Below are 57671 nucleotides of genomic sequence, written 5' to 3'. Positions count from 1 at the left end.
ACGACGACGTTGGAGACGGTGAGCTGGTCGAAGTCGGAGACGTCCATGAAGACGTAGGAGTCGCCGTCCGCGTACAGGTACTGGAAGTCCTGGCGGTCGACGTTCTCGGTCTCGATCTTGGCTCCGGCGTTGAAGGTGCGGTCGACGGTCTTGCCCGTGACGACGTTCTTCAGTTTGGTGCGAACGAAAGCGCCGCCCTTGCCCGGCTTGACGTGCTGGAAGTCGGTGACGGCCCAAAGCTGGCCGTCCATGTTGAGGACGACGCCATTTCGGATATCGGCGGTTGATGCCATGGAAAGCGTTTCCGTTCATTCAGTTCAGTTAGGAAGGTGCGCGGCCGAATCGGCCTCAAACGAGTGTAGTTGCCCGGAGGCTGAGAGCCAAAGGCGGGCCAACGGGCACTCCGCAGGTTCGGCCACCCCCTGTCGCGAGTCACGAACGACCGGGGATGGGCACGACCTTCCCGAACGAGCCCTCAGCCGAAGCTTTCCATCAGGCGGGACCGGATCAGGAAACGCACGCCGCGCGGAGCCTCGAGGGAGAAGCCGCTGCCCCGGCCGGGGACGAGGTCGACCGTCAGGAACGTGTGGCTCCAGTATTCGAACTGTTCCGCCGACATCCAGAAGTCGACGGCCTGGGCCGTTTCACCGGCCGGCGCGATGTCGAGCCGGCCCAGCAGCACGTCGCGGTCCGAGGTGATGAACTCCCCGGCCGGGAAACACATCGGCGAACTGCCGTCGCAGCATCCGCCCGACTGGTGGAACATCAGCGGTCCGAACTCGGCCCAGAGCTCGCGCAGGGTGTCGACGGCGGCCGGCGTGAACTCGACGCGCGGCGTGGTCTCCCCCGGAACCGTGACGGAGGCGATGACCGTGGTTGTTGAGGGCGCTGCTGGCGACATTGCCTGGCCTTTCATCGTTCGATTCACGCTCGATGGTCATCGGGCGGGATGTGCACCAACGGTAGTCGAGCTGCGGGACGGCCGAAAGGGGCCACCGGTCGATACCGGCGGCCCCCTTCGGCACGATGCCGTTTAGAAGAAGCCGAGGGGCTTCTCCGAGTAGGACACGAGCAGGTTCTTGGTCTGCTGGTAGTGCCCGAGGGCGAGCTTGTTGTTCTCGCGGCCGATGCCAGAGCTCTTGTACCCGCCGAACGCGGCGCCGGCAGGGTAGTGGTGGTAGTTGTTCACCCACACCCGGCCGGCGTGGATGTCGCGCCCGGCCCGGTATGCCACGTTGCCGTTCCGGGACCAGACGCCCGCGCCGAGCCCGTAGAGGTTGTCGTTGGCGATCGAAATGGCGTCCTCGTAGTCGGAGAAGCTCGTGACCGCGAGGACCGGCCCGAAGATCTCCTCCTGGAAGATGCGCATCTTGTTGTTGCCCTCGAAGATGGTCGGCTGCACGTAATAGCCGCCGCTCAGGTCACCGCCGAGGTCGACACGCTCACCGCCGAGGGCGAGACGGGCGCCCTCCTGCTTGCCGATGTCGATGTAGGACAGGATCTTCTCGAGCTGGTCGTTGCTCGCCTGGGCCCCGACCTGGGTGTCGGTGTCGAGCGGGTTGCCCTGGATCGCCTTGCGGGTGCGCTCAATGGCGCTGCCGAGGAAGCTCTCGTAGATCGGCTTCTGCAGGAGCGCCCTGCTCGGTGCCGTGCAGACCTCGCCCTGGTTGAAGGCGAAGAGCACAAAACCTTCCTGGGCCTTGTCGTAGAAGCTGTCCTGCTCCTGGGCGACGTCGCTGAAGAAGATGTTCGCGCTCTTGCCGCCGAGTTCGACCGTGGCAGGGATGATGTTGGCGCTCGCGTACTGCAGGATGAGGCGGCCCGTCGTGGTCTCGCCCGTGAACGCGATCTTGCGGATCCGCGGGGAGGACGCAAGCGGCTTGCCCGCCTCGAGGCCGAACCCGTTGACGATGTTGAGCACGCCGGGCGGCAGGATGTCGCCGATCAGTTCGATCAGCACCATGATCGACACCGGGGTCTGCTCCGCCGGCTTCATCACGATCGCGTTCCCTGCCGCGAGGGCGGGGGCGAGCTTCCAGACGGCCATCAGGATGGGGAAGTTCCACGGGATGATCTGGCCGACGACGCCGAGCGGCTCGTGGAACTGGTACGAGACGGTGTCGTTGTCGAGTTCGGCGTGGTCGCCGTCCTGCGAGCGGATCGCAGCAGCGAAGTAGCGGAAGTGGTCGCTCGCGAGCGGCAGGTCGGCGTTCAGCGGTTCGCGGATCGGCTTGCCGTTGTCCCAGGTCTCTGCGACGGCGAGCAGTTCCTTGTTCGCGTCGATGACGTCGGCGATCTTGTTGAGCACGGCGGCGCGTTCCGTCGCCGTCGTCTTGCCCCAGGCCGGCGCGGCCCGGTGGGCGGCGTCGAGCGCGAGTTCGATGTCCTCCGCCGTTCCGCGGGCGACCTCGGCGAACGGCTTCCCGTTCACCGGAGAGATGTCTTCGAAGTACTGGCCCTTGACGGGCTTGACCCAGCCCCCGTTGATCCAGTTCTCATAGCGGGGCTTGAAGGTGACTTTGGCGCCCGGGGTCCCGGGGTTGGCATAGACGGTCATTTCTCTCCTCGTCGACGACGTTGTCGGTGGGGTCCGCCTGCTGCGGACCTGGCCCGAGCGTACGCGGAGGGACCGTTGCGTCAGGGTTGCGGGAGGTTGCGCCCGCCACCCGGGGCGCCGGTTTCGGCGAGGTCCGCCTCGATCTTCGCGAGGCGAGCGACGACGGATGCCCGTTTCGGCGACCGGGGCGGCAGCAGTTCCAGGCACGCGCGCCAGACCTCCTCGTCCCAGGCCGCCTCGTCGCTGCGGGCGTACTCGAGGAGCAGGTCGGGGCTCGCGTCGCTCAGCAGCGCCTGCCGCAGCCGGGAACTGATCTCCGAGCGGATCTCGACGATGCCGGGGGCGACGGAGGCGGGCAGCAGCGGCCCGCGGTAGGTGCCGAGCGCCACCCGGTGGGCGCCACGTTCGAGTAGGGCGAGCACGCGTTGCGCATCCAGCTCGACCGGCGAACCGAGACGGTACGGCCGGGAGGCGATCGAGATGGGCGGGGCCGTCCCGTCGAGGACCTTCCGCAAGCGAACCATCTCCGCGCGCAGGTTGTCGACGGAGTTCGACTGGTCGCTCAGCAGCTGGGACAGCCGGTCGGCGGTGAGGCCGTCCCGGTACCAGGCGAGCAGGGTCAGGATCTCGGCGTGCCGCGGACTCAGTTCGAAGGACCCGAGGCCGTTCTCGAGGAACCCGGTGTCGCGCCCGAGCACGGACACCCGCGCATTCGTCGGGCGTCTCTGGGTCGTGGGCGGCGGCGCCTGCGTGAATCCGGCGACACGCACGATCGCGCGATCGCGCGGGCCTCCGTGCCCTGGTCCGTTGTCGTTTCGATCGCGGAGCCGCTGGATGCGCAGTTCGGCCTCCATCGCCCAGGCCGCGGCCTCGACGAGCGGAAGGGTCTGCGGACCTACGGCGTCGTCCCCTCCCGTGACGTCGATGACGCCCAGGATGACGCCGGAATCGGGGTCGTGGATGGGCACGGCCGTGCAGCTCCACGAGTGCGCCAGCCGGTTGAAGTGCTCCGCCCGCTGGATCTGGATTCCGTGATCGAGCGCGAGCGCCGTCCCAGGGGCACTCGTCCCGACCCGGCGTTCCGACCAGTCGGCTCCCTCGACGAACAGCATGCCTTCCGCCTGGCGCCGCACGGTGCGGTCGCCGTCGATCCAGAGCAGCCTGCCCGACTCGTCTCCGATGGCGACGATGAGACCGGACTCGAGCGAATGCCGGATCAGGAGGTTCTGGACGACAGGAAGCACCGCGGAGAGCGGATGCCGGTCGCGCAGCTCCCTGAGCGCGTCGGACGACAGTTCCGGCTCGGGTGCCGGGCGGGCGGGATCGATCTGCAGTGACAGGGACCGTTCCCAGGATTCCTGGACGAGCCTGCGGACTCCGCCGCGGGCATCCGCGTGACTGGTCGAATCGGCGTGGGCTTCCGCGCCGAAGCGCGGAAAGAGGCGGGCCGGCCCCGCACCTGCTCCGGCACCGAATGCCGAGCCGAATGCGGACTCGTGCGCCCTGGCCAGTTTCAGCACGACATCCCGAACGGGTTCGCCTGTCGACCCCACGGTCCACTGGTTCACTGTCTGTCCTCCGATCGACTCTGGTCGGCGACCGGGTCGCTGCCCGCTCAGGGCATCATTCTAGGACCCATTCCTCGACGACGACGCTAGGAGCCGATTTCCTGGTACGCGGCGAAGAGCAGCGACGTGTCGGGGCCCTCGAGCACCGTCGGCTTGCCGATGTCGTCGAGAACGATGAAACGCAGCATTCCGCTGCGGGTCTTCTTGTCGCGTTGCATCGTCGCAAGCAGGGTGTTCCAGCGGCCGACCGGGTAGCTGGTCGGCAGGGTGAGCGATTCGAGGATGCTGCGGTGCCGGTCGGCCGCCTCGTCGGACAGCCGTCCGCTCAGCCGGGCGAGCTCCGCGGCGAACATCATGCCCACAGAGACCGCGGCGCCGTGCCGCCAGCCGTACCGTTCGGCGTGCTCGACGGCGTGGCCGAGGGTGTGCCCGTAGTTGAGGATCTCGCGCAGGCCGGATTCCTTGAAGTCAGCGCCGACGACGCGGGCCTTCATCTCGATCGCGAGTTCGAGCACGCGGCGGAACTGCGGCGTCTTCGGGTCGGTCACGGCCGCGACATCCGCTTCGACGATGTCGAGGATCTCGGGCACCTGGATGAAGCCTGCCTTCACGATCTCGGCGAAACCGGCGAGGATCTCGTTGCGGGGCAGGTCGTCGAGGGTGTCGAGGTCGCAGATCACGGCGGCGGGTGCGTAGAAGGTGCCGACCAGGTTCTTGCCTTCGGCAGTGTTGATGCCGTTCTTGCCGCCGACGGCGGCGTCGACCATGCCGAGCACGCTCGTCGGGAGCTGGACGAGGCGAACGCCGCGCAGCCAGGTCGCCGCGACGAAACCGGCGAGGTCGGTCGCGGCTCCGCCGCCGAAGCCGATCACGGCGTCCGTCCGGCTGAAGTCGGCCTGGCCCATCACCTGCCAGCAGAACGCGGCGACCTCGACCCGCTTGGCGGCCTCGGCATCCGGGACCTCGGCGATGAGCACCTCGTAGTGCGCGAGCAGGCCCTCGCGGAGGGCGACGGCGCGAGCGCCGAGCGTGGAGGTGTGCACGATGAGCACCTTGCCGACCTTCGGGCCGAGCTGTTCCGCGACCTCGGAGAGCAGTCCCCTGCCGATGATGACCGGGTAGCTGTCGGTTCCGGACACCGTGATGACGGTCGTCCCGGTCGTCCCGGTGGTCTCGGTGGTCTCGGTGGTGTTGTGAACGTCAGTCATGCGTGTTCTGCCCTCTCTGGGTCCAGGCCACGACATCGTCGGCGATGGAGTCCATCTGGCGATTCGAGGTGTCGATGTGGAGACCGGCAAGCTCTTCGTAGAGCGGGCGGCGAAGTTCGTAGATGCGGATCCAGTCGGAGAGCCCGCCAGCAAGCAGCGGTCGTTTGCCGCCCTTGATCCGGCCGGCGACGGCCTTCTCCGTCACGCTCAGGTAGACGACCCGGCACCGGGCGAGGTCGGCGCGGGTACCCGGATCGAGCACCGCTCCCCCACCGAGGGAGACGACGGCCCTGGTGGCGAGGGCCTGGCCGACGGCGATCCGTTCCAGCGCGCGGAAGTGTCCTTCGCCGTACCGGCTGAAGAGGTTCGCGATGGACCCGTGTCCGGAGACCACGAGCGCGTCGGTGTCCACGAACGGAACGCCGAGCACCCGCGCCACCCGCTTGCCGACCCTGGTCTTTCCGGCGGCCATCGGCCCGATCAGCACGAGCGGGAAGTCCGGGAGGTCACCGTCCCCTGCCGGTTCCGGCACGGCGGGCAGGTCCGCTGTCACAGTGCCGCCGGGATCACAGCGAGGCGTCGCTCGACGCGCCCGTCTTGAGGTTGCCGGGGATGTGTGCGAGGTAGGACTCCAGGTTCCGCCTGGTCTCGTCGATCGAGTCTCCGCCGAACTTCTCCAGCACCGAGTTGGCGAGAACGAGCGCGACCATGGCCTCGGCGACGACGCCTGCGGCAGGAACGGCGCAGACATCCGACCGCTGGTGGTGGGCGGGGGCCGCCTCGCTCGTCGTGACGTCGACGGTGCGCAGTGCCCGGGGGATCGTCGCGATCGGCTTCATGCCTGCCCGCACCCGCAGCACGGTTCCCGTGCTCATGCCGCCCTCCGTACCGCCTGCGCGGTCGCTGACCCGCTGGATGCGGCCGTCGGACTGCACGAGCTCATCGTGCGCGTGCGAACCGCGGCGGGTCGTGGTGAGGAAGCCGTCCCCGACCTCGACGCCCTTGATCGCCTGGATGCCCATCAGGGCCGCCGCGAGCTGGGAGTCCAGTCGCCGGTCCCAGTGCACGAACGAACCGAGACCGGGCGGCAGGTCGTATGCCAGCACCTCGACGACACCGCCGAGGGTGTCTCCGTCCTTGTGAGCCTGGTCGACCTCGGCCACCATCAGCGCGCTGGTCGCCGCGTCGAAGCAGCGCAGCGGGTCGGCGTCGAGCATCCCGACGTCGTCCGGGTGGGGCAGCGGAGCGTCTTCGGGCACGCGCACGGGCCCGATCGACAGGGTATGGCTGACCAGGCGGATGCCGAGCTCGGCGAGGAACGACCGTGCGACGGCACCGAGGGCCACCCGTGCGGCGGTCTCGCGAGCACTGGCCCGTTCGAGGACGGGCCTGGCTTCGTCGAAGCCGTACTTCTGCATGCCGACGAGGTCGGCGTGACCCGGCCTGGGCCGGGTGAGCGGGGCGCCGCGGCCGCGGGTGCTCTGGGCTTCGCCCGGCGCCGTCTCGACGGGGTCAGCGCTCATGACCTCTGACCACTTCGGCCACTCGGTGTTGCCGATCCGCAGCGCGACGGGCCCGCCGAGGGTGAACCCGTGCCGGACACCGCCGGAAATGGTGAGATCGTCCTGCTCGAACGTCATCCGGGCGCCCCGGCCGTAGCCGAGTTTGCGGCGCGCGAGATCGAGGCGGATCGAATCGAGTGTGACCGGGATCCCTGCGGGCAAACCCTCGACAATGGCGATGAGTTCGGGGCCGTGGGACTCTCCTGCGGTGAGCCAACGAAGCATGCCCACTATCCTTCCACAGGCTTTCCGTGGTTCTCGCGCTCAGGAAGCGGGGGTGTCGTGCGCTCAACCATATTCGGGGTGGTCCTTCATCCAGGCCTGCCATTGGGCGACACCGGCTTCGTGTTCGGCTGCGGTCGTCGAGAAGATGGTCTCGCCGGTGTCGAGGTTCCAGGTCACGAAATACAGCCAGGTCCCGTCTGCGGGGTGCAGGGCTGCGTTGATCGCGAGGTCCCCCGGGTTCGAGATCGGGCCGACCGGGAGTCCGGGGTGGACATAGGTGTTGTATGCGTTGCCCGCGTCGGCGCGTTCGGCATCCGTCGTCGTGACGACGTTCGTGTGGCCGGTGCCGTATGCCACCGTCGCGTCGGACTGCAGCAGCCCGCTCTCCCACTGAGCCGGGTCGAGCCGGTTGAGGAACACCCGGGCGACCTTGGGGTAGTCGGCGGCGAGGCCGGCCTCCCGCTGGATGAGTGCGGCGAGCACGATGGTCTTCCACCGGTCGGCGGGCGCGACCCCTGCGGAGTCGAGGGCCTGGAACTGGCGGTCAACGAGGGTCTTGAGCGCGTCCTTCGCGGTGATGCCCGGAGCGAAGGTGTACGTCGCGGGGAACAGGAAGCCCTCGAGGGTCGTGGCCTCTGCCGGAAGGCCGAAGGCCGCGACATCGGTGGACGCCGCCTGGAGGTCGGCGAGCGGGAGGTTCGTCCCCTCGCTGACCAGTTGGAGGATGTCCGCCTCCGCCGTTCCTTCCGGGATCACGACGGTCTGTTCGAGCTTGCTTGCAGGGTCCTGAAGTGCGGTGAGCGCGGCGCTCGCGCTCATCTTCGTCATGAGCTGGTACGCGCCTGGCTGGAAGACCGGAGCGGGCGTGACCTTCAACAGGAGCTTGTAGAAGGCGTCGTAGCTCTTGACGACATCCTGGGCCACCAGCGTGTTCGCCACGTCGGATCCGGTCTCACCGTCATGGATCATGACCACGACCTTCGTCTCGCCAGACCCGGAGTAGTCGGCGGGGCCGGCGAGGGTCGCCTGGAGCTGAGAGATCGGGCCCTGCAGGGCGAAGAAGGCCCCCGCCACGAGCGCCACCAGCACGACGAGGGCGATCAGACAGCCCCACGCGCCCTTGCGACGCCGCTTGGGCGGTCGCGGTGGCTCGGAGCCGAGTTGGGAGCGACGGCTCGATCGTGACGTCGACGGAGCCTGGGCGGTCGTGCGGAGCGACCGGCGGGTGGGGAAGTCACCGCCGTCGGCGGGGGCCCCTGCGTGGCCCGGCTCGCCGGACGCCGTCGTCCCGGCGTGCGGAGCCAGCAAAGATGCCCAGGGATTGACCGGGGTTTCCTCGCCGGGAGCAGGAGTCGGAGGAGTACCGTGCGCGTGGGGCGCCGCTGAGTTCCGGCCTGCCGGGTCGTCCCGGGGGTCGAGCGGTGGGTGGGACACGATCAGGACCCTTCGATCGGGGCGGCTGGCGACGGTGGCGTGGCGGGAACGGCCGGCACAACGGCAGAACCTGGCGGATGCCCGAGACCGCGTTCGGTGTCGAGAGCATGCTGGAGGATGATGGTGGCCGCTACCTGGTCAATGACCGGGCGCTGTGTCTTCGCCTTCCGGCCTGCCGTGCGGAGGACTCCCTGGGCGGCGACGGTCGAGAGCCGTTCGTCGACGAGGCGCACGGGAACGGGAACGGCCAGGGCGAGCACCTCCGCAAAGCCCACGGCGTCCTGTGTCGACGCGGTGTGGTTTCCGGACAGGGCGAGCGGGAGGCCGACGATGACCTCCATTGCGCCGAGATCGTGGACGACGGCGATGATGCGGGCGACATCGGTGACGCCGTTCCCGTCCCGGGGAACGGTTTCGACCGGGGTCGCGAGCATGCCGTGCGGGTCACTCATCGCGAGACCGATCCTGGCCTTGCCGACATCGACTCCGACCCGCACGCCATGCCGCATTCTTCAGCCCGCGATCGTGGTGCGGACGGCGACGAGGGCGCTCGCGATCTTGTCGACGTCGGTTCCACCGCCCTGGGCGAGGTCGTCCTTGCCGCCGCCCCCGCCGCCGAGGATGCCGGCGACGAGCTTCGCGAGGGCCCCGGCGCGCTGGCCCGTCTCCCGCGCTGCAGCGTTGGTGGCCACGATGATGACTGGCTTGTCGTCCACGACGGCCGCAAGCGCGACCACCGCAGGGTCGGAGCCGAGCTGCGCCCGGGTTGCCGTGACCAGCATCCGCACCTCATCGGGAGAGTGCAGGGTGCCGAGGTTCTCGGCGACAAGGCGTACTGCCCCTGCGCGCTGGGCGGTCGCGACGAGTGCGGGGACGCGCTCGGTCAGCGCTTTAGCCTCGAAAGCCGCGATCTTCTTCTCCGCGGCCTTGAGGCTCGTGAGCAGCTCGCCGATGCGTTCGGGCAGTTGTTCCTTGGGAGTCTTGAGGTTCGCGGTCAGCTGGGAGACGATCGCCCGCTCAGCAGCGAGGTCCCGGAAGGCCTCGAGGCCGACGAGGGACTCGACGCGGCGGTTCGTGGACCCGACCGAGGCCTCGCTGACGAGGTTGATCATTCCGATCTCGGCGCTCGAACCCACGTGGGTTCCCGCGCAGAGTTCCCGTGACCAGGGTCCGCCGATGTCGACGACGCGAACCCGGTCGCCGTACTTCTCGCTGAAGAGCGCCATGGCCCCGAGTGCCTTCGCCTCGGCGAGGGGAAGCTCACGGGTGACGACGGGCAGGTTGTCGCGGATCGCGTTGTTGGAGATCTCCTCGATCTCGCTGCGGGTCGCGGCAGAGAGCGCCTGGTTCCAGGAGAAGTCGAGACGGAAGAATCCGGCCTTGTTGTACGAGCCGGACTGGTGCGCGTTCGGGCCGAGGACCTGGCGCAGTGCCGCGTGCAGCACGTGGGTTCCGGAGTGCGCCTGCCGGGCGCCGCGTCGCCAGTCGGGATCGACGACGCTCGTCGCAGGGTCTCCCACGCCGACCTCACCGCTTGTGACGTGCACCTTGTGGCTGATCAGGCCCTTGACGGGCTTCTGAACGTCGAGGACCTCGAGCTCGTAGCCGCGGCCGACGATGAGGCCGGCGTCGGCCTCCTGACCGCCGGACTCGGCGTAGAGCGCGGTCTCGGCGAGGATCACTTCTGCGATTTCGCCCGCGACCGCCTTCGTGACGGATGCGCCGTCCACGATGATCCCGAGCACGCTGGACTCGGTCTGCAGTTCCTCGTATCCGGTGAACACCGTCTCGCCTGACGCGCGGAAGGCGCTGTAGACGGAGAGGTCGGCGAGGTGGGTCTTCTTGGCCTTCGCGTCCGCCTTCGCCATCGAGCGCTGCTTGGCCATCAGGGCGTCGAATGCCGACCGGTTGACGCTCAGCCCGGCTTCTTCCGCCATCTCGAGGGTGATCTCGATCGGGAACCCGTAGGTGTCGTGCAGCAGGAACGCGGTGTCCCCCGGCAGTTCGGTCTTCTTCGCCTTGATCGTCTTCGCGACCGCGACGTCGAGGACCGTGCTGCCGCTCGCGAGGGTGCGGAGGAAGGTCTCCTCCTCGGCGTATGCGCCCTGGCTGATCCTGGCGTAGTCGCCGTGGACCTCGGGATACGCGCTCATCATGGCGTCCCGCGCGGCGGGGAACAGTTCGGGGAAGGTCGCGACGTCCACGCCGAGCAGGCGCATGGCGCGTACCGTGCGGCGCATCAGCCGCCGGAGGATGTAGCCGCGACCCTCGTTGGACGGCGTGACGCCGTCGCTCATCAGCATGAGCGAGGACCGCACGTGGTCTGCGACGATGCGCATGCGTACGTCGTCGTCGTGCACGGCGCCGTAGCGGCGTCCGGAGAGGGCGGCAGCGAGGTCGAGGACCGGACGGACCTGGTCGATCTCGTACATGTTCTCGACGCCCTGCTTGAGGAAGGCGACACGTTCGAGACCCATGCCGGTGTCGATGTTCTTCTTCGGGAGGTCGCCGAGGATGACGAAGTCGTTCTTGCCGGTCCCCTCGCCCCTGAGGTACTGCATGAAGACGAGGTTCCAGATTTCGACGTACCGGTCGTCGTCCGTCGCCGGGCCGCCGTCGGCACCGTACGCGGGGCCGCGGTCGAAGAAGATCTCGGAGCAGGGGCCCGCTGGGCCCGGTTGGCCGGTAGACCAGTAGTTGCTGTCCATTCCGAGGCGCTGGATGCGGTCCTCCGGCAGGCCGAGGGCGCGCCAGTAGCGGAACGCCTCGTCGTCGTCCTGGTAGACGGTGACCCAGAGGTCCTTCTCCTCGAATCCGTAGCCGCCGTCGGCCTCAGACGTCGTCAGGAGCTCCCAGGCGTAGCCGATGGCCTGTTCCTTGAAGTAGTCACCGAAGGAGAAGTTGCCGTTCATCTGGAAGAACGTGCCGTGGCGGGGTGTCTTGCCCACCTCTTCGATGTCGTTGGTCCTGATGCACTTCTGCACACTCGTCGCACGGGGATACGGCGCGGGGACGAGGCCGGTCAGATAGGGCACAAAGGGCACCATCCCGGCGACGGTGAACAGGAGGGTGGGGTCGTCGCTGACGAGTGACGCCGACGGTACGACGGTGTGTCCGCGGTCGGCAAAGAAGTCGAGCCAGCGCCCGCGAATTTCAGCAGTCTGCATGGGTTCCGTAGTTCGTTGAAAATGAATAGGCGAAAAAGTAGCGAGGGCTGAGCGGGCTCAGGGGCGGGTCGTTCCGCCGAGCGCATCCGTTCCGGCGTCGGCGACGTCGCCGAGCGCGTCGCGCAGCTCGGCTTCGCGCTTGCGGTAGCCATCGGAGATGGCCTCGCCGAACTCGCGGGCCTTGGTGTCGAGGTCACTGAAGAACAGCTTGCCCTGACGGGTGTTGTTGGCTTCATGCGCGATCAAGAATCCGATGCCGACCCCGATGACCAACCAGATGAAATTCTTCATGACAAATGCTCCCTGAACGGTGTGGAGACCCTGATAAGAAATGCGCGATGGCCGCGCGTGTGGTGCGGCCGGCGTATCCCGGACTCGACCAGCCTCTTTCCAGCGTAGCCGACTACCCGCGCCGACGGCCTGCGCGCGTCGGGGATGCGGCGCGGAAACCCGCCCTGACGGCGGCGGAGAAGCCTGCGAGTTTGATGAGCGGTCCGCCGACGGTCGCGGCGAACAGTGCGACGAGTGCCGAGACATTGCCCGTCACGTCCGCGACGTTTCCGGTGATCGTGTCGACCCTGGCCAGCTGTTTGTTGGTTTCTTGCAGGGTCGTCGTGGTTTCGGAGAGGAGCGGCGTGACGTTCTGGCTCAGCTCATGGATGGCCAGGGTCGTCTCATCGAACACCCGGCCGAGCTTCAGCAGCGGGACCGCGAGGAGCCCGACGAGAACGGCAAACACGACGGCGGCGGCGAGGCCCGCGATATCTCCACCTGACACTGGTGACTCCATCCATTCCGAGAGGGGCATGCATTGGCACCCGGCGTGCTGCACCGGTTAACGCACGAAGCGGACCACCCCGTAGGGGGTGATCCGCTCTCCAGCGTAGTTCAGATGCCGTCTGACGACGGGCAGGGGAACCTAGCGGGCTGCGTAGTACTCGACGACGAGCTGGACTTCACACGTCACGGGGATTTCGATGCGCTTCGGGCGACGCACGAGGCGGGCCTGCAGCTTGTCGATCTCAACCTCGAGGTACGGCGGGAGCTTCGGGAGCACGTCGACGTGTCCGCCGGCAGCGGCGACCTGGAACGGTTCCATGCCCTCGCTGCGAGCCTTGACGTGGATGAGCTGGCCCGGCTTCACGCGGAAGGAGGGGCGGTCGACGAGCTGGCCGTCGACGAGGATGTGACGGTGTACGACCATCTGGCGGGCCTGAGCTGTCGTGCGGGCGATTGCCGCGCGAACGAGGAGTGCGTCGAGGCGGGTCTCGAGGATCTCGACCAGGTTTTCACCGGTCAGGCCCTGGGCGCGACGAGCTTCTTCGAAGGCGATCTTGAGCTGGGCTTCGCGGATGCCGTACTGGGCCCTTAAGCGCTGCTTTTCGCGGAGACGCACGGCATAGTCGGAATCGGTCTTGCGCTTGGTGCGACCGTGCTCGCCCGGAGCGTACGGACGCTTCTCGAGGTAGCGGGCGGCCTTCGGGGTCAGGGCGATGCCCAGGGCCCGCGACAGGCGGGTCTTACTGCGGGTACGTGACTTGGTAGACACGGTGTCCTTTCAATGGAACGAGCAACAGAAAAGGTGGAATCCAGGGCGCCCGCACGTGAGCAGGCGTCATGGGAGATCAGAGGGGTGTGCCACGGGGTGCCCGGCTACAGGGCTCCCTCTCCAACCTGGAATCGGACACAGCCGCATACCGATGCCAGTTGTAGGCCTCAAAAGAATACCACACCGGACCCCGGCGGCCGTGCCGGTGCGGGACGGGGCGCGGGAGTGCATTCGGCCCTGTCGCGCGCGCCCGCCGTCAGTCGCCGCGGATGATCCGGCGCAGCTTGCCGAGGCGTGCCGAGACTTCGCGTTCGTTGCCGTGTTCGGTGGGTTGGTAGTAGCGGACCGCCTTGAGTTCGTCCGGCGGATACTGCTGCTGCACGACTCCGACGGTGTCGTCGTGCGGGTAGCGATAGCCCTTGCCGTGCCCGAGTCGTTTGGCGCCGGCATAGTGGGCATCGCGCAGGTGCTTCGGCACCCGGCCGGTTTTGCCGGCGCGGACGTCAGCGATCGCCGCGTCGAGCGCCATGTACGCGGCGTTGGACTTGGGTGCGGTCGCGAGGTGCACGACGGCCTGGGCGAGCGGGATCCGCCCTTCCGGCATCCCGATCAGCTGCACGGCGTCGGCTGCGGCGACCGCGATCACGAGGGACTGGGGGTCCGCCATGCCGATGTCCTCCGAGGCGAGGACGATGATGCGGCGCGCGATGAACCGCGGGTCTTCCCCCGCCTCGATCATCCTCGCGAGGTAGTGCAGGGATGCGTCGACATCCGATCCGCGTACCGACTTGATGAAGGCACTGATCACGTCGTAGTGTTCGTCGCCGTTGCGGTCGTAGCGCAGCAGCGCCCTGTCGACGGCGAGGGCGACTGTGTCGCTCGTGATGACCGGGCGAAGGTCCGGCTCCGGCGCTTCGGGATCGACACCGTCATCGTCATCGTTCACGGTGCCCGATGCTGACGTCCCTGACAATGCAGAGAAGGATGCCGCCTCGAGCGCCGTGAGCGCACGGCGGGCGTCGCCGGAGGCAAGCCTGATGATCGTGGCACGGGCGTCCGGTTCCAGCACGAAGCGATCGGCGAGACCCCGGGCATCCGTCACGGCCCTGTCGATGACGACCCCGAGGTCCTCGTCGCTGAGCGTTTCGAGGGTGAGCAGGAGGGACCGGGACAGCAAGGGCGCGATCACGGAGAAAGAGGGATTCTCGGTCGTCGCGGCGACGAGGATGATGACCCCGTTTTCGACCCCGGGCAGCAGTGCGTCCTGCTGGGCCTTGCTGAACCGGTGGATCTCGTCGAGGAAGAGCACGGTCGACAGTCCGTAGAGGTCGCGGCTCGTGCGCGCCTCCTCCATCACCTGCCGGACGTCGCGCACGCCGGCGGACACGGCGGAGAGTTCGACGAAACGACGGCCGGAGCTGTGCGCGATCGCCTGGGCGAGGGTCGTCTTCCCGGTGCCCGGCGGACCCCAGAGAATCACCGAAACCGCGCCGCGCTCCCCCGACTTGTCACTGGCCAGGCTGACCAGGGGCGAACCTGGGGTGAGAAGGTGCCGCTGGCCGGCGACTTCAGCGAGGGTCGTCGGGCGCATCCGTACCGCGAGGGGTGTTGCGCCGCTGCGCAGTCCGGGTTGTCCATCGACCATGCCTCAAGCGTAGTTCGCACCGCTGACACCGGCGTCCGAGCTGCGGTCCTCTCGTTGTAGAGTTCAAGCTGGTTGCGGAACGAGTCCGCGCGGATTCCCGGAGGACAGCCGTGGCAGCGAACAAGAAGCAGGATCGCGACGAGCGCGAGGCCCGCATCCGGGTTCGCGCATACCAGGCACGCCGGGCTGTTCACGAACACCAGCAGTCCCGCCGCCGCAGGGACAACATCGTGGCAGGCATCGCCGTCCTCGTCGTCGCCGTGCTCGCCGTCGTCGCCCAGGTCTACTTCTTCAACGGCGGTCCCGGCACCCCGGCGCCGAGCTCCTCCGCAACGGCAGCACCCACGGCCACACCGTCGGCGACCCCGACCGCTGCGGCCGGCGCGAACACCGGAACCGTCCCTCCGAGCACGCTCGCCGAGGGCCGCACCTGGACGGGCACCCTCGGCCTCAACGGCATCAACCTCGGGATCGAACTCGACGGCGCGGCGGCCCCGCAGGCGGTCTCGTCCACGATCAGCCTCGTCCAGTCCGACTTCTACTCCGACCTGACCTGCCACCGCCTGACGACCTCGGGCATCTACGTGCTCCAGTGCGGCGACCCGGCAGGCGACGGCTCAGGCGGCCCCGGATACAGCTATGGGCCCGTCGAGAACGCGCCGGCCGACAACGTCTACCCGGCGGGATCGATCGCGATGGCACGCCAGAGCGCCAATGGGTACAGTCAGGGCAGCCAGTTCTTCATCCTCTACGAAGACTCGACCATCCCGGCGGATGCCGCAGGCGGCTACACGGTGATCGGCCATGTCACGAGCGGGCTCGACCAGGTGAAGGCGCAGATCACGGACGCCGGAGTCGCAGACGGTTCGACGGACGGCGCCCCCAAGGTCACCACGTTAATCAGCGCCTTCAGCGTCCAGTAGTTCCAGCCGTCCGGGCCTTGCAATAGGCTTGACCGGGTATTGGCCCAGTGTGGGCACACACACATCGACATCTAAGGTGAGACTCTTGACTACGACAGATCAGCAACCATGGGGTCGCGTAGACGAATCCGGCACGGTTTTCGTGCGCGAAGCGTCGGGCGAACGCGCGGTTGGCCAGTATCCTGACGCGACGCCGGAGGAGGCCCTGGCCTACTTCGAGCGCAAGTACGTCGAACTCAACGGACAGGTCACCCTTCTGGAACAGCGCGCCAAGGGCGGCGCACCGGCTGCGGACATCGCAAAATCGGTCTCGCACCTCGCGAAGACCGTTGCGACCGCCAACGCCGTCGGCAACCTCGCGGCCCTCGTGGAGCGTCTCGGCGCCCTCGGCGGCGCCGTCAGCGAACTCACGGAGCAGCAGGGTGCCGAATCGAAGGCCGCCGCAGTGGCCGCCGTCGCCGAACGCGCCGCGATCGTCGAGGAGGCCGAGGCGCTCGCAGCAGAAGACCCGGCCAAGACGCAGTGGAAGCAGACGAGCGCAGCGCTCGACGCACTGTTCGCCAAGTGGCAGGCGCACCAGCACGATGCCCCTCGCATCCCCAAGGGTGAGGCCAACGAGCTCTGGAAGCGTTTCCGCGCTGCACGCACGACCATTGAGCAGAACCGTAAGGCATTCTTCGCCGAGCTCGACACGGCGCACAAGGACGTCCGTAACCGCAAGCAGCAGCTCATCGAGCAGGCGGAGGCCCTCGCGCCGAAGGGCGCAGACGGGATCCCCGCCTATCGCACGCTGCTCGACGAGTGGAAGCTCGCCGGCCGCAGCGGCAAGAAGCAGGACGACGCCATGTGGGCGAAGTTCAAGGCCGCCGGCGACGTGCTGTACTCCGTCAAGTCTGAGATCGACGCCCAGGACGACGAGGAATTCGCCGGGAACCTCGTCGAGAAGCTCGCGCTCCTCACCGAAGCCGAAGCGCTCCTCACCGAAACCGACCGCACCATGGCCCGCACCGCGCTCAGCTCCGTGCAGCGCCGCTGGGACGCGATCGGCAAGGTTCCCCGCGACTCGGTCAAGGTCGTCGAAGATCGCATGCGCAAGGTCGAAGCGGCCGTCCGCAAGCTCGATGACGATCACTGGGTTCGGAACAACCCGGAGACCAAGGCGCGTACGGAGGGCCTCGCCGGCCAGCTGCACGACGCGATCGCCAAGCTCGAGGCCGAACTCGCGACCGCAGAGGCAGGAACCGATGCCCGCGCGATCACGGACGCCCGCGAGGCGCTCGAGGCCCGCAAGGCGTGGCTGAAGGCCATCGGTCAGTAAGCCGCAACCCGCGGAGTCCGTCCACAAGCGACGGGGCTCCGGCAGCTGTCCACAGATGCCGGAGCCCCGTCGCTTTCGTGCACTCCCGGGGCGCACCCTGTCCAGGTGCGCATCCGACTCCCCGACGTCCTTTCCCCGGGCGATCTCCCCCTCGCAGAGCTCTCGAGCCTGTGCCTGGACGGAGAGCTGTTCCGCGTCGGCGATTTCTGGAGCCCGGTGGACCTCGCGGAAGACCGGGACCAACGGGCGCGGTCCCTCGCCCTCCTGGTGCCGGCCAGGGCGATCGCGGAACGGCTGACCGCCGCGTGGATCTACGGCCTCGCTCCCGAGCCGGGGCGCCACCAGTTCTGCGTGCCCATCACGGCGCGGGCGTACTTCCCACCGTCACCGCGTTTCGGCGTCCGCGAGGTTGTCTGTGACCTCGAGAACACGATCCGGGTCGGCGCCCGCACCGTGCGCAGGGACGGTATCCTGCCGGGCGGCCTTCTCGTCACCCGGCCGCTGCGCACCGCACTCGACCTCGCGCGCTGGCCTCCCCCGGAGTCTCCCGCCCCGTCAGCCCTGATCGCGGCACTGCTCCGCCTGGCCGGCCACCCGGACACCTCGGCGGCGAGGCGCGCCTGCGCCATCGACCGCCTCCCGTACACCCACAGGGCGCTCGTTCAGCTCGACGCCGCGGAAACGGCCATGCAGGCGCTCGGGGACCCTACCCGTCGTTGACGCGATAGACGTCGTAGACGGCGTCGATGCGACGCACGGCGTTGAGTACCCGGTCCAGGTGGGTCGTGTCGCCCATCTCGAAGACGAAACGGCTGATCGCCAGCCGATCGCTCGAGGTGTGCACGGTCGCGGAGAGGATGTTGACGTGATGCTCGGAGAGCACCCTGGTCACGTCCGACAGGAGTCCTGAGCGGTCGAGGGCCTCGATCTGGATCTGGACCAGGAACAGGCTCTTCGACGTGGGGGCCCAGTCGACCTCGATCATCCGCTCCGGCTCCTTGAGCAGCGACTGCACATTGCGACAGGATGCCTGGTGCACGGAGACTCCGGCGCCGCGAGTGATGAAGCCGACGACCTTGTCTCCCGGAACCGGGGTGCAGCAACGGGCGAGTTTGACCAGGATGTCCGGCGCGCCGCGGACGAGGATCCCGGAGTCGCTGTTGCGCAGCGTCTGGGTGCGTCCGTTCGGCGCGAACGGCAGATCGGTCGCATCGCTCTCCTCGACGCTCTGCAGGGTCGCGACGACCTTCTCGAGCACCGACTGCGTGCTGATGTGCCCCTCGCCGACGGCGGCGTAGAGCGCGGAGACGTCCTCGTACTTCATCACCGCTGCGACCTCGGCGAAGGAGTCCTGGTTCATCAGCTTCTGCAGGGGAAGGTTCTGCTTGCGCATCGCGCGGGCGATGGCGTCCCTGCCCTGTTCGATGGCCTCGTCGCGGCGTTCCTTGGTGAACCACTGCCGGATCTTGTTTCGGGCCCTCGGGCTCTTGACGAAGTTGAGCCAGTCCTTGCTCGGCCCCGAGTCCGGGTTCTTCGAGGTGAAGACCTCGACGACGTCACCGGTGACCAATGGGCTCTCGAGGGGTACCAGCCGCCCGTTGACCTTGGCACCCATGGTGCGGTGGCCGACCTCCGTGTGCACGGCGTAAGCGAAGTCGACGGGGGTCGCTCCCGTCGGCAGGCCGATCACCCGGCCCTTCGGGGTGAAGACGTAAACCTCTTTGGCGCCGATTTCGTAGCGCAGCGAGTCCAGGAACTCGCCGGGGTCCGCGGTCTCGGCCTGCCAGTCGGAGATGTGCGCGAGCCAGGCCATGTCGGTGTCGCTCTGCGGGCCGGGCCCCGAGCTCTTGCCCGTGGTCTGTTCCTTGTACTTCCAGTGCGACGCGACGCCGAACTCGGCACGCTGGTGCATCTCCTGGGTGCGGATCTGGATCTCGACGGCGCGACCGCTCGGGCCGAGCACCGTCGTGTGCAGGGACTGGTAGAGGTTGAATTTGGGTGTGGCGATGTAGTCCTTGAACCGGCCGGGCAGCGGCGTCCAACGGGCGTGGATCGCACCGAGCACGGCGTAGCAGTCCCGAACCGAGTTCACGAGGACACGGATGCCGACGAGGTCGTAGATCTCGTCGAATTCGCGTCCCCGCACGACCATCTTCTGGTAGATCGAGTAGTACTGCTTGGGCCGTCCGGCGACCTTGCCGCGGATGCGCGCGGCCTTGAGGTCTTCGACGATCGCGTCGATGACGTGCTGCACGAACTCCTCGCGCTGTGGGGTGCGCTGCTTGACGAGGCTTTCGATCTCGGCGTAGAGCTTCGGATACAGGACCGCGAAGGACAGGTCTTCGAGCTCCCACTTGATGGTCTGGATCCCGAGGCGGTGCGCGAGCGGGGCGTAGATCTCGAGCGTCTCCGTCGCCTTGCGCACCGCGGACTCTGCGGGAACGAATCCCCAGGTGCGCGCGTTGTGGAGCCGGTCTGCGAGCTTGATGATCAGTACCCGGATGTCCTTGGACATCGCGACGATCATCTTGCGAACGGTCTCGGCCTGGGTGCTGTCGCCGTACTTGACCTTGTCGAGCTTCGTCACGCCGTCGACGAGCATCGCGATCTCGTCGCCGAAGTCGGCGCGCAACTGGTCGAGGGTGTACTCGGTGTCTTCGACGGTGTCGTGCAGCAGGGCGGCGGCAACGGTCTTCGGACCGATGCCGAGGTCTGCGAGAATCTGGGCGACGGCGACCGGATGGGTGATGTACGGTTCTCCGCTGCGGCGCACCTGCCCCTCGTGGGCGCGTTCCGCCGCGGTATACGCGCGCTCGATGATCGACAGGTCGACCTTCGGGTGGTGCATCCGCACGGTCCGCAGCAGGGTGTCCACGGCGCCGACCGGCTGGGCGCGGGAGAAGATCCGCGGAACGAGGCGTCGGAGGGAAGCGGCGGGCAGCGGCGCGTTCGGTGGCGGTGTCGTCGTTTCCGTCATCTCACACCTCGTTCGCGAGCGCCCGGCCATTCCCGGGCATCCAGCAATTATCGCGCCTTTTTCGACCGCTCCGTGCCGCTCCCCTCGAATTCGCCGGGGAGCGGCGCTATTGGCGGTGATCCGGTGCGGCTAGACGGTGACGCGCACGTCCGTCTTCGGCGCGGAGGACGCCTTGGCGCGCAGGGCGAGCGCCTTCTTGTCACGCTTGCGCACTCCGGGTTCCATCGTGCGGAGCTGGGCGTACAGCGGAGATGCGATGAAGATGGTCGAGTACGCGCCGGCGATGATACCGATCAGGAGCGCGAGCGAGATGTCGCGCAGCGTTCCCGCCCCGAGCACGAACGCGCCGATGAAGAGGATCGAGCCGACCGGGAGGATCGCGACGACGGAGGTGTTGATGGAACGCACGAGCGTCTGGTTCACCGCGAGGTTGACAGAGTCTGCGAAGGTCCTGCGCGATTCCGGTCCGTCTTCGCGGGTGTTCTCTCGGATCTTGTCGAACACCACGACGGTGTCGTAGAGCGAGTAACCGAGAATCGTCAGGAACCCGATCACCGCGGCCGGGGTGATCTCGAACCCGGTGATCCCGTAGAACCCGGCCGTGATGATGAGGTCGTGCAGCAGCGCGACCATCGCGGCGAGGGACATCTTCCAGGTCCTGAAGTACAGGGCCATGCCGATCGCGGCGAGGACGAGGAAGATCCCGAGGCCCCTGAGTGCCTGACCGGTGATGTCAGCACCCCACGACGGGCCGATGAACGATGCCGTGACCTGCTCGGCGGGCACGCCGTACGCGTCGGCGAGTGCTGTGCGCATCTGCCGGGTCGCGTCGCTCGACAGCTGGTCCGTCTGAATGCGGATGCCGGTGGTGCTGACGTTCGACACCTTCGGGACCGCGGAGGGCTCGATGCTCGTCACGGCCTTGACCGCGAGCGACTGGTCCTGGGTCGCGACGTCGCTCACGACGAATTCGGAGCCGCCGGTGAATTCGATACCGAAGACGAAGCCGCCGCGAAGCTGGGGCACCACGAGCGCGATCAGGATGGCGATACCGGCCAGGGAATACCAGACCTTGCGACGCCCGATGATGTTGAAGGAGCGCTTGCCGGTGTGCAGGTCGTTGCCGAACTGGGAAAAGCTCGCCATTAGGAATCCTTCCCGTCGGTCGACCGATCCGAGGAGGATCCGACGAGTTCTGATGCTTTCCGCTCGGCGATGGTCTGGCGCTTCGCGGCCTCACGGCTCGCGGACGACAACTTGGCGGAGGCGACCTCGTCTGAGGGCCGGAACTTCGCCCTCCCCCGGTAGGTGGCTCCGAGAGCCCTCGGGTCCAGGCCGCTGAACCGGTGGCCCTCGTTGAAGAAGCGGGTCTGGGCGAGCAGCTGCAGGACCGGGTGGGTGAAGAGCGCAACGACGACGACGTCGACGATCGTCGTGAGCCCGAGCGTCAGGGCGAAGCCCTTCACGTTTCCGACGGCGACGATGAAGAGCACGCCCGCGGCGAGGAAGTTGACCGCGTCGGAGGCGAGGACCGTGCGGATGGCGCGCTTCCAGCCCGCTTCCACGGCCGATTCCAGCCCGCGGCCGTCGCGCAACTCGTCGCGCACTCGTTCGAAGTACACGATGAACGAGTCCGCCGTGATTCCGATGGCGACGATCAACCCCGCGACACCGGCGAGGGAGAGCCGGTAGCCCTCACGCCAGGACAGGATCGTGATCAGCAGGTAGGTGATGACGGCGGCGACGACGAGCGACGCAACCGTGACGAAACCGAGCAGTCGGTACTGCAGGAGCGAGTACAGGACGACCAGGATGAGTCCGATCAGGCCGGCGATGAGGCCGCTCACGAGCTGGGTCGAACCGAGGGTCGCCGAGATCGTGTCCTGGCTCTGCACGGTGAAGCTCAGCGGCAGGGCTCCGAACTTCAGCTGGTCCGCGAGAACCTTCGACGATGCCTGATCGAAACTGCCGCTGATCTGGGCGTTGCCGTCCGTGATCACGGCGAGGGTGCGTGGCGCGGAGATGACCTTGCCGTCGAGCACGATCGCGAACTGGTTCTGCACGCCGGTGAGGCCGCTCAGCCGGGTGCTGACCGTCGCGAAGTCCTTGGTGCCCTGATCGTCGAACTTGATGTTGACGACCCACTCGCCGGTGGTGGCACCGGACTGGGTCGTCTTCTGGCCGTTGGTGGCGTCGGAGACGTTCTCGCCGCTGACCTCCACCGGCCCGAGGATGTACTTGACCGAACCGTCTGTCTCACAGGTCACGAGCGGCTGGTCGGCCGGTGCGACGTTGGAGGTGTCGATGGTCGAGCAGTCGAAGGCGTCGTACTGCGCCTGGAGCGCCGGGGTCACCCAGCTGAGATCGCTGCCGTTCGTCGGTACGGCCGTCGGCGTGCTCGACAGGCTCGGGTCGACCGTGGCTACCGGAGTCGGCGTTGCGGTGCCGTCGGCGCCGACAGCTGCCGTCGACGGGGCGGCGGCGACCAGGACCGGGCGGAACTCGAGCTTCGCGGACGATTCGATCCGGTTGATGGTTGCGTCGTCCGGGATTCCCGGGATCGACACGACGATGTTCTGGCCGCTCGTGTTGATCTCCGCCTCGGAGACACCGGAGGAGTCGATGCGCTGCCGGATGATCGACACCGCCTGGTTCAGCTGCTCCTGGGAGACGGACTGACCGGACTCGAGCTTCGGCGCGAGGATGATCTGCGTGCCACCCTCGAGGTCCAGGGCCAGCTTGGGCGCCCAGGACCCTCCGGCGGTGAGGACACCGAAGAGGTTGACTGCGACCAGGCCGATGACGATCACCCCCAGCCACGTCAGGGAACGCCAGGCCTTCTTGGCCGGAGTCGACTTTGCCACCTTGGAACTCAGCTTTCTATACGCGTGCGGGCGCCACAAGGACGCGAGCCGGGCGAGGGTTGGTTACGCGTCGCCCTTGGTGGGGTCGCTCTTGGTCGAATCGGTTGAGGGGGCCTCGTCGGCGATGCGCTCACCGAACTCTGGTTCGCCCAGGAGGATCGCGTCGTCTTCATTGAGCCGGGCCGCGCGGGCGTCGTCGGTCGACGACTCGAGTTCGGCATCGGCTTCGTCGGCGGACTCGTCGGTGACGGCGGGCTCGACGACGCGGGAGATCGCCTGGCGGTGCATCTGGACGACGGTTCCGGGAGCAATCTCGAGCTCGACCTTGTTTGCTTCCTCGTCGATCGACAGAATGGTTCCGTACATACCGAAGTTGGTCATGACGTTCGCGCCCGCGACCATCTGCGACTGCAGCGACGCCTGTTCCTTCTGGCGCTTGCGGCCGTTGCGGAACATAAAGAACACCAGCAGCGCCAGTACGGCGAGCATGACGAGAGTCAACGGATCCATAGTGCAGCAAAGCCTTTCAGTTGCGGCGCGGTGGCCGAAGCGTGTGCGTACATGCGGCTCGGAGCGAACCACATCGAATTATAGGTCATCAAGCGGAAGGGCGGGTTGGCGGCCGACGTCGTTCGGATCGGCGAGCCCGAAGTGCCGCCAGGCGGCTGCCGTGGCCACGCGGCCACGCGGGGTGCGCGTGAGGAAGCCTATCCGTACCAGGAACGGCTCAACGACCGACTCGACGGTCTCGGCTTCTTCCCCCACCGAGACGGCGAGGGTGTTCAGTCCGACCGGCCCACCCCCAAAACGGGTAAGGATGATGTTCATGACCTCGCGGTCGAGCCTGTCGAGGCCGATCGGGTCGACGTCGTAGAGCTCGAGGGCCGCGTGGACGGCCGCCAGGTCGGCGGCACCGCCATGGACGAGGGCGTAGTCGCGCACCCTGCGCAAGAGCCGGTTCGCGATACGCGGCGTTCCCCTGCAGCGACCGGCGATCTCCGCGATGGCCTCCCTGTCGATGTCGAGGTCGAGCATGGTCGCCGCGCGGGCGAGGACCTGTTCCAGCTCCTGGCTGGCATAGAACTCGAGGTGCGCCGTGAACCCGAACCGGTCGCGAAGCGGGTTCGGGAGCATCCCGGACCGTGTCGTCGCGCCGACGAGGGTGAACGGGGCGAGGTCGAGCGGCACGGACGTGGCGCCTGCGCCCTTGCCCACCATGATGTCGATGCGGAAGTCCTCCATTGCGAGGTAGAGCATCTCCTCTGCGGACCTCGCCATCCGGTGGATCTCGTCGATGAAGAGCACTTCCCCTGGCACGAGGGAGGACAGCACCGCTGCCAGGTCGCCGGCGTGCTGGATGGCCGGACCGCTCGACATGCGCAGCGGGCGGTTGCCCTCGTAGGCGATGATCATGGCGAGCGTTGTCTTGCCGAGGCCGGGAGGGCCGGCGAGCAGGATGTGGTCTGGTGTGCGATTCTGCATCGTTGCGGCGGTGAGCATGAGCTGCAACTGGCCGCGCACCTTCTGCTGGCCGACGAATTCCGCGAGGCTCCGCGGGCGGAGCGCGCCCTCGAATGCCAGCTCGGCCTCACCCTCGAGCAGTGGGCTCGTGAGCTCGACCCCGGGGTCCGGCGTCGCCGCGAACTGGTCCGATGTCACTGCCGGTCCTCCGAAGCCTGGTGCGCCGGTCCGAGCCGGGCGAGGACGAGCCTCAGCAGGGCGGCGACACCGATCAGGTCGGGTTCGGCGGCCTCGGCGAGGGTCTCCCTGACGGCTTCCTCCGCGACGCGCTCGGACCAGCCGAGGCCGATCAGGGCGGCCTGGACGCTCGCTGCGGGGCTTGCCACGGCAGGACGCCTGGTGCGGGGTGCGCCGTCGACGGCCGAAACCACGACCTTGCCGGCCAGGGACAGGATGATGAGCTTCGCGGTCTTCGGCCCGATGCCGCTGACCTTGCGGAAGACGGCGTCGTCTTCACCTGCGACGGCCTGGGCCACCTGGTTCGGGGTGAGCACGGCGAGTACGCCGAGCGCGGACTTCGGGCCGACCCCTGTGACGCCGATGAGAAGTTCGAAGACGGACAGCTCGTCGGCGGTCGCGAAACCGTAGAGGGTGAGCGAGTCCTCCCTGACCAGCAGGGTTGTCAGCAGGCGCGCCTCGCTGCCGTGCCGGAGGCCGAGGGCGGTCGTCGGCGTCACCTGCACGGCGAGCCCGACTCCCCCGACCTCGAGCACCGCCGTCGAGCCAACGGCGGTGAGGACGAGTCCACGTACGGAAGAGATCATCGCTTAAGCCTACGGGGCACCGCCGACGCTGCCGCTCCGCGCTCCGCGGCGCGCCACGCAGCCTGTGCCGGCGTGAGTGCGCCGCCCGCGAGTCCGTCCGTCGTCGGAAGGGTGCCTCCTGATGCCCCGGTTCGCCAGGCGTGGCAGATGGCCAGTGCGAGTGCGTCCGCGGCATCCGCCGGTTTCGGGACCTCGCTGAGGCCGAGCACGCGGGCGACCATGGCGCCGACCTGGGCCTTGTCGGCCGAGCCGTAGCCGGTGATCGCCGCCTTGACCTCGCTCGGGGTATGCAGGGTGACCGTGAGGCCGCGCTGGGCGGCGAGCAGGAGGGCGACCCCGCTGATCTGGGCGGTGCCCATCACCGTGCGCACGTTGTGCTGGGCGAAGACGCGCTCGATCGCGACGAAGGCCGGCTTATGCCGGTCCATCATCTCCTCGAGTCCTCGGCTCAGCAGCAGCAGGCGCTGCTCGAGTGGCAGGTCGGGCGAACTGCGCAACACGGTGACGTCGACGAGGGTAGCCGTGCGGTTCGGCGCGACGTCGACGACACCGACGCCGCAACGGGTGAGCCCGGGGTCGATTCCGAGCACCCGCACGGCCACCGTTGACTACTCGTTCTCGGCTTCGAGCTCAGCGGAGACTGCGGCAGACACGGCGTAGTTGCTGTAGATGTTCTGCACGTCGTCGAGTTCCTCGAGTGCGTCGATGAGCTTGAACACCTTGCGAGCGGTCTCCGCGTCGACGTCGATCGTGAGCTGCGGGACGAAGGCGATATCGGCCGAGTTGTAGTCGATTCCGGCGGCCTGCAGTGCCGTACGGGTCGCCACGAGGTCCTGGACCTCGCTGAAGACCTCGAAGGTCTCCCCCTCGTCGACGACTTCTTCGGCACCCGCGTCGAGGACCGCGCCGAGAACGTCGTCTTCGGTCACGCCGTTCGCCTTGGAGACGACGACGATTCCCTTGCGGTGGAAGTTGTAGGCAACACTGCCCGGGTCGGCCATGTTGCCGCCGTTGCGGCTGACCGTCGTGCGGACTTCAGCCGCAGCGCGGTTCTTGTTGTCGGTGAGACACTCGATCATGATGGCGACGCCGTTTGCGGCGTAGCCCTCGTACATGATCGTGGTGTAATCGACGACGACGCCGGCGAGGCCGGCTCCGCGCTTGACCGCACGGTCGATGTTCTCGTTGGGGACCGAAGTCTTCTTGGCCTTCTGGATCGCATCCACAAGCGTCGGGTTACCCGACAGGTCGGCGCCGCCCATCCGAGCGGCGACCTCGATGTTCTTGATCAGCTTGGCGAAGGCCTTGGCCCTCCGTGAGTCGGTGACCGCCTTCTGGTGCTTGGTAGTCGCCCACTTGGAATGTCCGGACATGAATCTCCCGTTGTCGTGCTTGGCTGTCTGATTGTGGTGCCGGCCGTCTGCCGCCAGTGGCAGAAAAGCGAATTCGTCGCACCAATGCGCTGTTGGCCAGTCTAACCCGAGGTGCCCGATCCGCCCCGCCGGAGCCGTCCGGCAGGCGTGGCGGACGCCCTGACGAAGCAGGGAGGATCAGAGCGTGATGATCTTCTGCAGGGTGTTCAGGTTGCGGGTCGTCGTCGTGGCGCGGTATTTCACCTTGGCGCTCTTCTTGCTGAAGGCGCTCTTGATTCCGACGGCACGCCGGACCTCCCAGTAGAGGACGCCGTGGCCGAGTTCGATCCGCTCGTCCGCCTGGTCGAGCTCCCTGGCATGGCCGGCGAGCTCCGCGAGGTGGGAGGGGTCAGAACCGAACATGACGTAGGCGTGCCAGCCCTCCCGTTCCGGGAACGGGTAGGACCGCACCTCGCGGGCGAGTTCTGCCTCGTCGATCAGCACAATCCAGGCCTCGTAATCGAAGCGCTCCGACAACGCCGCCTCGATCCGGCTCTTGATCGCGTCCGGTGAAGCCTCGGCCGCCTCGTCGACTGTGAAGACGACGTTGCCGCTCGCGACCACCGTCTTGACGTCCGAGTAGCCGAGGCCCTCGACGGTCTTCACGAGATCATTCATGGCCACGGTTATGCCGTTGACATTGATTCCCCTGAGCAGGGCTACATATCTCATCATCGTTGACTCATGCCAGAACCCTAGTCCCGCAGCCGGCAGGCGGGAAACCCCGGCCGGATCAGCCGAGGAAGCGGGCGGCCGCGACCGTTCCGAGGAAGTACTCGTGGAAGCGGTGCTCCCCCGTGATCTCCGGGTGGAACGAGGTGCCGAGCAGGCGCCCCTGCTCGACCGCGACGCAGCGGCCGTCGGCGAGCCGCGCGAGGGCCCTTGCCTTCGGACCGACGGTATCGACGACCGGGGCGCGGATGAACACCGCGTGCACCGGCGCATCGCCGAGCACCGGTACCTCCAGATCGGTCTCGAAGGACTGCGTCTGGGAGCCGAAGGCATTGCGCCGGACGCTGATGTCGAGGCCGCCGATGCTCTCCTGGCCGCGAATGCCGTCGACGACGGTGTCCGCGAGCATGATCAGTCCCGCGCAGGTCCCGTAGACCGGGAGGCCGGCCCTGACGGCGGCGCGCAAGGGATCGGCGAGGCCGAAGGCCCGCGCGAGCTTGTCCATCACGCTGGATTCGCCGCCCGGAATCACGAGCCCGTCGACGCGGGCGAGTTCTTCTGGTCGGCGCACCAGGACGACGTCCGCTCCGAGGGTGCGCAACACCTGCGCATGCTCGCGGAAGTCGCCCTGGAGGGCGAGTACTCCTACCGTCACCTGTTCGAGCTACCAGCCGCGCTCGGAGAGGCGGTGCGGTGCCGCGAGGTCGGACACGTTGATGCCGACCATGGCTTCGCCGAGGCCGCGAGAAACTTCGGCGACGATCTTGGCGTCGTCGAAGAAGGTGACGGCCTTGACGATCGCGTTGGCGCGCTGCTCCGGGTTGCCGGACTTGAAGATTCCGGAGCCGACGAAGACGCCGTCCGCGCCGAGCTGCATCATCATCGCGGCGTCTGCAGGGGTGGCCACGCCGCCCGCGGTGAAGAGCACGACGGGGAGCTTGCCGGTCGCGGCGATCTCGACGACGAGCTCGTACGGCGCCTGCAGGTCCTTGGCCGCCACGTAGAGCTCGTCCTTGCTGAGCGAAGCGAGGCGCTTGATCTCGGCGTTGATGGTGCGGATGTGCTTGGTCGCCTCCGAGACGTCGCCGGTGCCGGCCTCGCCCTTCGACCGGATCATCGCGGCACCCTCGTTGATGCGGCGGAGCGCCTCACCGAGGTTGGTCGCGCCGCACACGAACGGCACGTCGAACTTCCACTTGTCGATGTGGTTCACATAGTCGGCCGGGCTGAGGACCTCGGACTCGTCGATGTAATCGACGCCGAGCGCCTGCAGGACCTGCGCCTCGACGAAGTGACCGATGCGGGCCTTCGCCATCACGGGGATGGAGACCTCGGCGATGATGCTGTCGATCAGGTCCGGGTCACTCATCCGCGCGACGCCGCCCTGGGAGCGGATGTCCGCGGGAACGCGCTCGAGCGCCATGACGGCGACGGCTCCGGCATCTTCGGCAATGCGGGCCTGGGCTGCAGTGACGACGTCCATGATGACGCCGCCCTTCATCATGTCGGCGAGTCCGCGCTTGACGCGGCTCGAACCAAACTGCTCGATGGATGTTGTTTCAGTCATAACGTGAATTCTATTCCTTGCGTCTGGTGGGAACTCCGCGAGCAGCGGCTGCGGGAGCGGGAATGGTAGGGATGGGTGGAGCTAGTCCTCGTCGCGCGGCCAGCCGTCCGCGACCATCCGGCGGACGTCGCCGAGCAGCTGCGGAATGGCCTTGGTCTTCGCGATGATCGGGAAGAAGTTCGAGTCTGTGGCCCAGCGCGGAACGATGTGCTGGTGCAGGTGTTCGGCGATGCCCGCTCCGGCGACCCTGCCCTGGTTCATCCCGATGTTGAAGCCGTCGCAGTTGGAGGTCACGGCGAGCACGCGCATCGCCACCTGGGTCAGACTACCGATCTCGGCGACTTCCTCTGGCGTTGCTTCGTCATAGGTCGCAATGTGGCGGTACGGGCAGACGAGCAGGTGGCCGCTGTTGTACGGGAACAGGTTGAGGAGCACGTACGCGTGCGTGCCGCGGGCGACGATGAGCGCCTTCTCGTCGGTCATCGCCGGGGCGAGGCAGAACGGGCAGGCGTCGGCGTGCGGCTGCGTGCCGTCCTGGATGTAGACCATCCGGTGCGGCGTCCACAACCGTTGGAAGGCATCCGGTACGGCCGCGAAGTCGCTGGACGATTCGATCGTCTCGTCTCCGGCGTCCATCTCAGACCTGCGCCTTCGTTGCGATCGCGTCGACGATACGGGCGATCGCATCCACGACGGGGATGCCGTTCTCCTGGGTACCGTCCCTGAAGCGGAAGCTCACCGATCCGGCCGCCCGGTCGTCTTCGCCTGCGATCAGCTGGAACGGCACCTTCGCCTTGGTGTGGGTGCGGATCTTCTTGGGCATCCGGTCGCTCGAGGTGTCGAGTTCGGCGCGCACCCCGAGTGCCTTCAGCTGCCGGATGACATCACCGAGATAGTCCTCGTACGCTTCGGCGACGGGGATGCCGACGACCTGGACCGGGGACAGCCAGACCGGGAAGGCGCCGGCATAGTGCTCGAGGAGGATAGCGAAGAAGCGCTCGATGGAGCCGAGCAGGGCACGGTGGATCATCACCGGCTGCTGGCGGGTCCCGTCGGAGGCGGTGTACTCCAGGTCGAAGAGTTCCGGCTGGTTGAAGTCGAGCTGGACCGTGGAGAGCTGCCAGGTCCTGCCGATCGCGTCTCTGGCCTGCACGGAGATCTTCGGGCCGTAGAACGCCGCTCCGCCCGGGTCGCTGACCAGTTCGAGCCCGGACTCGACGGCGACCTGCCTGAGGGTCTCGGTTGCCTCGTCCCACTGCTCGTCGGTGCCGACGAACTTCACCGGGTCCTTGGTGGAGAGTTCGAGGTAGAAATCGGTGAGCCCGTATCCCCGCAGCGTCTCGAAGACGAACTCGAGCTGGCTGGCGACTTCCGCCTTCACCTGGCTCGCGGTGACGTAGATGTGGGCATCGTCCTGGGTGAGCCCGCGCACCCGGGTGAGGCCGGACAGCGTTCCGCTCTTCTCGTACCGGTAGACGGTTCCGAATTCGGCCAGACGCAGCGGAAGTTCGCGGTAGCTGCGGCCCCGCGCCTTGAAGATGAGGTTGTGCATCGGGCAGTTCATCGGTTTGAGGTAGTAGTCCTGGCCCTGCCGGGTGATGTTCCCCTCCGCGTCGACCTCTTCATCGAGGTGCATCGGCGGGAACATGCCGTCCTTGTACCACTGCAGGTGCCCGCTGGTCTCGAACAGGTGCGCCTTGGTGATGTGCGGGGTGTTGACGAGGTCGTAGCCGTTCGCGAGCAGCTGCTCGCGCATGTAGTTCTCGATCTCCGCGCGGATGATCCCGCCCTTGGGGTGGAAGACCGCCAGTCCGGAACCGATTTCCTCCGGGAAGGAGAACAGGTCGAGTTCCTGGCCGAGCTTGCGGTGGTCGCGCTTGGCGGCTTCCTCCTGGCGAGCCTGGAAGGCGCGCAGCTCGTCCTTGGTCGGCCAGGCGGTCCCGTAGATGCGCTGCAGCTGCGGGTTCTTCTCCGAGCCGCGCCAGTATGCGGCGGCGAGTCTGGTCAGCGAGTATCCGTTGCCGATCATGCGGGTGTTCGGCAGGTGCGGGCCACGGCAGAGGTCTTTCCAGACCGTCTCGCCCGTCTTCGGGTCGACGTTGTCGTAGATGGTGAGCTCGGCGCCGCCGACCTCGACCGATTCGTTGTCCGCGGTGGCCGCGACGGCGCCGCCCTTCAGCCCGATCAGCTCGAGCTTGTACGGTTCCGCGGCGAATTCGGCCCTGGCGTCGTCATCGGTCACGACGCGCCGCACGAAACGCTGGCCCTGGCGGATGATGCGGTCCATGGCCTTCTCGAGCGCCTTGATGTCTTCTGGCGTGAACGGCACCTCGACATCGAAGTCGTAGTAGAAGCCGTCCGTCACGGGCGGACCGATCCCCAGGCGCGCCGCCGGGTTGACGTTCTGCACCGCCTGGGCGAGCACGTGCGCTGCCGAGTGGCGGAGGATGTTCAGGCCATCCGGCGACGAAATCGTCACGGGTTCCACGACATCCGTCTGGGTCAGCGTTGCGGCGAGATCCTTGAGCTCACCGTTGACGCGCATTGCGACAACAGACCGGTCGGTGAAAAGCTCAAAGCCGTCAGCCACGTGTAGTACTCCTCAGTATTGTGCGAACCCCTCCAACTTTAGCGGCGCGGTCGCGACCGGGATTCCCGTGCGGCTCGGGCGGCTGCCAGGCTCAGGCCACGAGGACGGTGTCGTGCGCACGCAACGGCACGGGTGCCCCCTGCGGCAGCCGGCGGAAGAGATGCCCGATGACGTCCGGTGAACAGGCGATCACCTTGACGAGCCCTGGCCGGTCACGGGCGAGAGTCGGATCGGATGCGAGGGTGACCGCCAGGAGCCCCGCTCCGCCGTCGAGGAGCGGGGAGAGCCCGGCGGCGATCCGCGGGCTGACGTGGCCGACCGGGCGCCCGGTCGCAGCGTGGACGGCGATCCCACGGGGGCCGGACCCGTGCGCCTGCTCGCGGACGAGCGCGACGACCGAACCGGGCTGGAGGAGTCCCTCCCGTGCGACGATCGTGCGCTGGTCGACATTGTGCAGCCAGAAGCTCCAGATGCCGAGGCCGCGCAGGTGGCTGTTGCCGAGCGCGACGACCCGGCCGGTGCTGGGCTCCGTCAGCCACAATTCACCGGCGTCGGCGGCGAGGTACAGGGTGGGCAGTCCTTGCGCATCGGCGATGAGCAGGCGGTCCCAGTCCTGCGGCGGCAGGTACCTGCTTGCCGGCACCCCGCGACGGGGGGCCCTGCTGGCGCCCGGGCGGTCGGTGACGTCAGCGCCGACGACGGCCGGGAAGTCGGTCGCCCGGCGGCCGAACCGGATGCCGTGCGGCACCGTGTGCGAATTCATGGCGAACCTCCCCCTTGAGAGTGCTGCACCAGACTCCGGACCGGTATCCCCATTCCGGTGGACGTTAAACGAAAAAACCCCCGGGGTAACCGGGGGTTTATCTGTGGGCGATACTGGGATCGAACCAGTGACCTCTTCCGTGTCAGGGAAGCGCGCTACCGCTGCGCCAATCGCCCAAATCTAGTGCTTCAAGAACTTCGTTCTCCAAGACTGGAGGTGGATACGGGATTCGAACCCGTGTATACGGCTTTGCAGGCCGCTGCCTCGCCTCTCGGCCAATCCACCGTATTCGGGTTCATACCAAAGAGAATCGGCCTTTCGGCCGATTCAATTCGAGCGGATGACGAGATTCGAACTCGCGACCCTCACCTTGGCAAGGTGATGCGCTACCACTGCGCCACATCCGCAACTGCGCGCATTTCTGCGTGCTTTGAAGACTGTACCGGTACTTTTCCGGATATACAAACCGAGCGGAACTTGAGCGTGCGGTGGCGCGTCGGTGCACGACAGACGCCCGGTCTGGGCTAGTATCGAGAGTCGCGGTCGAACAAAATTCGCTCGCCGCGGGCGATTGGCGCAGTTGGTAGCGCGCTTCCTTCACACGGAAGAGGTCATCGGTTCGAGTCCGGTATCGCCCACCAGGTAAACATCAGGTCAAAAGCCCTTTCCGAATCAAATCGGAAGGGGCCTTTTCTTCTTCCACAAACATTTCACAAGCGTTTTGATGCGGGAGACACTGACGCAACCCACCCCTCTGCGGCCTTCCCGAGAGCATCCGCCACGCCGTCGAGGTCATCCTCAAACAGGTCGGCGTAGATGTCCAAGGTCATGGCGGCGCTCGCATGGCCGAGCATTCGCTGTACAGATTTCACGTTTGCGCCGGCATGAATGGCGAGGCTCGCCGCTGCGTGGCGAAGGTCATGCGGGGTGACCTTTGGGAAGGGCTCGACTGGCATCCCGTTGGCTGCATCGACGCGTGCCGCGTTCACTGTGGCCACTGCGACGTTGAAGGTGCGGGGCCGCCAATTGTTCAGCCGGATGGGGCCACCGGATCTCCCGGCAAAGACCAGCTCTGACTTGAGCCGGCCGGCGGCTTGCGAGCTTACGAGCTCGGCGATGAAGCCTGGCATCGGCACGCTACGGTCCCGATTGCTCTTGGTCGGACCGCCCTCCATTACCCCGAGGACCTCGGTTACCGAAGCTCGAACGTTGACCCGTCTGCGCGGCAAGTCCAGATCCCCGATGGTCAAGGCGGCTGCCTCGCCGAAGCGCAACCCGGTGTAAGCCAAAAAAAGGACGAGGCTCCTGGACTCAGGACGGACGGCGGCCGCCAGCTCGAATACATCGCCATGTGTGAGGTAGATGTTCTTCCGCTTCCGCGCCCGCGGAAGGGCGAGCTGACGCGCCGCGTTAGCTGGCACGAGACGCGCCGTCACGGCGATACTCAACGCACCGCGGAGTATCCCGACGGCTTTCTCAATCGTGGCGCTCCCTGCGCCGCCATCACTCATGTCCTGGACCCAAGCCTGGACATCAGCGTTACCAATGTCCCCGACCGCCCAGCCCTGCCATTTGGGCATAGTCCACTTCGACGCATGGAATCCACGGTTAGCGGCCGTGCTGGGCTTCACGGCAGCGGTCCGAGCAAGGTGTTCGGTGATGAGCTCCCCCACTTTCTTGCGCCGAGCTGACTCCGAGATGAAGTTCCCAGAGTTCTTGTCGATGAGGGTGGCCGCAGCCCATGTCGTCGCGTCTCGCTTCGTCTTGAAGCCGCGCTTCTCCGTACTCTTCCCGGTCGGCTTGCGGTACCGGACCATCCACCTGTCGCCAGCTTGGGTGGAATATTTCGCGAAGGATGCCATACGGCTCAGCCTATGAGCGCTTCCGGTGGCGCTTGTACCAACGAATGTCCCACCTTTTGGGGGCGCTCCATACATGGCGGCATGACGACTTTGACTGCCCCGCTGAATTCCCGCCGCAGGGGAATAGGTATGACACCTTCCCCAACCCCCACTCCCCTACTCAACGCCAAGCAAACTGCCGCTTGGCTGGCCACCTCCGAGGCCGCTCTCTCCCAGCTTCGCTATCGGCACGAGGGCCCTGCTTATGTCCGCCTGGGCCGCGCCGTGCGGTACCGCCAAGCCGACGTTGAAGACTTCATCACCGCTGCCATCGTGCGCACCTCGCGGTAGCCCCAGAAACGACGAACGGCCCCGTCCTCCGAGCCGGAGAGCGGGCGACGGTCCTACGCGGGAGTGGGTCCGCGGACCTCACGATGAGGACGCCGGCGATTCGAAGAATGAGACCATTTACCCGCCCGTGTCACACGTCCACCTGACACCCCAGCCCTCGCCAGGAAGCTCGTAGGTGGTGACGCTCAAATCGTTGGCAGGCGGCTGCAATATGCTTTCAAAGCTAACCTCTTGGCTTCCTCCAGCGCCCAAGCAGGGACCGCCTCCAGCATGGGACCTCCACGTCGTCTGCCTCGGAAAGCACAGGAGGTAGGCGTTTCTTGATTGCGTGGTCGAGACCACCGGTGTCGAACACGTCGCGAATTGCGAGAACGACCCTCTTTCAGTCCTCGCGGCGTCGGCCGCCAAGTCGGCAGGCCGGTTGATTCGGAGGACATTCCAAACTCCGAAGGTTGTGCTGCACCAAAGCCAGTGGAGCAATCCGAAGTCCCTTTGAGAGTGCGTTTCTTGCTTTCGCACACAGGGCACCCTCCTACTCGAATCTGACGCCGTCTTCCTCACGAATGCCCGTGTGGCGACTAGCGCTTGTGGGTAGCGCGAGTCCGGGCAGGCGGTAGCAAAATTCCGGGAACTCGGTAGCGCTTGGGTCTGTGGGCTGCTTTCCTTTTGATGACGCCAATTTCGACATCCGGTACATCATCGTGGGGCGGGCCCAAGGACGCCGCGTCATTGCCCGCGGGGATCCTCGAGCGGCCACCACCCGGATGGCCTGAAGTTCCAATGAATCGCTGGGTCGAGACCCACGAACGTGCCGACGTCTGCCCGATTCCCGGCCGTTGCTATGCTTCGGCCCATGGACTTCTTCCGGCGTATACGGCGAAGCCGCGCCACGCTCATCCCCAGCACCGGTCATTCCCAGGACGACCAGCTCCTGGGGATCATCGGGGGCACCGTCGGCGGGCTGGTGTCTCCCCGCGAATGGATCCACTACGTCTACTGTGATAGCGCCGACGGAGCCGCTACCCTCGAAGCCGCGGCCATCGTTGATGGCTGGGAGGTTCGCCGAGTAAGTCAGGGCGAGGGCATCATCGCGACGCGCATGGACCTTCCGGTCAACCCGATCACCGTGCCTGAAGTACGGAAGTTCTTCATGGAGGCCGCGTCTCGCGTGAAAGGTGGAGAATACGACGGGTGGGAAGCGGCCACATAACTCAACATATGAACGCTGCTGCTCATCCAGTCTGGGCCCCATCCTCCGGCTTCGGACCGCCGCAGGCCACCGCCCAAGCAGCGCCGTGGCAGAACCGGCGAACGAGTCAGAACAGCGCCCTGCGCAACTGCGATCATGCTCGTTAGGAGGACCCTGAACGGTTCTGCCTACGGACAGTGAATCTCGCCGTAGGCGACGAGTGTTGTACGAGGCAGAACCGGCGCTTCGGAATCCTGGCTCACCGAGCGCAACGGAGGCTCGTTTCTCGACATGCGATCATTCTGCCTGAACCGGCCCAGGAAACCGCTGGACTAACCCTTACTCCGAGACCCCGAGCGGAGTCGCGCTCATCTCAGCGCCCATCCTGACGCTGAGGTCCACACCGTGACGGCACCGACGATAAGAGATCCCAGCGCCCATCCGGCGGCCCAACCCTTCGCCGTCATCGTCGCCGTCAACGCCGCGCTGGAGGCGAGAGCCATCGCCAGAATACCGACACCGATGAGCACGATGGTCCGGGCCAGGAGGGAGCTCGCTAATCCAAAAACGGCAAACCCAGAAATCGCATAGGCGCCGCCGACACTCGTGATCACGAATAGGACCCAGAGAATACTCGTCGAGACGAAAAGAGGAGAACGATCCTTTTCCGGATACTCTTCCCTGAGCTGCGCCCGAAACCGGTTCCGGTAGACGGCCGTCGGTCCCTGCAATAATTCCTTCACGGATTCGGGTACTCGGCTGTCGGGTAGCACGAGGAAACGGGCCGCTTGGGATTCGTCGATCCCCGACGCTGCTAAGAGCCGTGCCAGGCGGTCCCGTTCGACGTCCGTGGTCCAGCCGTCGAGAGTAATGCCCCATCGGCCGGCTTGGTCCGGTTTGCCCATCTCTCTGTACCGGTCTGCAAGGACTCGACGAACAGAGCCAAGGGACGGATCAAGACGGATGGCGTCCTTCAATAGGCGCAACGCGTCGGATTGCTGACCGTGCGACCACGCCTCGGCGGCTCGCCCCAACAGTTGCTCATCATCCACGCGTGACAGTCTGACGCAGAAGACGCTGAAACCGAGGAAGGTGGCTGCCTCGACTTCAATATCAGCGTGAACGCGAGTCACGGGGTAGATGCCAAGGCAGAAGTTGAGGGACGCTGCAATGCGGCAACAGATGCTGATTTCCGCCTCTGTTACGACCGCTGCGCATACACGTCGCCACCGCCTGGAGCGCTGCCGGACGCGAGGGGTGCCGAATCCGGGTCAGGGTCGGCCGGGTGACCGCAAAAGGGACGGTCGGCGCGACTTCCGCACCTCGTCTTCGGCTATTCCATGTCCAGGTTGAAGGCGAAAAGTGTCCATGGCTCGAAGCTATGCGCATTGAGCCGTGAAGGTGACATCTTCTGGCTACCGAATTCGTGCTGAACGTAGTCGAGCAGATCATCGCCGTAGATGATCACGTCGGTTTGGTACACCGAGAACACTGGTGCGGAAGGCCCGATGGGATCAGCCGGCAAATACCGGTGACCGTACAAGGGAACAAGCTTCGGCCATTTGGCGATCTGGTCCGAGGCGATCACCCGCCGCAACTCGGTAGTCGCGGGGCGCTGCCCCCAGGACACCGGCCAGAACGCGTCGTTCACGACATCGAACAGCACGCCATCGGTTAGCCAGTTGAGGGCGCTCCGGAGTAGGTCGTCGTTTTCGTTGCGCCAGTCGAACCATCCCTCACCGTGGGGCTGGACTTTCGAAAGAAACTCACGGTGATCGCCTCCGAACCGAAAGCCGAATCGATTCTCAACCCGCGCAATGTCGCGTTCGCTCAGCCCGTCTCCAAGCGAAACTCCGCGGGAACGGAGATAGGCGATGCTCTTATCAACAATCACGAAATCAGACTACGGCGGCGACGCTCAACCCCTACCGCTCAGCTCATGATCTGGCGCCCGCAAGCCGGACGGCTATCGACGCGGTTCTTGAGCAATTCTGGCCGAGCGATCAGGATCCTACTTGCAGCATGAGTGGCCGCGGTTCTCGGCGCCGTTCGTCTCTAGGACGCTAGGGCGCGGATCTGGCTGGCGCCGAAAGGACCGACCCAGGAGCGTTCCCCAATGAAGGGGCATCTAAGGGAGTACGGTGTGGCGGCCCGTTGCCTCATAAGGTTGTCCCTGTGTGTTCTGAATACCAGTTGGAGGCAGGGTGCTCACTTCGCGGGAGATCGCATCGCTGATCCTGATCGGCATCGCAGTTGTCGCTGTGTTTACCGTGCCAAAGTTTCGGGCTCACATGGCACCGTCGATTCGGGCGGTCATGACGGTTGCGTTTGTCCCACGCCTCGTGTTGCTCTACGTCGTCGTGGTGATCATGTCTGTCACGTCGACTGCCGTCGCGTGGCTGATCGGGCTGTGGGACGCGAGTCTGTTGAAGGACGCGGTGATCATCACCGCGACGGTGGTTTTCCCGATGACGTTCCGTTCCCTCTCCTTCAAGTCTGGGGGTGAACTCACTCACAAGCTCGTCCGCGACACCCTCGCCCTCGCCGCGCTGCTCACCGTCTACCTGGACGCGGCTCCTCTGCCGCTGGGGTGGGAGATCGTTTACCAGCTGGCGGCGATCTTCTTCATCACCGTGCAGGCCTTCGCCTCAACCAAGCCCGAGTTCGCGCCTGCGAAGAAGGTGTCCGATGTCTTGGTCTTTCTCCTAGGCGCTTTCCTGCTCACCTGGACCACTGCATCGCTAATTCAGACGGCGCCGGACTGGTCAGAGTTCTTTCAGTCGTTGTTCTTCGGATTTTGGCTGCCGCTATCCCTCCTACCGTTCTTCTACCTGTTCGGATGTTTTGCCGTGACCGAGAAGACCCTGGCCCGATTTCGTGCCTTCAGGAAGCCACTTTCGCCAGAAGTCACAACCGCAGTGATGATCGGCAGTCGTCTGCGTCTTAGCCTGCTCACTCGATTGACCGGACGCTACAACGCCGTTGCGGAGGCAACCGGCTTTCGGGATGGCCTCATAAAAATGGGTCAGTTTCGCGCTGACCTCGACCGCCGCGACGCGGAAGAGGCCGAAAGACTCCGCCAGCTCTCAGACGGCGCTGGAGCGACTGGCGTAGACGACGACGGACTCCATCGCGACCGACGTGAGTTTGAGGTGACGAAGAAGCGTCTCGACTGGATCTGGACATGCCAGAACGGCCAGTACGACCGACAAGGCGGACGGTATTGGGATCACCTGACGGATTTGGTCGTCGATGCCGAAAAGCACGGCCTCCCGGCCGATCACGGCTTCATCGTGGAGACCTCTGAAGACGGCCAGACATGGCGGTCATGGCGTCGTACGCCTGGCGGTGCGGTCCTCGCCGTCGGCGGTCGAGCGCCACGCAGCATGTTCTATTTTCAGGACGACGAGCCGCCCGACACCTGGCCTTCGGAAGGCGTCGGTGGGTGGCGCGACGCCGCGCGCGAAGAGTGGCCCCCAGATTGGAACCGCAACGACGGAACGAGGCTTTGACCTCGATTCATGATCCCTGTCATCGCTGACTGAAATCTGCGGGTGCTCTTGACACGCGGTCCATCATTGACAGACGGCCCTCCCGCCCGCAAGCCGGTCCTTCCGTCCTCGCTCAACTCGACCGATAGACTCCGTCTGCGCGATTCCCGAATACCCCGCCCGGTAGAAATCCCCGGAAAGGTACCTCATATGCAACAAAGTTGAGACACCGGCAGGCCGCTGCACAGCCACACACTCCGTGGCCGGAAGTGGACTCGACTTCTTCGCCCTCAAGGTTCGCGGGCCCGCAACGAGTACCTCTTGCGCCGGAGGGAAACCTCGCGAGCGGCTCGCGCTGCCCATGGAGTCAAGTCGCCAGTCAAGGACGCTGCGTTGAGATCGCCGAAAACTCTCATCTTTTAGTTTGGGTGACAAGGCAACACTTGGCCAATTTCCATGTCCCAAACCGCTACCGACTCCGCAGAACTCTGCTACCAAAACCGTGGACTAGCGCTACCAACAATGCCTACTCCCCACCCGTGGACCGGAACGGGCTCGGCGTACGAGACTGAAAAGCGCTGGCTAGGGGACAAGTCAGGACTGGATCTTTGTCGGACTGGTTGGTCTGTTCGCCGGTAGCCTGAGTGTGAGTTTCGACATGGTGAAGGAGGAATGGATATTGTGACTGTGCTGAGCACCCTCTTGGCAAGCCTCCCGACACTGATCACCGCGGTTGCAGGCGTAGGGGCCTACTTTTTGGGCGGTCTGAATGAGCGAAAACGCGATGAGCGCGCAATGGCTCGGGAGGAGGCCGCTAGACAGGGGAAGCGTGCGGAGGACCTAGAGAGAGAACGCCATGAGTTCCAGCTGGCCAACCTCTTGAAGTTGCAGGAGTCATTGCGAAAAGTGACCCGTTCAGCAGTCCTCAGCGTGATTGCCGATCAACGCAGCGTGGCCGCGACCGGAACCTTCACTTTTGCTCCGTCTGAGATCGACGTAGGCGCGTTTGAGAACACCATCCGTTTCATTCGATTGGTCGAGCGCGTGACAAACGACGAGCTTAGGCAGACGTTGAACGAATTTGGATCGCATCTCGGAACGTTGTCGCTGCCTCCCATGAACTGGGCTGATCTAACAAAGGAAGCGTCCGAGAGGATTTTGAACGCTCGCTTCTCTGGGCTGGCTCCGAGATCAAAACACATTGCCGAGTTACTCGGATTGCACCTCCGGGAAGAACTCAATCGGCGCGACAGCAGGTAACGAGCGGCGAGCATTAGCACTTCATACCGACGTAGCCAACTGGAAAGAGTCTTTTCCGTTCGCCACAACTGGAATTCTCGTGAGTAACGAGTGAGCGGCGGGTTTCTACGTGGAGTCAAATCCCGCACCGAGGACATAGAACCCCTAATAAAACTGTATTTCTTGGTGCACCCCCCGGGACTTGGACCCGGAACCCACTGATTAAGAGTCAGTTGCTTTTGGCGCGAAATACATGGGTTATGGCAAACATTTCCATCAGTCTCAACGGCGATTCGGGCTCAAAGCGCTGGCAAACCGCGGGCAAAGTCCCTGACCCCAAAGTGCGTGCATCATTGGCACAACTGAACGGAGCAGCCGTTACCTCGAGATCGCCACGACAAGAGATGCGCCAGCAACCAGCAGTGAGACCACAGCAATTCCAGCCAAGCTCCACGCCATACGGCGAGAAAATCTATCCGATGCCGCCGACGCTTCGACTGCTTGGCGCGCGAGCCCAATATTGGCTTCAGTCAGTTCGACGAGGTGGGCAATCGCCGCGTGGGTATCTTTCGCAACACTGACTTGGGCCCCTGCAAGATCCGGCAGCGGACTCCTCACGAGCAGTCGAGCAGGATCACGATGCAGCACACCGAATACCGTTTCGGGACTAACCTCCTGGTGATGCTCCACTTCCTCCCAACTTTTCATGTTTGAAAGCATGTCCGCACCAATCGTCTTCACAGCCTCCCTAGCAGCCCCAATAGCTCCATCGCCAATCAGTGGACGCTCATCGTGTTTCAAAGTCTTCACCCTCCGGAATTCCCTATACCGTCATCTTCCCATCCAGCATCGTTGGGCGGGCGAGGAATCCATCCGGGCCCCATTACCCTGCCTCGCGCGCCTCAGAAACGCGCCATTCCAAGGATGCAGCTCCGATTGGCTACCACCCCGTGTCGCAAGTCCAGGTGACACCCCAGCCGTAGCCAGGAATCTCGTAGGTGGTCACGCTGAATGCAGTTGAAGGCGGATTCAGCGTACTGCCGTAGCTGACCTGCTGGCCTCCTCCGGCCCCTTGGCAGTCACTGCTGCCCGCGTGGATCTGCAGGGGCCACCAGGGGGATGCCGCACTATTCGATGAACTGCTGTCGGCGCCTGAGGGCCCACCTACTGAGTTACCCCCACTAGAAGAACTGCCGCCGGACGAACTGCCGCCCAAGACCGAGGAGGAGACGCTGCCACTGGACGGCCTAGTCCCTCCGGATAACTTGGAGCCGCTCCCCGAAGTGGAGCTGCTGCCGAATGAGGAACTGGACTTGGCTGCAGCGTCGGCTGCGGCCTGAGCGGCTGCGGCCTGAGCTGCGGCTGCTGCCGCGGCTTCGGCGGCCTTCTGGGCTTCGACCGCGTTGTGTGACGTGGTGGCCGCGCTGGCCGCCTGCGTGTAGGCCCAGAGGGTGTCGAGGATGGTGCCGTCGTCCTTGACTGCGGCGATGGCTGCGGTCAGGGCGTCGCGTTCGGGAGCGCCGGCGGACGGGGTGGCGTCCAGGCGGGCCTGGCCGGATGCCGGGACCGAGTTGACGACGGGGGTGAACGCGGCGGTGACAGCCTTGGTGACCTTGTCGAGGGTTGCCGCCAGGTAGGCGTTGCCCCGGGCGGAACCGGTGGTGTCTGCGGTCAGCTTGGTGATGCTCGACGTGGCTGCGGTGATCGCGTCGGTCTCTGCATTCGCTGAGATACCAGTCACGGTTGTGGCCGCGATGGCGTTCGTGAGGGAGAGGCCGGTCGCCAGGTCCAGGTGACGGTCGGCGGCGATGCTCGCTACCGTGTCGCCCAGGCTCTTGCGCGCTGCCTCGAGCGCCGCCTGGGCGCCCGGGTCGGCGAGGCCGGCTGCGGCTCCCACCAGTGCGGTGACCTTGGTGCTCAGGGTCGTGCCGGCGACCAGGTCGTCGACCAGCGTCTTGCTGGCCGCGGCGTCCCGGGTGCGGGCATCGGTCAGGGCCGTGACTGCTTCGGTGTTGGCGGTGAATGCGCTGGCGTGCGTTGCCGCGTTGGCTGCGGTGACGACGCCGAACCCGCCGGCGGTGGCACCGGTGATGAGCAGGGCGGCGAGGCCGGCGGCCAGGCCGATTCGAGCGGTCTTGGGGAGAGCCCTAAAACGATCTCGTAACCTCTGAGCAGAGAGTCCGAGCCTGCCGGTGCGCTCAAACTCGCGGAAAATCGAATCCCCCATTGCAAGCCCCTTTTTGGGACTGAGCCTACTGTACGACCGTACAAGAAAGGAGGTAGAGAATTCCCAATGGAACCCTCGTCAAGCAAAACCCGAGGCGGTCAGAGGAATCGTTCTGGATGCACCACGCCAAGCGCGGGGAGGGCGCGCGCAAGCATTTCTTCAATTCGCTCGGGGAGGTCATCGCGGTCGGTGAGCCGGTTGGAGACCTCCTGCACGCCGGAAAAGTAGGCCACGAGATGCCAGGCCTCGAGGTCATGGTCCAGGCCGGTCGGAATCTCCCCGGCTGCCTCCGCCTCACGGAGCAGCATTCCAATGCGCGCGACCCAGCCAAGATAGGGCGTGGGAAGGGCGACCGGAATGAGGTGGTACTCGCGAACGAGGCGCACCGCCGCTCGAACACTCACGTCGTCCCGGAATGCGCCCGCGACACCGCGAATCGAGGCCACTATCGCTTCCATCCCGCGAACCGTAGGGCCATCGTCAATCACGTTCGCGAACGGCGCGCGGGAGAACGACGAGCGCACGAGTTCGAGGGCGATATCTGACTTGGCGCTGAAGTGGTACTGGACCTGGCCCTTGCCGGTCGCCGCCCTCTCAGCGATGAGGCCAATCGAGGTGCCCGCATAACCGCGGTCGGCGAAATCAATTGCCGCGGCAGCCAGGATCCGGTCCCGCATCGCCGCCGACCGGGAATCATTTCGAGCCACCGTGCCTCCTGCGCTTCCCGAGCCTCAGCACGACGCGGCCTATTGCCGGAGCCCTGAACGACGACAGGCGCCGAAGGGAAAATCCGCGTGTAGCCACCTTCCACATTAGCCATCACCCTCGAAAGTCCACGCCACAAAGTGTTGTACGCTCGTACAAGTTCCGGTGAGACTCAAATCTCGACGGACAGTGGGGATTCCGGGGGGTCCGGGACTGTATGGCTGCTCCAGTCAGATTCGACTCTGGCCGGGGCAGCCTTCCTCGAAGGCTTCACGAGCCGGCATGAAGAAAGCCTCAGATGCACGCACCACTGCAGTTGCGCCGCCGGTTCCCCATCGTCGGCGGGGCCCTCATCGTGGCCCTCCTCGCAGGCATTTGGGCAACGGACACCGCAGCCATCGCCTCCGCAGCCCAAATGCAGACCGCTGAGACGGCGTACTCCGAGGCCCTCAGCACCGTGCTCGCGGCGCGCACCACCGCCGTCACCCAGGTGACCGCAGCTCGAGCGGACCTCACGACCGCGACAGGCAGCCTGGCCAGCAGCGCCGGTAAAGTCCTGAGCCCCGACGCTCCCAACGCCCTCAGCGCCGCCGTGGCCGCAGCTGAACCTCTTGTGGCCAATGCCGAAGGGGCGCTGGCCACCGGCGCGAGTGCGCTCACCCTCATTCTGACCACCCCGAAGGACAGCCCCGCCGCCTACGAGGCGGGTAAAGCTGCCCTTCAACAGCTCCACCCCACAGGTGTGAACGTGGACCTCGAGACGCCTACCCAAGCCATCACCGTTGCCATCCGCGCGTGGCAAGACGACCATGATAGACAGGTCGCTGCTCAGGCCGCTGCGGCGGCCAAAGCCACTGCGGCGGTTCAGGCCGCTGCGGCCAAGGCCGCAGCAAGAAAAGCCGCTACGAACACATCAACAACACCATCCGGGGCCGCGACGCAGCGCACCCTTATCGGCCCAGGCCCGAGCCTTGCCGCCCCGCGATCCCCCGTGGTCGCGCAGACTACCTGGCACGTATGGACCACCGGAAAGCAAGCAGAGGTGGACATGTGCAAGGGGGCAGTGGACGTCACCGACTGGTACGGCGGCAAGCCAGTCGTCTTGGAACACTGGGGCTGCGGCGGTAGCGCCTTCCCGCAAACATCTGGGGCCACGGTCACTCTCACTGGCCTACACGCCGGAACCTGGCGAGTAGACGGGATAGTCGCAACACTCTCCTTTGGGGTTGAGAACACCGGTTCCATCCCAGATGGCCACGAGCTCATTTTTCAGACCTGCAACAACAACGACTCGGCGACCATGATCTTCATCGCGTTGACAAAGGTTGGCTAGTTGCCCGATCCGACCGAGCCAACGGACCGAAGAAACAATCTGAGATGACTATCTGGACGCCAAGGTTTCGACCCGGGACGCACCTCTTCGACCCAACGGCAATTGAACAGTGATTCAAGGGTTTCGCTAATTCAATTTGGTGCCGCTGACGCACGCTTCTTGAGTCCCGTCTAAATGCAGTGATCGCTCTGAATATCTCCTCTTCGAGTGGCGTCACGGTCAAATCACGCCTGTGGGAGACGTGTCCTCGTGAGCATGGATTGGCCTGCTTCTGTCCGGCTAACCACGAGACAAATGATAGGTACGCTCGCGAGGTGCACTGACGGACGTTCCAACGAAAGCGCTACCAAAACAATCGATATCTCCGCCGCGAATCCGGGGAGTGGCAACCGGGCAAACACGATTTCAGCATCGGGGCCGCGCCTCCTGGCCGGGTCGAGCAGGCCCGGTACTTGTAATCTGTACCTGTGCCAACAAACATAACGCCTCCCGAAAAGCTGGTTAAATCACGGCGACGTGTCGCGGAGCATGGTGAGGTTTTCACCCCGGCGTGGCTGGTTCAAGAAATGCTCGACCTCGTCAAGTCGGAGACAGAGCGCATCGACTCACGCTTCCTCGAGCCGGCCTGCGGCTCCGGTAACTTCCTTATTCCGATTCTCGAACGGAAGCTAGCGGTCGTGCAGACTCGCTACGGCAGCAGCGAGTTCGAGCGCCGTCACTACGCATTGCTTGCCCTGATGTGCGTCTATGGCATCGAGTTGCTCCCCGACAACGCGGCGGAGTGCCGGTCGAGGCTGTTGAGCACTTTCGCAACCTTCCTCAACCTCGAACGCGCCGATGCTTGGTGGCGCTGTGCAGAACGTGTGCTCGCGCTCAACATCATTGAGGGCAACGCCTTGACCGTGACCGCTAGCGATGGCGAGCACATTACGTTCCCCCAGTGGAGCTACCTGGGCCGAGGCAAGTTCCAGCGACGAGACTTTCGCTATGACGCGCTCTCGCAGCAATCGTCCACGCAGGGGACCCTCATGGAAGACTTTATTGATCACGAGGTCTTCGTTCCCGTCGCCACCTTCGCGCCGATGACCGTGCAGAAGCTCGCGGCATGAGCACCCTCTCGGCGAAGGCAGAATTCACGCTCAAGGGTCACAACCCTGACGTACTCACGTGCATTGCGAGTCTTTCCAACGACGAGGTATTTACCCCGCCCGTTCTCGCGAACCGGGTGCTCGACACGCTCGAGCTAGCTTGGGCTGAAACGAACGACGGCAAGAGCATCTGGGCAGACCCGACGGTTACCTTCATCGACCCGTTCACGAAGTCAGGCGTCTTCCTTCGTGAGATCGTCGAACGGCTCAACCGCGGTCTGGTGGATGAGATTCCGGATCTAAGTGAGCGCGTCGACCACATCCTCACCAAGCAGGTCTTCGGAATCGGGATCACGGCACTCACGAGCCTGATCGCCCGCCGCAGCGTCTATTGTTCGAAGGATGCGACTGGTGAGCACTCCGTCGCACAGTCGTTCGACCGCGATTGGGGCAACATCTGGTTCGAACGCACCGAGCACACCTGGGCGGCCGATAGGTGCGCATACTGCGGCGCTCCGAGATCAGAGTATGCCCGCTCTAAAGACCTCGAAACACACGCCTACCCCTTCATCCACGCGACCGACATCAAGGCGCAGTTCAAGCAAATGTTCGGAGCCGAAGTGCAATTCGATGTAGTCATCGGGAACCCGCCATATCAACTCGAGGATGGCGGCGCTGGCGCAAGCGCAATGCCGATCTATCAGAAGTTCGTCGATGCTGCCAAGGCGCTCGAACCCAGATTCCTTACCATGGTCATTCCATCTCGATGGTTCGCTGGCGGTCGCGGTCTCGCGGCCTTCCGCTCTGAGATGCTGTCCGACGACCGGGTGCGAGTGATTGCAGACTTCCTAGACAGCAGAGACGTGTTTCCCGGAGTGGACGTCGCCGGCGGAGTGTGTTACTTCCTGTGGAATCGCGAAAGCCGCGGCGAATGCCTCGTTAGTTCGCACCGGAAAGGTGGCACCAGCGAGGTCGTGCGCCCACTTCTCGAGCCTGGAGCCGATGTCTTCATCCGCCATAACGAAGGCATCTCGATTCTGAAGAAGATCGTGGCAATTGAATCAGGGGCAGCCACCGCGAGTCTCGCGCTGCCTGAAGGACACCGGTTCGCTGATCAGGTCAGTGGGCAGAAGCCGTTCGGCCTTCGGACCTTCTTCCGCGGTTCAAAAGTCAAGAGCAACATCGATGACGTACTGGTGCTCCAAAGCGGCGGACGGAGTTGGGCCAAGCGATCAGAACTGACTGAGGCGACACACCTGATCGACAGGTGGAAGGTATTCACGTCAAAGTCCTCGTCGGAGCATGCCGGGCAGGCGGACAAGGATGGCCGCCGCCGGGTGCTCTCTTTGACAGGGATCTTAGAGCCAGGATCAGTCGTCACTGAAACCTACGTACTGCTCGGAGATTTCGACTCCGAAGCGGAGGCGCGAAATTGCTTGAGCTATGTCACGACGAGATTCTTCCGGGTTCTGATCGTGTTGAGGGCTTCCGGCCAGGACATCTCGCGAGCTGCATATGCATTCATTCCCACGCAGGACTTCTCCAAACCGTGGACCGATGAAGAGCTCTATGCGAAGTACGGCCTGAACGACGAAGAGGTCGCGTTCATCGAGAGCATCGTCCGACCGATGAGTCTCAATGTCTAAGTCCATCGACGATCTTCTCCCGCCGAAGCCCGACGTCCGACTTCGCCTATATGCATGGTCGAGCCCCGAGGTTGCTGAGCGGTGGCGCGGATGTCTCAAGGTCGGGCAGACGACGCAGCCCGTGAACGACCGTATTCGTCAGTCCCAAGGTCAAGCAAGGGTTCAGTACTCAATCGAGGTGGATGAGTCTGCTGAGCGCGCTGACGGCAGTGCGATCACTGATACCGAGGTACGGTCGCGACTCGTCGCTAAGGGCTTTGAGAACGTCGTGTTCGAGTCGAGCCGCGAATGGGTGCGCTGCACCGCCGCCGATGTACTCACCGTGGTGCAGGAGTTACGCGAAAATCGTGAGTACAGCGGGACCCATCATCATGATTTCAGGATGCGCTCAGAACAAACGAATGCTGTTGAGAAGACGCTCGCCTACTTCGACTCCATATGGGCACAAGACGCCGACGCAGTGCCCGAGTTCCTGTGGAATGCGAAGATGCGTTTCGGCAAAACTTTCACCGCCTATCAACTTGCCAAATCCATGGAGGCGAAGCGCGTACTCGTCGTCACGTTCAAGCCTGCAGTCGAAGATGCGTGGAAGTCAGATCTCGAGTCGCACGTCGACTTTGATAACTGGCAGTACCTCTCCCGTCAGACGGGCACCGATCCAGCCGATGCCGACCCAGATCGCCCACTCGTGTACTTTGGCTCCTTCCAGGATCTCTTGGGCCGCGACGGCGCTGGCAATTTTAAGGCCAAACACCGGTGGCTGACCGAATTGCCATGGGACCTAGTCGTGTTCGACGAATACCACTTTGGCGCTTGGCGGGACGCGGCAAGGGAGCTCTTCGAGGGGGAGGATGACTCGGCTAGGAAGAGGGAACTGGAACTGGAGTTTGGCAGCGACCTCGAGATTTTCGCCCACGAGATCGAGGAACTCGGCAGCGCCGAAGATACCTTTGTTCCAATCCGCGCCGGTGCATACCTCTACCTCTCCGGGACACCGTTCAAGGCGCTCGCCACAGGACGCTTCATCGAAGAGCAGATTTTCAACTGGACGTATACCGACGAACAACGCGCGAAGGCCGAGTTCGCGGATCAGCGGCCGGCCGAACGCAATCCGTATGCGGCGCTACCCGAGATGCGGCTCCTCACTTACCAAATGCCTGACGAACTCGTCGCGGTAGCGAACCAGGGTGAGTTCGACGAGTTCGATCTCAATGCCTTCTTCGAAGCCACTGGAGCATCATCGGAGGCAGCATTCATTCACAAAGACGACGTGCAGAAATGGCTCAACATCATCCGCGGGTCGCACCTCCCGACGCAGGTCGACGCTATGAAGGCTGGCACACGGCCACCCTTCCCTTACTCCGATACTCGTTTGCTTCCCTACCTTCGGCACTCGCTTTGGATGCTGCCAAGGGTAACGTCCTGTGCCGCAATGGCGAATTTGCTGGCTGAGCCTCAAAACGCGTCTTGGCATGACTACGCGGTCGTGAATGTATCGGCTCCTGGAATCGGCGATGGTCTGGATGCGCTTCCTCCCGTGCGCCAAGCGATTGGCAACGGCTACGACACGAAGACCATCACTCTGACCGTCGGAAAACTCACTACTGGTGTCACGGTGCCGCCTTGGTCGTCGATACTCATGCTGCGCAACCTTAAGTCGCCCGAAACTTACTTTCAGGCTGCCTTCCGAGTGCAATCGCCATGGACGATTCAGAACCCTAACGGCGACGATCCAAAATCCGAACAGATCTTGAAGCCTGTATGTTTCGTGTTTGACTTTGCACCGACGCGGGCGCTTAAGCAGATTGCAGAATATGGAGCGGGGCTCTCCCCGGAGACACCAAATCCTGAACGAGCCATAGAGGAACTTGTTAATTTCCTCCCTGTGCTGGCATACGACGGGTCGAACATGACCCAGGTCGACGCAGCTGGCATCCTCGACATTGTGATGGCCGGGACCTCGGCAACTTTGCTAGCCCGTAAATGGGAGTCTGCGATCCTCGTGAACGTCGACAATGACACCTTGCGTAGGATCATGGGATCGCAGGCCGCCATGGATGCCGTGATGAACATTGAGGGATTCCGCGCCCTTGGCTCGTCAATCTTTGAAACCGTCGTCAATAAGTCGGAAGCGGTCAAAAATACCAAGAAGGCGGCGGGCGACGGCATGACCACCTCGGAGAAGAAGGAGCTCTCGGCAGAGGAGAAGGAATACAAGTCGAAGCGAAAGCAGATCCAGGAAAAGCTGATCAAGTTCGCAACCCGCATTCCCGCTTTTATGTATCTCACCGATTTTCGGGAGAACACACTTCACGATGTCATCACCAAGCTTGAGCCGGAACTCTTCAAAGCGGTTACCGGACTCACGGTCGAGGACTTTGACTTGCTCGTGTCGCTCGGTGTATTCAATTCGGCTCACATGAATCAGGCCGTCTTCGCCTTCCGTCGTTACGAGGATGCATCCCTTTCGTACACTGGAATCGACTCGCACGTGGAGCTTCGCCGCTATGGCCTGTATGACACCGTTGTGGCACTTGATGGCCGGAACTAGGGGCGCCTTTTAGAAGCCCAACTGCCGATGACTCCTGTCGTTGTACTGGCATCTTCGTATCGCCAAGCCAAGCGCAATTTCTCGAAGTCACAGGGTCACGGCGGGTTTAGTGGGCTAGTTTCATCACCCCTTGTTGTGCTTCGGTGGGCGTGCCGATCACGCCGGGTCGCCGCTGGCGAGGAACCGGGGGCCAAGGATGATGCTGAAACGTTGCTAGTTCCGGGTGAGTGCAGTGGCCAAGGCCGAGGCAGGCCCGATTCCTGTGCCGGCCACGAGGTTATACGGGACGTCAGCGGGCGTGCTCAGCCCGCTGCCGCAGGTGTGATTGTTGCCCTCCACGATGGTGTTCATGGATCGTCGGGCCTCACGAGAGCTAGGAAGCGGTCCGGGAATACCGGCGGGGGATCCGTCGTACGCATGCAAGGAGAGCCGCGGCCACCGTACTGACGGCCCTCTTTCGGCGATAACCAACATCTCGAGGGTTAGACCCCGGATTATCTAGCCTGCGCAAAGCCGTCCGACCGGGCCTCTTCCGCGCACCGAGGTCGCAGCCGCCATCCCGCGGCTCGTCACAGGACCGTGAGGTGAGCGACCGGCGCGGCATCGCGGCGGAAATGTTCGGGGGATGTCCGCCAAAACCGTCCCGGAAACGATCCATAGGGCGTCTGTCGGCGACTTCCACGGACCGTGGCAGGGCGCTGGGAGCTCGCCCGGCCGGTTGAGATGGACCCGCGGGGCACCTATGCGGTCGACCGGGAAGATTTGGGGAACAAGTTTCCAAATTTGGGGAGGTTTCGAGGAACATTTTCGGCCCGATGAGGGCCAACTCCTCCGTCTTTCCGGGGTCTCGAGGAACAAAGGAATGGAAGGAACATTTTACGAGAACTTCTCATACAGCTATTAGAAACACACCTCGCTTCTTTGGACTTATGGATCCGCCCGAAAGCGTTCCTTTTGTCCTTTTGTTCCTGGATTGCCGAAAGAGCACGGCACGAGGCCCCAGACAAACTGCGTGCAGAGAACGATTTTTGGACTCCTTTGCCCATCTGCCCACGGGTCGCGCACCGCCCGTCAACTCTTGGGATAGACGGCTTCCTGTGGAGGCACCTGAGGTTGCCCCGGTGGATTCCTTGAACGCTTCCGCGGCCCGAATCTGAGCGGGCATCCTCGGTTCCTTGCGCTTATCAATTCGATCCGTCATGACCTAGATCAGCAACACCGTTCACAGACCATCTGACGCCATCCCGCCCGGATATTCGCAGGTGGAAGGGGCCCACCGAATCGGGCACAAAAAGAATTGTTTCGGATTGCCCCAGTCTTGCCCCGCTCGCGCATCTGAAAGGTGAGGAACAAACTGCACCGCACCAAACATCGCCGCACCTAACTGACATACATACACAGCACCGAGGCTGTCATGGAGGATTCCCTCCCTGGCCTAAAGCGCCGCATCACGCGGCCCCCTTGGTTAGGAACCAAACAATGAGCGCCACCGTAACCACTTCAACACCGGTCATCATCCGGCCCAGTACCGAGCCCATCGACGTCACCATGCTCGACGCCGGCTCGGCCGCACCAGAGCTCGACGCGAAGCACGCGGCCTACCTCGCCACCCGCGGCGTGTCCCCTCTGGTCGCCCAGGCCCGCGGGTACTTCTCCTGCACTCCGCTCCCGCTGCCGGAGGATTCACCCACGACCGGCCCCATCCAGGAGTTCGGTTGGTCGCGTCTCCAGAACGAGGCATTCTGCGAGGCCGACCCCGAGACCGGCCGCTATGTTCGCGCCCTCGTCATCCCGCTCTACGCGGGCCGTGACCTGTACGCTAACGTCCAGGTCCGCCTGGATAGCCCGCGCCGTGTCATCGACTTGGAGGCCACCAAGAAGGCCAACCCCGTCAAGCTCGACGCCGACGGTATCGAGGTCCCGGTCAACAAAAAGCACGTGACTAAGTTCACGTCAATCAAGTTCGAGGTCCCGGCGTTCGAGTCCTGGGAGGCTGCACTCCCCGGGGCCAACGGTCAGCCCACCCGGCGCGGCTCCGAGGACTACATGCTGCCCGCCGATATCCACCCGCTCGCCGCGGGCTGGGTCGACGACACTACGGTCCCGGTGCTGCTGACCGAGGGAATCCCCAAGGCCGACGCGGTTCTCTCCGAGGCGCTGCGCACCGGAGTCAAGCTCGTCCCCATTGCCCTGACCGGTGTCACCATGGGGTACCGCGCCGCCGGCTCCCCCGAGAACCCGAGCGACAACCCGGTGCTGGTCGCCGAGACCCTAGGCCTCATCCCGTGGGCGGGCCGCACCGTCTACATGGCGTTCGATGCTGACTGGGCAACCAACCGCATGATCAAGCGGGCACTCGCGACCACGGCCGCGCTGCTCACCGCTCAGGGCGCCAGCGTCAGCATGGTCTGTGTCCCCGCCACCGAAGCCGACCCGAAGCGCGGCATCGACGACTTCCTGGCCGCCGCCCGCGCCGGTGGTGCACCCGCCCCGCTCACCGAGCTCCTCAACGAGCGGACTCTGAACCCGGCGCAGGCCGAAGCACTCACCCGCTACTACTCTGCGGACGACGTGGGCCGCGGCGACCGTTTCGCCGCCGAATGCCTCGCCGAGAAGGACGCCGTCTGGAACATCGACGGAAAGGAATGGATGCGCTGGAACGGCAGCATTTGGGACCGCCGGGCAACCGCCCCGCTGCTCCGTCGCGCCATGGCGCTCACCGAGCGTGACACCGATAACCAGGAGAGCTACAAGGCGGGCCGCGGCGTCCGGGCCCTGGAAGCGGCGCTCAAGGTTGGTGCTACACACCCAGACCTCGCGGTCAATGAACTCGACTTCGACCTCGAGCCGAACGTGCTGAACGTAGCCAACGGGATGGTGGACCTCCTCACTGGCAATCTCAAGCCTCACGACCGCCGTCTGCTCCAGACAAAGCGGTCCGGGACCAGTTACTCCCCCACGGCCAAGGCACCCCGCTGGGAGCAGTTCCTCGGGGAGACGTTCGGTCAGGACGCCGAGCTCATCGCCTATGTCCAGCGCGCGTTCGGGAGCGCCCTCTTCGGTGACGTCCGCGATGAGTTCGCCATCTTCTGCACCGGGGCCGGGCAGAACGGCAAGGGTGTCTTCATCGACGCGATCTCCTTCGCCATGGGCAATGACTTCGTCGTCCCGCTGAGCCCCGATATCCTGCTCGGCCACCCGTCGGACGAGCAGCTCGCTGAGCTCCACGGCAAGCGGCTCGCCATCATGCAGGAGAGCAATGCGGGGCAGCAGTTGGACTCCGCGGCCCTCAAACGCATCGCATCGAAGGACGCGATCTCCGCGCGGAAACTGTTCAAGGACCGGTTCAGTTTCCGGCCGTCGCACACCCCGGTGTTCATCACGAATCACTTGCCCCGCGTGACCGAGCAGGACCGCGGTTCATGGCGCCGAATCAAAGCGGTCCCGTTCGACAACCAGGTGACAGAGGAGGCCAAGGACGTCAATCTGCCCGACACGCTCCAGCTGGAAGCCGAAGGCATCCTGGCCTGGCTCGTCCGTGGTGCGCTCGCTTTCCGCGAGCACGGCCTGGGCACCGCGGCGGCCGTCGAGCGCCTCACCGCCGCGTACCGCAAGTCGGGAGACACGCTCGGCCAGTTCCTCGAGGAATACTGCATCGTGGAGCCGACGGCCAACGCCAACCGTGCCATCACCTACCGAGCCTTCACAGCGTTCTGCGTCGAGTCCGGCATCCGCCCCTGGTCGCAGCGCGCCCTCGTCGGGGCACTCGGCGAACGCGGTGTCATCGACCGCATGGAACCCGCACACAAGAACGCGGGTGTCTGGTACTGGGCCGGCTTCAAGCTCAACCCGGAAGCCCCCGCCAACGCCCAGTTCTTCAAGAACTTTTAACCCGCTGCAGGGTAACTACTGAAGGCGGCCAGCACACCCGCTGGCCGCCCCGCACCACCCCTAACTGTCCAGAGAGGACACGCAATGTACAGCCCCATCACTATCAAGGCCCGCATCACGAGCTCCCCCCTCTACGGAATCGTCCTGGTCGCCAAGGTCACTACGAACACGACGCTGGACTACGACGACGAGCACACCGCCCAGCTTGAGCGCGCCGCCGTCAAGCTGGGCACCGCCACCGTATCCGACGCGTTCGCCGAGGCGCTCCGCACCGTCACCGGGCTCGTCGGCGACATCGAGGTGCGCGGCCGGCAGCGAGATGGAGTCCTGCTCATCGCCGAGCAGCTCGACGAGCACATCGTCATGGGTATCGACGCCGCCGCGGTCGCAGCGGTCGCCGCCGATCTCATCGAACGGACCGGATTTGTCAAGGTCTGGATGGACCGCTCCCTCTAGCGTCACAGGCGGCTGGCATCGTCGGCGGCCGCCTTCACCCTGCGCGGCAACCAGTCCTCGAGAGGACAACGAATCATGCAAGACACCACGTCACCACAAATCGAAATCGAAGCCACGCCCGGCGGTGTCGCCGCGCACCGCCGGCACCGAACTCACGTGTCCTCTGCACCGCTTCCTTCGAGCGGGGGGTCGCCCTCTTGACCGGAGTGGGTTCGCTCGCGGCGTTCACCGCCCTGCACGGCACGCCTGCGATGGGCGGCAAGGAGGCAAAGCTCCTCAGCGTCCCGGGCAGCGGGTCTTCCCGCCCGCCGCTCTTGGTGCTGGCGGTAGCCGCCGTCAACCAAATCTTGAAGACACTGGCGAATCTGAACCGAGAATAGGCCCATATTATGAGCGGCCCAGCGCCGCCGGCAACCGTGCGGACACGCTGCACACGGGCAGGTGGCATCGTGGCGCCGCGCGCCGGCCCGACACGTCTGGGAGTTACCGGTACGGTCGGCACCCAGACGCTGTGGATTGGCGAACGCTTGCCGGCTTTCGCCGCCGCACACTCGTCGGAGCACATTGACTTCTTGATCCACCCCCTCGCTGAGATCCGCTCGTTAATTGGCTCCGTCGAGCTTCGCTTCCCCGGCACCACCCGCGCCTCTTACTCCGAATTTCCCACGTGGCCTGAGGAGCGGCCGGGTAGCTATCTGGGAGCCGACAGGCACCGCCGCCCCACGACAATTCGTGAACGCTGCGACGAGGGTCTGTCGGCCACATGGACGCGAATCTCGGCCATGGCGGGCGCTCGGATCAAATCGACGAGCGGGCACCGGGTTGCAGCCATCAAGCGGAGCCTGGCCCGGAGCCCAATGCGGAGGACGCAGACTGACGACCTCCTCACACGGCGCCACCGACGGGGACCCGAACTCGCAGAGTCGCTTCACGGCAGCGCCCAAAAGCATCAGGGTGGAGTGCAAGCTTGGGCCGCCGCAGGATGGGCGGTAATGGGGTCACTTTGAATCGGAAATTCGCGTGAAATTCGTCGAATGCTCATGGGTCTATTTCGGTCCCGGTGACGTTTCATTTTCCAAGATATCCTCGTGCTTTCACCGCAAGAACGAAGTCCAAATTCGCGTCGATGACTCCGCATAGCCGTCGTCTGAGCAAGCCAGCGGGTGGCCGACAACCACACCACGGAACATGATGCTGACGGAGCACTCACCGCGTTTCGGGTGCAGCCCTTCGGTCAATCGCATCCATTCACAATCTCGCGAAGCTGCCCAACCAATTACCGACGCGACTACGCTCCGGTAATCCCAACCGCCAGGGAATCGCACATAATGTTGGAGAGCTGCGCCCTGCAGGGATCGCTCAGCTCGCCCGGCCACTGCCGCCAGCGCCACGACCGTGAGAGCTCTATCGGAGCGGAATCGCACCTCGACGGTCGCCAAGGGCGCACGCGTTTCGTCGCGTCGTATCGCTCGCCGGGCATGCCGGGGAGGACACTCTGGGGCAGCGGTGCCCGCCCTGGAGAATCACCATCATGCTGGCCGCCGAGGACACCACCTGGGGTGTAGACGCGCTCGAATGCTTGCACGCGGTCGTCGCCCAGCAGGCCGAACTCCTCGGGCTGGAAGCCACGTTCGCGTCAAGCCGGGGCGGCCGGCTGGCGACAGTTTGGCTGGAGGCCACCGACCTGCCGGAAGGCGACGGAGTGTTCGACCTCGAGATGGACTTCTCCTCCACCGCATCGCCCGTCGGGCCGCTCGGCCTGACCGCTCGCGTCGAGGCTGTCCTCGCCGGCCTAAGCGCCGACCTTGAGGCAATACCGGCCAGCCTGCCGGTGTCTGGTGAGGAAGCCGAGCGGCGGCAATCGCTGCACGACTAGGGGCATAAGAGTCCCGGTGACCCTCGAGTCACCGGGCCTTTTGCGCGCACTGCGCATAGAGAAAGGCGAGGGCCGTTGGCCCAGAGGAGGTCACTATGGACCAGCAGGAAGAAGTCACCGAGCTGACCGGCACCGAAGGCGCCCGCTGGCGCGTCTGGACCCAGGGAAGTTCGCACCTCATCGACCTCGACGCCATGACCGCCCAGCGCGTCCCGGGCCCGGGACGCCCCGCGACTTTCAATGACCGACCGCGGCCGCTACGAAGCCTCGAGGAATGTCAGGTCGGCGCCTCCGGTCGCTGGACAATGCACTCCGATGACCCAACGGTGGAGTTCTTCTGGCACGTCACCTCGACGGTTCGCCGCATCGAACGGGTCGCCGAGCCGGAGTAAACTCACCGCCATGAGGCCCCTCGCCAGCCTGCCCGTGCCCGACGGTGACGAACCCGTCGCTCTGACTGGCGAGGAGCCATGGCTCACCACCGAGGACCGCCCCACTATCTCGCGGCCACCGTGACTCAGAGTCCCAGCGCTCCAGCTGAGGAGTCCTGAATCACTCCCGCCGACCGAATATATCCCAGGGCCACGGCCACTGAGGCGTGGCGGGAAGTCCGCATGATCTGCTCAAGAGGAACGCCGGCGCGGCTCGCCTCCGTGATGTGGCTGGCTCTCAGGGAATGGGCCGACACCCCGTCGAGCTCCACCCTCGCAGCAGCCGCTCTATTTTGCAGAATGACATTGACACTTTGCCCCGTCAACCCGCCCGCCAGTACCACCCCGGTCCGGCTCACTCGGGCGAAGACGAGGTCACTCTTCGACCCGCTGCGCACGCTAAGCCATTGCCGCATCGCCCGCAGCGGGTCCGTCGCCATGTGGTGCCCAGCCGGCACGCCGATGACCGCGCCGGCACCATCCTGATCTGCTTTCGAGCGGCGAATGGTGATGCGGATCCCCTCGGCCGAGAGCGCCAAGTCGGCGCGGGTTAGGGCCGCGAGCTCACTGCGCCGCATCGCAGAAGCGAAGGCCAGGAGGATGAGCGCAGCGTCCCGCTTGCCTGCGGGGGTGGCTCGGTCAAAGGCGAGAATCCGCTTGAGCTCGGGCACATCGAAGGCCCTCGACTGGTGGAGTGGTGCGGTCCCGAGCCTGCGCCGTAATCCGGACATCACTGTCTTCACGCCGCGGGATCCGGTCGGGTCTCTATGCCCGCCAGCCAAGTGAGCATCCCGGATTGCCGCGACCGCGACAGTGATGGTAGACATCGACTTCGTCTCGGCGAGCTCGACGAGGAACGCCGCGCAAACCGCGGGATTTGACGGTAGCGAGGGCTGGTCGTTGGCTTGGCACCAAGTGGCAAACCCACGCATCGCCGAAGCGTAGGTCCGCCGCGTATTGGGCGCCTGGGATGGCGAGTAGCCCTTGTTGGTACTTCCAGTCCACGTAGTCGGTACCCCTTGTTCTGGGTAGTTGGTACGGCCTGACCTCTTCCGATTCTCTAGTCGAAG

Annotated in this window: 51 protein-coding genes and 4 tRNA genes (1 of these 55 running past the window's edge); 16 read left to right on the top strand and 39 right to left on the bottom strand. The window is 65.1% G+C overall.

Annotated elements, in window-relative coordinates:
• The 14 genes from efp to E3O39_RS03140 form a co-directional block, all read right to left on the bottom strand.
• Positions 1-293 carry the 5' portion of an elongation factor P gene (efp, locus tag E3O39_RS03205; protein ID WP_134449467.1) on the bottom strand. Its footprint begins 268 nt before the window's first position, so the window shows 293 of its 561 coding nt (coding positions 1-293); the start codon lies at positions 291-293; the stop codon falls past the left edge of the window.
• 182 nt (positions 294-475) lie between these two features.
• Positions 476-901, bottom strand: coding sequence for a DUF779 domain-containing protein (locus tag E3O39_RS03200; protein ID WP_134449466.1), 426 nt, complete (start codon positions 899-901; stop codon positions 476-478).
• Positions 902-1033: 132 nt separating this feature from the next.
• Positions 1034-2557, bottom strand: coding sequence for an aldehyde dehydrogenase family protein (locus E3O39_RS03195; RefSeq protein ID WP_134449465.1), 1524 nt, complete (start codon positions 2555-2557; stop codon positions 1034-1036).
• Between the two features lie 80 nt (positions 2558-2637).
• Positions 2638-4125 (bottom strand): GAF domain-containing protein, encoded by a 1488-nt coding sequence (locus tag E3O39_RS03190; protein ID WP_174774632.1) that lies wholly within the window; start codon positions 4123-4125, stop codon positions 2638-2640.
• Between the two features lie 86 nt (positions 4126-4211).
• Positions 4212-5333, bottom strand: a complete 1122-nt coding sequence (gene aroB / locus E3O39_RS03185; RefSeq protein WP_134449464.1) for a 3-dehydroquinate synthase — start codon at positions 5331-5333, stop codon at positions 4212-4214.
• Positions 5326-5886, bottom strand: a complete 561-nt coding sequence (locus E3O39_RS03180; RefSeq protein ID WP_347233249.1) for a shikimate kinase — start codon at positions 5884-5886, stop codon at positions 5326-5328. Before E3O39_RS03180 ends, aroB begins: the two co-directional genes overlap by 8 nt.
• A gap of 13 nt (positions 5887-5899) precedes the next feature.
• On the bottom strand, positions 5900-7120 hold the full coding sequence (aroC, locus tag E3O39_RS03175; RefSeq protein ID WP_134449463.1) for a chorismate synthase: 1221 nt from the start codon (positions 7118-7120) through the stop codon (positions 5900-5902).
• A gap of 63 nt (positions 7121-7183) precedes the next feature.
• Positions 7184-8554, bottom strand: coding sequence for an endolytic transglycosylase MltG (gene mltG, locus E3O39_RS03170; RefSeq protein WP_241984959.1), 1371 nt, complete (start codon positions 8552-8554; stop codon positions 7184-7186).
• Between the two features lie 2 nt (positions 8555-8556).
• Complete coding sequence (gene ruvX, locus E3O39_RS03165; protein ID WP_174774833.1) at positions 8557-9063, bottom strand: Holliday junction resolvase RuvX; 507 nt, start codon at positions 9061-9063, stop codon at positions 8557-8559.
• Positions 9064-9066: 3 nt separating this feature from the next.
• Entirely contained in the window at positions 9067-11721 is a 2655-nt protein-coding gene (gene alaS, locus E3O39_RS03160; RefSeq protein ID WP_134449460.1) for an alanine--tRNA ligase, read from the bottom strand.
• 57 nt (positions 11722-11778) lie between these two features.
• Positions 11779-12012 (bottom strand): hypothetical protein, encoded by a 234-nt coding sequence (locus E3O39_RS03155; RefSeq protein WP_134449459.1) that lies wholly within the window; start codon positions 12010-12012, stop codon positions 11779-11781.
• A gap of 112 nt (positions 12013-12124) precedes the next feature.
• Positions 12125-12499 carry a DUF948 domain-containing protein gene (locus E3O39_RS03150; RefSeq protein ID WP_134449458.1) on the bottom strand — a complete coding sequence of 125 codons (375 nt, stop codon included), beginning with the start codon at positions 12497-12499 and terminating at the stop codon, positions 12125-12127.
• Between the two features lie 141 nt (positions 12500-12640).
• Positions 12641-13270 (bottom strand): 30S ribosomal protein S4, encoded by a 630-nt coding sequence (gene rpsD, locus E3O39_RS03145; protein ID WP_134449457.1) that lies wholly within the window; start codon positions 13268-13270, stop codon positions 12641-12643.
• A 256-nt stretch (positions 13271-13526) separates the two neighbouring features.
• Positions 13527-14915 carry a replication-associated recombination protein A gene (locus E3O39_RS03140; protein WP_134449456.1) on the bottom strand — a complete coding sequence of 463 codons (1389 nt, stop codon included), beginning with the start codon at positions 14913-14915 and terminating at the stop codon, positions 13527-13529.
• Positions 14916-15025: 110 nt separating this feature from the next.
• On the opposite strand from E3O39_RS03140, the gene E3O39_RS03135 reads away from it, so the two are divergent.
• From E3O39_RS03135 to E3O39_RS03125, 3 genes are all read left to right on the top strand, one after another.
• Positions 15026-15838 carry a peptidylprolyl isomerase gene (locus E3O39_RS03135; protein ID WP_134449455.1) on the top strand — a complete coding sequence of 271 codons (813 nt, stop codon included), beginning with the start codon at positions 15026-15028 and terminating at the stop codon, positions 15836-15838.
• An 85-nt stretch (positions 15839-15923) separates the two neighbouring features.
• Positions 15924-17156 (top strand): DUF349 domain-containing protein, encoded by a 1233-nt coding sequence (locus tag E3O39_RS03130; protein WP_134449454.1) that lies wholly within the window; start codon positions 15924-15926, stop codon positions 17154-17156.
• Positions 17157-17261: 105 nt separating this feature from the next.
• Positions 17262-17876 carry a hypothetical protein gene (locus tag E3O39_RS03125; protein ID WP_134449453.1) on the top strand — a complete coding sequence of 205 codons (615 nt, stop codon included), beginning with the start codon at positions 17262-17264 and terminating at the stop codon, positions 17874-17876.
• On the opposite strand, the gene E3O39_RS03120 is transcribed toward E3O39_RS03125, so the two are convergent.
• The 17 genes from E3O39_RS03120 to E3O39_RS03040 all read right to left on the bottom strand — a co-directional run bounded on the left by E3O39_RS03120 (position 17863) and on the right by E3O39_RS03040 (position 32693).
• Positions 17863-20133, bottom strand: a complete 2271-nt coding sequence (locus E3O39_RS03120; protein WP_134449452.1) for a bifunctional (p)ppGpp synthetase/guanosine-3',5'-bis(diphosphate) 3'-pyrophosphohydrolase — start codon at positions 20131-20133, stop codon at positions 17863-17865. The genes E3O39_RS03125 and E3O39_RS03120 overlap by 14 nt on opposite strands.
• 129 nt (positions 20134-20262) lie before the next feature.
• Positions 20263-21279, bottom strand: a complete 1017-nt coding sequence (secF, locus tag E3O39_RS03115) for a protein translocase subunit SecF (protein WP_134449451.1) — start codon at positions 21277-21279, stop codon at positions 20263-20265.
• The gene (gene secD / locus E3O39_RS03110; protein ID WP_134449450.1) at positions 21279-22997 is read right to left on the bottom strand and encodes a protein translocase subunit SecD; all 1719 of its coding nucleotides are present in this window, start codon (positions 22995-22997) and stop codon (positions 21279-21281) included. Before secD ends, secF begins: the two co-directional genes overlap by 1 nt.
• 63 nt (positions 22998-23060) lie before the next feature.
• Entirely contained in the window at positions 23061-23507 is a 447-nt protein-coding gene (yajC, locus tag E3O39_RS03105) for a preprotein translocase subunit YajC (protein WP_134449449.1), read from the bottom strand.
• Between the two features lie 78 nt (positions 23508-23585).
• A complete protein-coding gene (gene ruvB / locus E3O39_RS03100; protein WP_174774635.1) occupies positions 23586-24599 on the bottom strand; it encodes a Holliday junction branch migration DNA helicase RuvB in 1014 nt (337 codons plus the stop codon).
• A gap of 53 nt (positions 24600-24652) precedes the next feature.
• Positions 24653-25282 carry a Holliday junction branch migration protein RuvA gene (gene ruvA, locus E3O39_RS03095; RefSeq protein WP_134449447.1) on the bottom strand — a complete coding sequence of 210 codons (630 nt, stop codon included), beginning with the start codon at positions 25280-25282 and terminating at the stop codon, positions 24653-24655.
• Complete coding sequence (gene ruvC, locus E3O39_RS03090) at positions 25279-25878, bottom strand: crossover junction endodeoxyribonuclease RuvC (RefSeq protein WP_174774634.1); 600 nt, start codon at positions 25876-25878, stop codon at positions 25279-25281. Before ruvC ends, ruvA begins: the two co-directional genes overlap by 4 nt.
• Positions 25879-25890: 12 nt before the next feature.
• On the bottom strand, positions 25891-26655 hold the full coding sequence (locus E3O39_RS03085) for a YebC/PmpR family DNA-binding transcriptional regulator (protein WP_134449445.1): 765 nt from the start codon (positions 26653-26655) through the stop codon (positions 25891-25893).
• A gap of 177 nt (positions 26656-26832) precedes the next feature.
• Complete coding sequence (locus tag E3O39_RS03080) at positions 26833-27366, bottom strand: DUF1697 domain-containing protein (RefSeq protein WP_255454130.1); 534 nt, start codon at positions 27364-27366, stop codon at positions 26833-26835.
• 61 nt (positions 27367-27427) lie between these two features.
• Positions 27428-28021, bottom strand: coding sequence for a pyridoxal 5'-phosphate synthase glutaminase subunit PdxT (gene pdxT / locus E3O39_RS03075; protein WP_134449443.1), 594 nt, complete (start codon positions 28019-28021; stop codon positions 27428-27430).
• Positions 28022-28030: 9 nt separating this feature from the next.
• Positions 28031-28933: a pyridoxal 5'-phosphate synthase lyase subunit PdxS gene (pdxS, locus tag E3O39_RS03070; protein WP_134449442.1), complete on the bottom strand. Its 903-nt coding sequence runs from the start codon at positions 28931-28933 to the stop codon at positions 28031-28033.
• A gap of 81 nt (positions 28934-29014) precedes the next feature.
• Positions 29015-29569, bottom strand: coding sequence for an HIT domain-containing protein (locus E3O39_RS03065; RefSeq protein ID WP_174774630.1), 555 nt, complete (start codon positions 29567-29569; stop codon positions 29015-29017).
• Between the two features lies 1 nt (position 29570).
• Positions 29571-31523, bottom strand: coding sequence for a threonine--tRNA ligase (thrS, locus tag E3O39_RS03060; RefSeq protein WP_134449440.1), 1953 nt, complete (start codon positions 31521-31523; stop codon positions 29571-29573).
• Between the two features lie 91 nt (positions 31524-31614).
• Complete coding sequence (locus E3O39_RS03055) at positions 31615-32286, bottom strand: hypothetical protein (protein WP_134449439.1); 672 nt, start codon at positions 32284-32286, stop codon at positions 31615-31617.
• Positions 32287-32390: 104 nt separating this feature from the next.
• Positions 32391-32462 (bottom strand) — tRNA-Val (locus E3O39_RS03050).
• Positions 32463-32497: 35 nt separating this feature from the next.
• Positions 32498-32571 (bottom strand) — tRNA-Cys (locus E3O39_RS03045).
• Positions 32572-32621: 50 nt separating this feature from the next.
• Positions 32622-32693 (bottom strand) — tRNA-Gly (locus tag E3O39_RS03040).
• Between the two features lie 158 nt (positions 32694-32851).
• Here E3O39_RS03040 and E3O39_RS03035 point away from each other — a divergent pair.
• Positions 32852-32927 (top strand) — tRNA-Val (locus tag E3O39_RS03035).
• A gap of 69 nt (positions 32928-32996) precedes the next feature.
• On the opposite strand, the gene E3O39_RS03030 is transcribed toward E3O39_RS03035, so the two are convergent.
• Positions 32997-34148, bottom strand: coding sequence for a site-specific integrase (locus E3O39_RS03030; protein WP_166787381.1), 1152 nt, complete (start codon positions 34146-34148; stop codon positions 32997-32999).
• Positions 34149-34277: 129 nt separating this feature from the next.
• Between E3O39_RS03030 and E3O39_RS03025 the strand changes: the two genes are divergently transcribed.
• Positions 34278-34478: an AlpA family transcriptional regulator gene (locus E3O39_RS03025; protein WP_134449437.1), complete on the top strand. Its 201-nt coding sequence runs from the start codon at positions 34278-34280 to the stop codon at positions 34476-34478.
• A gap of 853 nt (positions 34479-35331) precedes the next feature.
• Positions 35332-35688 carry a hypothetical protein gene (locus E3O39_RS03020; RefSeq protein WP_134449436.1) on the top strand — a complete coding sequence of 119 codons (357 nt, stop codon included), beginning with the start codon at positions 35332-35334 and terminating at the stop codon, positions 35686-35688.
• A gap of 347 nt (positions 35689-36035) precedes the next feature.
• Here the strand turns inward: E3O39_RS03020 and E3O39_RS03015 are convergent, their stop codons facing one another.
• Both E3O39_RS03015 and E3O39_RS03010 read right to left on the bottom strand, forming a co-directional pair.
• The gene (locus E3O39_RS03015) at positions 36036-36800 is read right to left on the bottom strand and encodes a hypothetical protein (protein ID WP_134449435.1); all 765 of its coding nucleotides are present in this window, start codon (positions 36798-36800) and stop codon (positions 36036-36038) included.
• 200 nt (positions 36801-37000) lie between these two features.
• Positions 37001-37561 (bottom strand): hypothetical protein, encoded by a 561-nt coding sequence (locus tag E3O39_RS03010; RefSeq protein WP_134449434.1) that lies wholly within the window; start codon positions 37559-37561, stop codon positions 37001-37003.
• A 310-nt stretch (positions 37562-37871) separates the two neighbouring features.
• Here E3O39_RS03010 and E3O39_RS03005 point away from each other — a divergent pair, with 310 nt between their 5' ends.
• Positions 37872-39179 carry a hypothetical protein gene (locus tag E3O39_RS03005; RefSeq protein ID WP_134449433.1) on the top strand — a complete coding sequence of 436 codons (1308 nt, stop codon included), beginning with the start codon at positions 37872-37874 and terminating at the stop codon, positions 39177-39179.
• A gap of 651 nt (positions 39180-39830) precedes the next feature.
• Positions 39831-40418, top strand: a complete 588-nt coding sequence (locus E3O39_RS03000; RefSeq protein WP_134449432.1) for a hypothetical protein — start codon at positions 39831-39833, stop codon at positions 40416-40418.
• Positions 40419-40775: 357 nt separating this feature from the next.
• Here E3O39_RS03000 and E3O39_RS02995 read toward each other — a convergent pair whose 3' ends face one another.
• The 3 genes from E3O39_RS02995 to E3O39_RS02985 all read right to left on the bottom strand — a co-directional run bounded on the left by E3O39_RS02995 (position 40776) and on the right by E3O39_RS02985 (position 43301).
• Positions 40776-41138 (bottom strand): hypothetical protein, encoded by a 363-nt coding sequence (locus tag E3O39_RS02995; RefSeq protein ID WP_134449431.1) that lies wholly within the window; start codon positions 41136-41138, stop codon positions 40776-40778.
• A gap of 199 nt (positions 41139-41337) precedes the next feature.
• A complete protein-coding gene (locus E3O39_RS02990) occupies positions 41338-42624 on the bottom strand; it encodes a hypothetical protein (RefSeq protein ID WP_134449430.1) in 1287 nt (428 codons plus the stop codon).
• 98 nt (positions 42625-42722) lie between these two features.
• The gene (locus tag E3O39_RS02985) at positions 42723-43301 is read right to left on the bottom strand and encodes a TetR/AcrR family transcriptional regulator (RefSeq protein WP_134449429.1); all 579 of its coding nucleotides are present in this window, start codon (positions 43299-43301) and stop codon (positions 42723-42725) included.
• Positions 43302-43627: 326 nt separating this feature from the next.
• On the opposite strand from E3O39_RS02985, the gene E3O39_RS02980 reads away from it, so the two are divergent.
• The 4 genes from E3O39_RS02980 (at position 43628) to E3O39_RS02965 (ending at position 49947) form a co-directional block, all read left to right on the top strand.
• Positions 43628-44662: a hypothetical protein gene (locus E3O39_RS02980; RefSeq protein ID WP_134449428.1), complete on the top strand. Its 1035-nt coding sequence runs from the start codon at positions 43628-43630 to the stop codon at positions 44660-44662.
• Positions 44663-45228: 566 nt separating this feature from the next.
• Complete coding sequence (locus tag E3O39_RS02975) at positions 45229-45771, top strand: SAM-dependent DNA methyltransferase (protein WP_241984957.1); 543 nt, start codon at positions 45229-45231, stop codon at positions 45769-45771.
• Complete coding sequence (locus E3O39_RS02970; protein WP_134449427.1) at positions 45768-47396, top strand: Eco57I restriction-modification methylase domain-containing protein; 1629 nt, start codon at positions 45768-45770, stop codon at positions 47394-47396. Before E3O39_RS02975 ends, E3O39_RS02970 begins: the two co-directional genes overlap by 4 nt.
• Positions 47389-49947: a DEAD/DEAH box helicase family protein gene (locus E3O39_RS02965; protein WP_134449426.1), complete on the top strand. Its 2559-nt coding sequence runs from the start codon at positions 47389-47391 to the stop codon at positions 49945-49947. Before E3O39_RS02970 ends, E3O39_RS02965 begins: the two co-directional genes overlap by 8 nt.
• 213 nt (positions 49948-50160) lie before the next feature.
• Here E3O39_RS02965 and E3O39_RS18860 read toward each other — a convergent pair whose 3' ends face one another.
• The gene (locus E3O39_RS18860) at positions 50161-50298 is read right to left on the bottom strand and encodes a hypothetical protein (RefSeq protein WP_166787380.1); all 138 of its coding nucleotides are present in this window, start codon (positions 50296-50298) and stop codon (positions 50161-50163) included.
• Between the two features lie 1128 nt (positions 50299-51426).
• On the opposite strand from E3O39_RS18860, the gene E3O39_RS02960 reads away from it, so the two are divergent.
• The 4 genes from E3O39_RS02960 to E3O39_RS02945 all read left to right on the top strand — a co-directional run bounded on the left by E3O39_RS02960 (position 51427) and on the right by E3O39_RS02945 (position 56562).
• Positions 51427-53838: a phage/plasmid primase, P4 family gene (locus E3O39_RS02960; protein ID WP_134449425.1), complete on the top strand. Its 2412-nt coding sequence runs from the start codon at positions 51427-51429 to the stop codon at positions 53836-53838.
• A gap of 84 nt (positions 53839-53922) precedes the next feature.
• Positions 53923-54294, top strand: a complete 372-nt coding sequence (locus E3O39_RS02955; protein WP_134449424.1) for a hypothetical protein — start codon at positions 53923-53925, stop codon at positions 54292-54294.
• Between the two features lie 1531 nt (positions 54295-55825).
• The gene (locus tag E3O39_RS02950; protein WP_134449423.1) at positions 55826-56170 is read left to right on the top strand and encodes a hypothetical protein; all 345 of its coding nucleotides are present in this window, start codon (positions 55826-55828) and stop codon (positions 56168-56170) included.
• 95 nt (positions 56171-56265) lie between these two features.
• Positions 56266-56562 carry a hypothetical protein gene (locus E3O39_RS02945; RefSeq protein ID WP_134449422.1) on the top strand — a complete coding sequence of 99 codons (297 nt, stop codon included), beginning with the start codon at positions 56266-56268 and terminating at the stop codon, positions 56560-56562.
• Positions 56563-56687: 125 nt separating this feature from the next.
• Here the strand turns inward: E3O39_RS02945 and E3O39_RS02940 are convergent, their stop codons facing one another.
• Entirely contained in the window at positions 56688-57428 is a 741-nt protein-coding gene (locus E3O39_RS02940; protein ID WP_166789559.1) for a tyrosine-type recombinase/integrase, read from the bottom strand.
• Between the last annotated feature and the right edge of the window lie 243 nt (positions 57429-57671).

It is taken from the genome of Cryobacterium sp. MDB2-A-1, assembly GCF_004402675.1.
Taxonomy (GTDB): Bacteria; Actinomycetota; Actinomycetes; order Actinomycetales; family Microbacteriaceae; genus Cryobacterium; species Cryobacterium glucosi.
Note: the sequence above shows the minus strand (reverse complement) of the source record. Positions and strands in the feature narration are given on the sequence as shown.

What these genes read in the sequence shown, in the direction of transcription:
- E3O39_RS03025 (WP_134449437.1), top strand. Translation starts at nt 34,278, where the DNA reads ATGACACCTTCCCCAACCCCCACTCCCCTACTCAACGCCAAGCAAACT.
- alaS (WP_134449460.1), bottom strand. Translation starts at nt 11,721, where the DNA reads ATGCAGACTGCTGAAATTCGCGGGCGCTGGCTCGACTTCTTTGCCGAC.
- E3O39_RS02960 (WP_134449425.1), top strand. Translation starts at nt 51,427, where the DNA reads ATGAGCGCCACCGTAACCACTTCAACACCGGTCATCATCCGGCCCAGT.
- E3O39_RS03140 (WP_134449456.1), bottom strand. Translation starts at nt 14,915, where the DNA reads ATGGTCGATGGACAACCCGGACTGCGCAGCGGCGCAACACCCCTCGCG.
- pdxS (WP_134449442.1), bottom strand. Translation starts at nt 28,933, where the DNA reads ATGACTGAAACAACATCCATCGAGCAGTTTGGTTCGAGCCGCGTCAAG.
- E3O39_RS03000 (WP_134449432.1), top strand. Translation starts at nt 39,831, where the DNA reads ATGGATATTGTGACTGTGCTGAGCACCCTCTTGGCAAGCCTCCCGACA.
- E3O39_RS03065 (WP_174774630.1), bottom strand. Translation starts at nt 29,569, where the DNA reads ATGGACGCCGGAGACGAGACGATCGAATCGTCCAGCGACTTCGCGGCC.
- E3O39_RS03195 (WP_134449465.1), bottom strand. Translation starts at nt 2,557, where the DNA reads ATGACCGTCTATGCCAACCCCGGGACCCCGGGCGCCAAAGTCACCTTC.
- E3O39_RS03120 (WP_134449452.1), bottom strand. Translation starts at nt 20,133, where the DNA reads ATGACGGAAACGACGACACCGCCACCGAACGCGCCGCTGCCCGCCGCT.
- E3O39_RS02945 (WP_134449422.1), top strand. Translation starts at nt 56,266, where the DNA reads ATGGACCAGCAGGAAGAAGTCACCGAGCTGACCGGCACCGAAGGCGCC.
- E3O39_RS03200 (WP_134449466.1), bottom strand. Translation starts at nt 901, where the DNA reads ATGTCGCCAGCAGCGCCCTCAACAACCACGGTCATCGCCTCCGTCACG.
- E3O39_RS02985 (WP_134449429.1), bottom strand. Translation starts at nt 43,301, where the DNA reads ATGCGGGACCGGATCCTGGCTGCCGCGGCAATTGATTTCGCCGACCGC.
- E3O39_RS03080 (WP_255454130.1), bottom strand. Translation starts at nt 27,366, where the DNA reads ATGAGATATGTAGCCCTGCTCAGGGGAATCAATGTCAACGGCATAACC.
- E3O39_RS03085 (WP_134449445.1), bottom strand. Translation starts at nt 26,655, where the DNA reads ATGTCCGGACATTCCAAGTGGGCGACTACCAAGCACCAGAAGGCGGTC.
- E3O39_RS02970 (WP_134449427.1), top strand. Translation starts at nt 45,768, where the DNA reads ATGAGCACCCTCTCGGCGAAGGCAGAATTCACGCTCAAGGGTCACAAC.
- yajC (WP_134449449.1), bottom strand. Translation starts at nt 23,507, where the DNA reads ATGGATCCGTTGACTCTCGTCATGCTCGCCGTACTGGCGCTGCTGGTG.
- E3O39_RS18860 (WP_166787380.1), bottom strand. Translation starts at nt 50,298, where the DNA reads ATGAACACCATCGTGGAGGGCAACAATCACACCTGCGGCAGCGGGCTG.
- secF (WP_134449451.1), bottom strand. Translation starts at nt 21,279, where the DNA reads ATGGCGAGCTTTTCCCAGTTCGGCAACGACCTGCACACCGGCAAGCGC.
- E3O39_RS03055 (WP_134449439.1), bottom strand. Translation starts at nt 32,286, where the DNA reads ATGAATTCGCACACGGTGCCGCACGGCATCCGGTTCGGCCGCCGGGCG.
- aroB (WP_134449464.1), bottom strand. Translation starts at nt 5,333, where the DNA reads ATGACTGACGTTCACAACACCACCGAGACCACCGAGACCACCGGGACG.
- E3O39_RS03020 (WP_134449436.1), top strand. Translation starts at nt 35,332, where the DNA reads ATGGACTTCTTCCGGCGTATACGGCGAAGCCGCGCCACGCTCATCCCC.
- E3O39_RS02955 (WP_134449424.1), top strand. Translation starts at nt 53,923, where the DNA reads ATGTACAGCCCCATCACTATCAAGGCCCGCATCACGAGCTCCCCCCTC.
- aroC (WP_134449463.1), bottom strand. Translation starts at nt 7,120, where the DNA reads ATGCTTCGTTGGCTCACCGCAGGAGAGTCCCACGGCCCCGAACTCATC.
- E3O39_RS02990 (WP_134449430.1), bottom strand. Translation starts at nt 42,624, where the DNA reads ATGGGGGATTCGATTTTCCGCGAGTTTGAGCGCACCGGCAGGCTCGGA.
- ruvA (WP_134449447.1), bottom strand. Translation starts at nt 25,282, where the DNA reads ATGATCTCTTCCGTACGTGGACTCGTCCTCACCGCCGTTGGCTCGACG.
- E3O39_RS03155 (WP_134449459.1), bottom strand. Translation starts at nt 12,012, where the DNA reads ATGAAGAATTTCATCTGGTTGGTCATCGGGGTCGGCATCGGATTCTTG.
- E3O39_RS02980 (WP_134449428.1), top strand. Translation starts at nt 43,628, where the DNA reads ATGCACGCACCACTGCAGTTGCGCCGCCGGTTCCCCATCGTCGGCGGG.
- E3O39_RS02950 (WP_134449423.1), top strand. Translation starts at nt 55,826, where the DNA reads ATGCTGGCCGCCGAGGACACCACCTGGGGTGTAGACGCGCTCGAATGC.
- E3O39_RS02965 (WP_134449426.1), top strand. Translation starts at nt 47,389, where the DNA reads ATGTCTAAGTCCATCGACGATCTTCTCCCGCCGAAGCCCGACGTCCGA.
- E3O39_RS02940 (WP_166789559.1), bottom strand. Translation starts at nt 57,428, where the DNA reads ATGTCTACCATCACTGTCGCGGTCGCGGCAATCCGGGATGCTCACTTG.
- E3O39_RS02975 (WP_241984957.1), top strand. Translation starts at nt 45,229, where the DNA reads ATGCTCGACCTCGTCAAGTCGGAGACAGAGCGCATCGACTCACGCTTC.
- ruvX (WP_174774833.1), bottom strand. Translation starts at nt 9,063, where the DNA reads ATGCGGCATGGCGTGCGGGTCGGAGTCGATGTCGGCAAGGCCAGGATC.
- E3O39_RS03030 (WP_166787381.1), bottom strand. Translation starts at nt 34,148, where the DNA reads ATGGCATCCTTCGCGAAATATTCCACCCAAGCTGGCGACAGGTGGATG.